Source organism: Micromonospora sp. DT81.3 (genome assembly GCF_049847225.1).
Lineage (GTDB): Bacteria > Actinomycetota > Actinomycetes > Actinomycetales > Microbacteriaceae > Microbacterium.
In genome coordinates this window covers 114,220-167,562 of record NZ_JBNCNY010000001.1, presented here as the reverse complement: position 1 = coordinate 167,562, position 53,343 = coordinate 114,220, and the positions used below count along the sequence as shown (strand labels likewise).

At 69.7% G+C, this 53,343-nt stretch carries 62 protein-coding genes (2 of these 62 cut by a window edge); 33 read left to right on the top strand and 29 right to left on the bottom strand.

Annotated elements, in window-relative coordinates:
• Positions 1-111: the final stretch of a peptide-methionine (S)-S-oxide reductase MsrA gene (gene msrA, locus ACPW96_RS00845; RefSeq protein WP_425822593.1), read on the top strand. 435 nt of this gene lie to the left of the window's left edge; only the last 111 of its 546 coding nucleotides appear in the window; its start codon lies off the left edge, out of view; its stop codon occupies positions 109-111.
• 489 nt (positions 112-600) lie between these two features.
• Here msrA and ACPW96_RS00840 read toward each other — a convergent pair whose 3' ends face one another.
• From ACPW96_RS00840 to ACPW96_RS00820, 5 genes are all read right to left on the bottom strand, one after another.
• Positions 601-1,524, bottom strand: coding sequence for a carbohydrate ABC transporter permease (locus ACPW96_RS00840; RefSeq protein ID WP_425822595.1), 924 nt, complete (start codon positions 1,522-1,524; stop codon positions 601-603).
• On the bottom strand, positions 1,521-2,480 hold the full coding sequence (locus ACPW96_RS00835) for a carbohydrate ABC transporter permease (RefSeq protein ID WP_425881664.1): 960 nt from the start codon (positions 2,478-2,480) through the stop codon (positions 1,521-1,523). The genes ACPW96_RS00840 and ACPW96_RS00835 overlap by 4 nt, the downstream gene beginning before the upstream one ends.
• Before the next feature lie 179 nt (positions 2,481-2,659).
• Positions 2,660-4,012 (bottom strand): ABC transporter substrate-binding protein, encoded by a 1,353-nt coding sequence (locus ACPW96_RS00830; RefSeq protein ID WP_425881663.1) that lies wholly within the window; start codon positions 4,010-4,012, stop codon positions 2,660-2,662.
• 47 nt (positions 4,013-4,059) lie between these two features.
• The gene (locus tag ACPW96_RS00825; RefSeq protein ID WP_425881662.1) at positions 4,060-6,192 is read right to left on the bottom strand and encodes a beta-galactosidase; all 2,133 of its coding nucleotides are present in this window, start codon (positions 6,190-6,192) and stop codon (positions 4,060-4,062) included.
• A 171-nt stretch (positions 6,193-6,363) separates the two neighbouring features.
• Positions 6,364-7,416, bottom strand: a complete 1,053-nt coding sequence (locus tag ACPW96_RS00820) for a LacI family DNA-binding transcriptional regulator (protein WP_425822601.1) — start codon at positions 7,414-7,416, stop codon at positions 6,364-6,366.
• A 215-nt stretch (positions 7,417-7,631) separates the two neighbouring features.
• Here ACPW96_RS00820 and ACPW96_RS00815 point away from each other — a divergent pair, with 215 nt between their 5' ends.
• Positions 7,632-8,420 (top strand): ZIP family metal transporter, encoded by a 789-nt coding sequence (locus ACPW96_RS00815; protein ID WP_425822603.1) that lies wholly within the window; start codon positions 7,632-7,634, stop codon positions 8,418-8,420.
• A gap of 10 nt (positions 8,421-8,430) precedes the next feature.
• Here ACPW96_RS00815 and ACPW96_RS00810 read toward each other — a convergent pair whose 3' ends face one another.
• On the bottom strand, positions 8,431-8,943 hold the full coding sequence (locus ACPW96_RS00810) for an SRPBCC family protein (RefSeq protein WP_425881661.1): 513 nt from the start codon (positions 8,941-8,943) through the stop codon (positions 8,431-8,433).
• A 145-nt stretch (positions 8,944-9,088) separates the two neighbouring features.
• Between ACPW96_RS00810 and ACPW96_RS00805 the strand changes: the two genes are divergently transcribed.
• From ACPW96_RS00805 to ACPW96_RS00785, 5 genes are all read left to right on the top strand, one after another.
• On the top strand, positions 9,089-10,384 hold the full coding sequence (locus ACPW96_RS00805) for an endonuclease/exonuclease/phosphatase family protein (protein WP_425881660.1): 1,296 nt from the start codon (positions 9,089-9,091) through the stop codon (positions 10,382-10,384).
• Between the two features lie 68 nt (positions 10,385-10,452).
• On the top strand, positions 10,453-11,178 hold the full coding sequence (locus ACPW96_RS00800; RefSeq protein ID WP_425822609.1) for a histidine phosphatase family protein: 726 nt from the start codon (positions 10,453-10,455) through the stop codon (positions 11,176-11,178).
• Positions 11,162-12,001, top strand: coding sequence for an ADP-dependent NAD(P)H-hydrate dehydratase (locus ACPW96_RS00795; RefSeq protein WP_425881659.1), 840 nt, complete (start codon positions 11,162-11,164; stop codon positions 11,999-12,001). Before ACPW96_RS00800 ends, ACPW96_RS00795 begins: the two co-directional genes overlap by 17 nt.
• A gap of 53 nt (positions 12,002-12,054) precedes the next feature.
• On the top strand, positions 12,055-12,885 hold the full coding sequence (locus ACPW96_RS00790) for a DUF427 domain-containing protein (protein ID WP_425881658.1): 831 nt from the start codon (positions 12,055-12,057) through the stop codon (positions 12,883-12,885).
• Positions 12,886-12,995: 110 nt separating this feature from the next.
• Entirely contained in the window at positions 12,996-13,169 is a 174-nt protein-coding gene (locus tag ACPW96_RS00785; RefSeq protein ID WP_425822615.1) for a hypothetical protein, read from the top strand.
• Positions 13,170-13,201: 32 nt separating this feature from the next.
• Here the strand turns inward: ACPW96_RS00785 and ACPW96_RS00780 are convergent, their stop codons facing one another.
• Positions 13,202-14,437: an NAD(P)/FAD-dependent oxidoreductase gene (locus tag ACPW96_RS00780; protein WP_425822617.1), complete on the bottom strand. Its 1,236-nt coding sequence runs from the start codon at positions 14,435-14,437 to the stop codon at positions 13,202-13,204.
• A gap of 206 nt (positions 14,438-14,643) precedes the next feature.
• Between ACPW96_RS00780 and ACPW96_RS00775 the strand changes: the two genes are divergently transcribed.
• The gene (locus ACPW96_RS00775; protein ID WP_425881657.1) at positions 14,644-14,997 is read left to right on the top strand and encodes a hypothetical protein; all 354 of its coding nucleotides are present in this window, start codon (positions 14,644-14,646) and stop codon (positions 14,995-14,997) included.
• Between the two features lie 24 nt (positions 14,998-15,021).
• On the opposite strand, the gene ACPW96_RS00770 is transcribed toward ACPW96_RS00775, so the two are convergent.
• The 4 genes from ACPW96_RS00770 to ACPW96_RS00755 all read right to left on the bottom strand — a co-directional run bounded on the left by ACPW96_RS00770 (position 15,022) and on the right by ACPW96_RS00755 (position 17,028).
• Complete coding sequence (locus ACPW96_RS00770; RefSeq protein ID WP_425881656.1) at positions 15,022-15,390, bottom strand: hypothetical protein; 369 nt, start codon at positions 15,388-15,390, stop codon at positions 15,022-15,024.
• Positions 15,383-15,544 (bottom strand): hypothetical protein, encoded by a 162-nt coding sequence (locus ACPW96_RS00765; protein ID WP_425881655.1) that lies wholly within the window; start codon positions 15,542-15,544, stop codon positions 15,383-15,385. The genes ACPW96_RS00770 and ACPW96_RS00765 overlap by 8 nt, the downstream gene beginning before the upstream one ends.
• A 141-nt stretch (positions 15,545-15,685) precedes the next feature.
• Positions 15,686-16,327 carry a class F sortase gene (locus ACPW96_RS00760; protein ID WP_425881654.1) on the bottom strand — a complete coding sequence of 214 codons (642 nt, stop codon included), beginning with the start codon at positions 16,325-16,327 and terminating at the stop codon, positions 15,686-15,688.
• A gap of 17 nt (positions 16,328-16,344) precedes the next feature.
• Complete coding sequence (locus tag ACPW96_RS00755) at positions 16,345-17,028, bottom strand: hypothetical protein (RefSeq protein WP_425822627.1); 684 nt, start codon at positions 17,026-17,028, stop codon at positions 16,345-16,347.
• 273 nt (positions 17,029-17,301) lie between these two features.
• Here ACPW96_RS00755 and ACPW96_RS00750 point away from each other — a divergent pair, with 273 nt between their 5' ends.
• The 3 genes from ACPW96_RS00750 to ACPW96_RS00740 are packed head-to-tail and all read left to right on the top strand — an operon-like array spanning position 17,302 to position 19,300.
• Entirely contained in the window at positions 17,302-18,531 is a 1,230-nt protein-coding gene (locus ACPW96_RS00750; protein WP_425822629.1) for a serine/threonine-protein kinase, read from the top strand.
• A complete protein-coding gene (locus ACPW96_RS00745) occupies positions 18,528-19,022 on the top strand; it encodes a hypothetical protein (RefSeq protein WP_425881653.1) in 495 nt (164 codons plus the stop codon). Before ACPW96_RS00750 ends, ACPW96_RS00745 begins: the two co-directional genes overlap by 4 nt.
• 59 nt (positions 19,023-19,081) lie before the next feature.
• Entirely contained in the window at positions 19,082-19,300 is a 219-nt protein-coding gene (locus tag ACPW96_RS00740; protein ID WP_425822633.1) for a hypothetical protein, read from the top strand.
• 29 nt (positions 19,301-19,329) lie between these two features.
• Here ACPW96_RS00740 and ACPW96_RS00735 read toward each other — a convergent pair whose 3' ends face one another.
• The 3 genes from ACPW96_RS00735 to ACPW96_RS00725 form a co-directional block, all read right to left on the bottom strand.
• Positions 19,330-20,061: a YidC/Oxa1 family membrane protein insertase gene (locus ACPW96_RS00735; RefSeq protein ID WP_425881652.1), complete on the bottom strand. Its 732-nt coding sequence runs from the start codon at positions 20,059-20,061 to the stop codon at positions 19,330-19,332.
• A gap of 107 nt (positions 20,062-20,168) precedes the next feature.
• Entirely contained in the window at positions 20,169-20,459 is a 291-nt protein-coding gene (locus ACPW96_RS00730) for a DUF6412 domain-containing protein (RefSeq protein ID WP_425881651.1), read from the bottom strand.
• Positions 20,460-20,676: 217 nt separating this feature from the next.
• Entirely contained in the window at positions 20,677-21,432 is a 756-nt protein-coding gene (locus tag ACPW96_RS00725) for a potassium channel family protein (protein WP_425822639.1), read from the bottom strand.
• A 156-nt stretch (positions 21,433-21,588) separates the two neighbouring features.
• Here ACPW96_RS00725 and ACPW96_RS00720 point away from each other — a divergent pair, with 156 nt between their 5' ends.
• From ACPW96_RS00720 to ACPW96_RS00710, 3 genes are read left to right on the top strand one after another with little or no spacing between them, the layout of a single operon-like run.
• Complete coding sequence (locus ACPW96_RS00720; RefSeq protein ID WP_425822641.1) at positions 21,589-22,047, top strand: DUF6325 family protein; 459 nt, start codon at positions 21,589-21,591, stop codon at positions 22,045-22,047.
• A 1-nt stretch (position 22,048) separates the two neighbouring features.
• Complete coding sequence (locus tag ACPW96_RS00715) at positions 22,049-22,204, top strand: hypothetical protein (RefSeq protein WP_425881650.1); 156 nt, start codon at positions 22,049-22,051, stop codon at positions 22,202-22,204.
• Complete coding sequence (locus ACPW96_RS00710) at positions 22,204-22,659, top strand: DUF6325 family protein (RefSeq protein WP_425881649.1); 456 nt, start codon at positions 22,204-22,206, stop codon at positions 22,657-22,659. The genes ACPW96_RS00715 and ACPW96_RS00710 overlap by 1 nt, the downstream gene beginning before the upstream one ends.
• 74 nt (positions 22,660-22,733) lie before the next feature.
• On the opposite strand, the gene ACPW96_RS00705 is transcribed toward ACPW96_RS00710, so the two are convergent.
• Entirely contained in the window at positions 22,734-23,534 is an 801-nt protein-coding gene (locus ACPW96_RS00705; RefSeq protein ID WP_425881648.1) for an SDR family oxidoreductase, read from the bottom strand.
• A 151-nt stretch (positions 23,535-23,685) separates the two neighbouring features.
• Between ACPW96_RS00705 and ACPW96_RS00700 the strand changes: the two genes are divergently transcribed.
• The 4 genes from ACPW96_RS00700 to ACPW96_RS00685 all read left to right on the top strand — a co-directional run bounded on the left by ACPW96_RS00700 (position 23,686) and on the right by ACPW96_RS00685 (position 27,550).
• Positions 23,686-24,465 carry an MBL fold metallo-hydrolase gene (locus ACPW96_RS00700; RefSeq protein WP_425881647.1) on the top strand — a complete coding sequence of 260 codons (780 nt, stop codon included), beginning with the start codon at positions 23,686-23,688 and terminating at the stop codon, positions 24,463-24,465.
• Positions 24,466-24,598: 133 nt separating this feature from the next.
• Entirely contained in the window at positions 24,599-25,099 is a 501-nt protein-coding gene (locus ACPW96_RS00695; protein WP_425881646.1) for an SRPBCC family protein, read from the top strand.
• Positions 25,092-26,567 carry a phytoene desaturase family protein gene (locus tag ACPW96_RS00690; protein WP_425881645.1) on the top strand — a complete coding sequence of 492 codons (1,476 nt, stop codon included), beginning with the start codon at positions 25,092-25,094 and terminating at the stop codon, positions 26,565-26,567. The genes ACPW96_RS00695 and ACPW96_RS00690 overlap by 8 nt, the downstream gene beginning before the upstream one ends.
• On the top strand, positions 26,564-27,550 hold the full coding sequence (locus ACPW96_RS00685) for an SDR family NAD(P)-dependent oxidoreductase (RefSeq protein WP_425881644.1): 987 nt from the start codon (positions 26,564-26,566) through the stop codon (positions 27,548-27,550). Before ACPW96_RS00690 ends, ACPW96_RS00685 begins: the two co-directional genes overlap by 4 nt.
• Here ACPW96_RS00685 and ACPW96_RS00680 read toward each other — a convergent pair.
• From ACPW96_RS00680 to ACPW96_RS00670, 3 genes are all read right to left on the bottom strand, one after another.
• On the bottom strand, positions 27,543-28,052 hold the full coding sequence (locus ACPW96_RS00680) for a DUF2231 domain-containing protein (RefSeq protein WP_425822657.1): 510 nt from the start codon (positions 28,050-28,052) through the stop codon (positions 27,543-27,545). The two genes, ACPW96_RS00685 and ACPW96_RS00680, sit on opposite strands and share 8 nt — an antisense overlap.
• An 84-nt stretch (positions 28,053-28,136) precedes the next feature.
• On the bottom strand, positions 28,137-28,796 hold the full coding sequence (locus ACPW96_RS00675) for a DUF72 domain-containing protein (protein ID WP_425881643.1): 660 nt from the start codon (positions 28,794-28,796) through the stop codon (positions 28,137-28,139).
• Between the two features lie 111 nt (positions 28,797-28,907).
• Positions 28,908-29,123, bottom strand: a complete 216-nt coding sequence (locus tag ACPW96_RS00670; protein ID WP_425822661.1) for a hypothetical protein — start codon at positions 29,121-29,123, stop codon at positions 28,908-28,910.
• 181 nt (positions 29,124-29,304) lie between these two features.
• Between ACPW96_RS00670 and ACPW96_RS00665 the strand changes: the two genes are divergently transcribed.
• A complete protein-coding gene (locus tag ACPW96_RS00665; RefSeq protein WP_425822888.1) occupies positions 29,305-29,736 on the top strand; it encodes a nucleoside deaminase in 432 nt (143 codons plus the stop codon).
• Between the two features lie 16 nt (positions 29,737-29,752).
• Here ACPW96_RS00665 and ACPW96_RS00660 read toward each other — a convergent pair whose 3' ends face one another.
• Together ACPW96_RS00660 and ACPW96_RS00655 are read right to left on the bottom strand one after the other, a co-directional pair.
• The gene (locus tag ACPW96_RS00660) at positions 29,753-30,715 is read right to left on the bottom strand and encodes a cation diffusion facilitator family transporter (protein WP_425881642.1); all 963 of its coding nucleotides are present in this window, start codon (positions 30,713-30,715) and stop codon (positions 29,753-29,755) included.
• 34 nt (positions 30,716-30,749) lie between these two features.
• Positions 30,750-31,868: an alpha/beta fold hydrolase gene (locus ACPW96_RS00655; protein ID WP_425881641.1), complete on the bottom strand. Its 1,119-nt coding sequence runs from the start codon at positions 31,866-31,868 to the stop codon at positions 30,750-30,752.
• Positions 31,869-32,041: 173 nt separating this feature from the next.
• Here ACPW96_RS00655 and proC point away from each other — a divergent pair, with 173 nt between their 5' ends.
• Entirely contained in the window at positions 32,042-32,887 is an 846-nt protein-coding gene (proC, locus tag ACPW96_RS00650) for a pyrroline-5-carboxylate reductase (protein WP_425881640.1), read from the top strand.
• Positions 32,888-33,056: 169 nt separating this feature from the next.
• Here the strand turns inward: proC and ACPW96_RS00645 are convergent, their stop codons facing one another.
• Positions 33,057-33,728 carry a potassium channel family protein gene (locus ACPW96_RS00645; protein WP_425822669.1) on the bottom strand — a complete coding sequence of 224 codons (672 nt, stop codon included), beginning with the start codon at positions 33,726-33,728 and terminating at the stop codon, positions 33,057-33,059.
• Positions 33,721-35,163 carry a TrkH family potassium uptake protein gene (locus ACPW96_RS00640; protein WP_425881639.1) on the bottom strand — a complete coding sequence of 481 codons (1,443 nt, stop codon included), beginning with the start codon at positions 35,161-35,163 and terminating at the stop codon, positions 33,721-33,723. Before ACPW96_RS00640 ends, ACPW96_RS00645 begins: the two co-directional genes overlap by 8 nt.
• Positions 35,164-35,230: 67 nt before the next feature.
• On the opposite strand from ACPW96_RS00640, the gene ACPW96_RS00635 reads away from it, so the two are divergent.
• Positions 35,231-35,653: an ArsR/SmtB family transcription factor gene (locus ACPW96_RS00635; protein WP_425822671.1), complete on the top strand. Its 423-nt coding sequence runs from the start codon at positions 35,231-35,233 to the stop codon at positions 35,651-35,653.
• 15 nt (positions 35,654-35,668) lie between these two features.
• On the opposite strand, the gene ACPW96_RS00630 is transcribed toward ACPW96_RS00635, so the two are convergent.
• The 3 genes from ACPW96_RS00630 to ACPW96_RS00620 form a co-directional block, all read right to left on the bottom strand.
• Positions 35,669-36,127 carry a hypothetical protein gene (locus ACPW96_RS00630; protein WP_425881638.1) on the bottom strand — a complete coding sequence of 153 codons (459 nt, stop codon included), beginning with the start codon at positions 36,125-36,127 and terminating at the stop codon, positions 35,669-35,671.
• Between the two features lie 62 nt (positions 36,128-36,189).
• Positions 36,190-36,978, bottom strand: coding sequence for an ABC transporter permease (locus ACPW96_RS00625; RefSeq protein ID WP_425881637.1), 789 nt, complete (start codon positions 36,976-36,978; stop codon positions 36,190-36,192).
• Positions 36,975-37,871 (bottom strand): ATP-binding cassette domain-containing protein, encoded by an 897-nt coding sequence (locus tag ACPW96_RS00620; protein WP_425881636.1) that lies wholly within the window; start codon positions 37,869-37,871, stop codon positions 36,975-36,977. Before ACPW96_RS00620 ends, ACPW96_RS00625 begins: the two co-directional genes overlap by 4 nt.
• A 98-nt stretch (positions 37,872-37,969) precedes the next feature.
• Between ACPW96_RS00620 and ACPW96_RS00615 the strand changes: the two genes are divergently transcribed.
• The 5 genes from ACPW96_RS00615 (at position 37,970) to ACPW96_RS00595 (ending at position 40,112) form a co-directional block, all read left to right on the top strand.
• On the top strand, positions 37,970-38,899 hold the full coding sequence (locus tag ACPW96_RS00615; protein WP_425881635.1) for a TetR/AcrR family transcriptional regulator C-terminal domain-containing protein: 930 nt from the start codon (positions 37,970-37,972) through the stop codon (positions 38,897-38,899).
• A gap of 89 nt (positions 38,900-38,988) precedes the next feature.
• The gene (locus ACPW96_RS00610; protein WP_425881634.1) at positions 38,989-39,180 is read left to right on the top strand and encodes a helix-turn-helix domain-containing protein; all 192 of its coding nucleotides are present in this window, start codon (positions 38,989-38,991) and stop codon (positions 39,178-39,180) included.
• Positions 39,181-39,294: 114 nt separating this feature from the next.
• Positions 39,295-39,393 carry a 30S ribosomal protein bS22 gene (locus tag ACPW96_RS00605; RefSeq protein WP_003792170.1) on the top strand — a complete coding sequence of 33 codons (99 nt, stop codon included), beginning with the start codon at positions 39,295-39,297 and terminating at the stop codon, positions 39,391-39,393.
• 105 nt (positions 39,394-39,498) lie between these two features.
• Positions 39,499-39,792: a rhodanese-like domain-containing protein gene (locus ACPW96_RS00600; protein ID WP_425881633.1), complete on the top strand. Its 294-nt coding sequence runs from the start codon at positions 39,499-39,501 to the stop codon at positions 39,790-39,792.
• A gap of 53 nt (positions 39,793-39,845) precedes the next feature.
• Positions 39,846-40,112 carry a glutaredoxin family protein gene (locus ACPW96_RS00595; RefSeq protein WP_425822685.1) on the top strand — a complete coding sequence of 89 codons (267 nt, stop codon included), beginning with the start codon at positions 39,846-39,848 and terminating at the stop codon, positions 40,110-40,112.
• Between the two features lie 139 nt (positions 40,113-40,251).
• On the opposite strand, the gene aspS is transcribed toward ACPW96_RS00595, so the two are convergent.
• Positions 40,252-41,655 (bottom strand): aspartate--tRNA(Asn) ligase, encoded by a 1,404-nt coding sequence (gene aspS, locus ACPW96_RS00590; protein WP_425881632.1) that lies wholly within the window; start codon positions 41,653-41,655, stop codon positions 40,252-40,254.
• Positions 41,656-41,678: 23 nt separating this feature from the next.
• Between aspS and ACPW96_RS00585 the strand changes: the two genes are divergently transcribed.
• From ACPW96_RS00585 to ccsB, 6 genes are read left to right on the top strand one after another with little or no spacing between them, the layout of a single operon-like run.
• A complete protein-coding gene (locus tag ACPW96_RS00585) occupies positions 41,679-42,182 on the top strand; it encodes a DUF6264 family protein (protein WP_425881631.1) in 504 nt (167 codons plus the stop codon).
• Positions 42,183-42,235: 53 nt separating this feature from the next.
• On the top strand, positions 42,236-42,865 hold the full coding sequence (locus ACPW96_RS00580) for a histidine phosphatase family protein (RefSeq protein ID WP_425822691.1): 630 nt from the start codon (positions 42,236-42,238) through the stop codon (positions 42,863-42,865).
• Positions 42,865-43,464 (top strand): TlpA family protein disulfide reductase, encoded by a 600-nt coding sequence (locus ACPW96_RS00575; protein ID WP_425881630.1) that lies wholly within the window; start codon positions 42,865-42,867, stop codon positions 43,462-43,464. Before ACPW96_RS00580 ends, ACPW96_RS00575 begins: the two co-directional genes overlap by 1 nt.
• Complete coding sequence (locus ACPW96_RS00570) at positions 43,461-44,291, top strand: cytochrome c biogenesis CcdA family protein (RefSeq protein ID WP_425881629.1); 831 nt, start codon at positions 43,461-43,463, stop codon at positions 44,289-44,291. The genes ACPW96_RS00575 and ACPW96_RS00570 overlap by 4 nt, the downstream gene beginning before the upstream one ends.
• Positions 44,272-45,990, top strand: a complete 1,719-nt coding sequence (resB, locus tag ACPW96_RS00565; RefSeq protein ID WP_425822697.1) for a cytochrome c biogenesis protein ResB — start codon at positions 44,272-44,274, stop codon at positions 45,988-45,990. The genes ACPW96_RS00570 and resB overlap by 20 nt, the downstream gene beginning before the upstream one ends.
• A gap of 4 nt (positions 45,991-45,994) precedes the next feature.
• Positions 45,995-47,047, top strand: coding sequence for a c-type cytochrome biogenesis protein CcsB (gene ccsB / locus ACPW96_RS00560; RefSeq protein WP_425881628.1), 1,053 nt, complete (start codon positions 45,995-45,997; stop codon positions 47,045-47,047).
• 129 nt (positions 47,048-47,176) lie between these two features.
• Here the strand turns inward: ccsB and ACPW96_RS00555 are convergent, their stop codons facing one another.
• Together ACPW96_RS00555 and ACPW96_RS00550 are read right to left on the bottom strand one after the other, a co-directional pair.
• Positions 47,177-49,156 carry a YhgE/Pip domain-containing protein gene (locus ACPW96_RS00555; protein WP_425881627.1) on the bottom strand — a complete coding sequence of 660 codons (1,980 nt, stop codon included), beginning with the start codon at positions 49,154-49,156 and terminating at the stop codon, positions 47,177-47,179.
• The gene (locus ACPW96_RS00550) at positions 49,153-52,077 is read right to left on the bottom strand and encodes an efflux RND transporter permease subunit (RefSeq protein WP_425881626.1); all 2,925 of its coding nucleotides are present in this window, start codon (positions 52,075-52,077) and stop codon (positions 49,153-49,155) included. The genes ACPW96_RS00555 and ACPW96_RS00550 overlap by 4 nt, the downstream gene beginning before the upstream one ends.
• Positions 52,078-52,222: 145 nt before the next feature.
• Here ACPW96_RS00550 and ACPW96_RS00545 point away from each other — a divergent pair, with 145 nt between their 5' ends.
• On the top strand, positions 52,223-52,870 hold the full coding sequence (locus tag ACPW96_RS00545; protein WP_425822705.1) for a TetR/AcrR family transcriptional regulator: 648 nt from the start codon (positions 52,223-52,225) through the stop codon (positions 52,868-52,870).
• A gap of 3 nt (positions 52,871-52,873) precedes the next feature.
• On the opposite strand, the gene ACPW96_RS00540 is transcribed toward ACPW96_RS00545, so the two are convergent.
• Positions 52,874-53,343: the 3' end of an o-succinylbenzoate synthase gene (locus ACPW96_RS00540; RefSeq protein WP_425881625.1), read on the bottom strand. The gene runs 538 nt beyond the window's last position; the window shows 470 of its 1,008 coding nt (coding positions 539-1,008); its start codon lies off the right edge, out of view — the gene reads right to left on this strand; it ends in the stop codon at positions 52,874-52,876.

The following is a 53,343-nucleotide window of genomic DNA, read 5'->3' as shown; positions in this document are numbered from 1 at the left end:
GCCGAGCCCGAGCACCAGGACTACCTGATCAAGTACCCCAACGGATACACGTGCCACTTCCCGCGCGCCGGTTGGGTGCTGCCCAAGCGCCAGGAGTCCGCGGCGGTTTAGTCCGGCGCCGGGGTCCGTTCCCCGGCGGTCTGGTTCGGCGCCCGGGCGTCCGATGGCCGGGAGTTGTACGGCCTTGATCCGGATGCGGCCCCGCGCGACCGGTTCGGGAGGAGATCCGGCTTCGGGAGGACGGTTCCGTCGGAATCGGTCCTCCGGACCCGAGACCTCCTCCCGAAGCACCGCGCCCCGCGACTTCCTGTGGCGCCCGAACGGCCGCGCGCGACCCGGTCCGGGAGGAGATCTGGCTTCGGGAGGATGAATCCCCGGGCAATCCGTCCTCCGGGCCCGGATCTCCTCCCGAAGGACCGCGCCCCGTCACTTCCGCTGCGGCGCGAACGGGCGCGCGCGACCCGGTTCGGGAGGAGATCTGGGCTTGGGAGGATCGATCCCGGGGAGTCGGTCCTCCGGAGCCGGGATGTCCTCCCGAAGCACCGCGCCAGCGCCGCGCCCCCGAAGCGCCGCGCCCCGGAAGCACCGCGCCCGCGTGCCTCAGCCCTTGACGCTGCCCGCGGCGAGCCCCGACTGCCAGTAGCGCTGGAGGAAGAGGAACGCGATGATCAGCGGAAGGATCGAGACGAACGACCCCGTGATGACCGTGGAGAACAAGGCCTGCGTTCCACCCCCGGCGGACGCGGCCGCCTGAAGCTGCGCGAGACCCACCGTGATCGGGTACAGCTCAGAGGTGTTCAGCATGATCAGCGGCAGGAAGTAGTTGTTCCAGGTCGCGACGAGCGAGAACAGGAAAACGGTCACGAGGCCGGGCCCGAGCAGCCGCAGGCCGACCTGCCAGAAGATGCGGAACTCGCCGGCGCCGTCGACGCGCGCGGCCTCGATGAGGGTGTCGGGGATCGCGTCCGCTGCGTAGACCCGCATGAGGTAGACGCCGAACGGGCTGACCAGCGACGGGATGATGACGGCCCACGGGGTGTCCGTGAGCCCCGCCTGCGAGAAAAGCAGGTACGTCGGCAGCGCCAGGGCGGTCAGCGGGATCATCACCGCGCCGAGTGTCGCGCTGAAGAGAACCTTCTTCCCCGGGAAGTCGTACTTGGCGAACGCGTAGCCGGCCATCGTCGCCAGGAGCGTGGCCCCGACTGCCGAGACCACCGAGTACACCAGGGTGTTCAGCATCCATCGGATGAAGATCCCGCCGCGGATCGTGAACAGCGTCTGCAGGTTCTCCCAGAGTGAGAACTCCGGGGCGAACCACATGCCGAAGGTGGAGAAGAGCGCCGAATTGTCCTTGGTCGACGACACGAACAGCCACCACAGCGGCAGCACGAAGTAGAGCACGAGCAGCCAGAGCAGCACGGTCAGCAGCAGGCTGCGGCGCTTCTCGGGGGCGTAGCGACGGGCGGGGCGGCGTCGGCCGGTGCCCGCGCCGGTGACCAGTGTGCGCGTCTCTGTCGTGGTCATGACATGCCCCTCTCGCGACGCTCGCGCCGTTGCTCGCCGAGCTGCACGATGTACGACACGATCGCGATGACGAGCCCCAGCAGGAAGGCGACCGCGGCCGCGTAGTTCAGCTCCTGGTTGATGAACGCGAGGTTGTAGGCGTAGTAGTTCGGGGTGAAGGCGTTGGAGATCGCGTCCGGGGCGATCGCGTTGAGCAGGCTCGGCTCTGCGAAGAGCTGGAACGAGCCGATCACCGAGAAGATCACGGTGAGCAGGATCGCGGGCCGGATGGCGGGGATCTTGACGCTCCACGCCAGACGGAACTGGCCGGCACCGTCGATCTCGGCTGCCTCGTACAGCTCCGACGGGATCGACCGCAGGGCCGCGTACATGATGATCATGTTGTAGCCGACGAACTCCCACGTGACGATGTTCATCATCGAGCCCAGGATGTTCTGGGGCGAGAGGAAGTCCGGAGTCCCGAGTCCGACGGAGCGGGCGATCTGGGCGATCGGTCCGAAGTCGGCTCCGTACAGGTAGCCCCACATCAGCGTCGCGACGACGGCGGGCACGGCGTACGGCATGAAGACGAGCAGCCGGATGGCTTTCGAGCCACGGGCGCGGGCGGTGTCGAGCGCGAGGGCGAGGAACAGGGCCAGGCCGAGCATGATCGGCACCTGGATGACGAAGAACAGCCCCACGCGGCCGAGGCTGGCGAGGAACTGAGGATCGCTGAGCGCGCGCGCGTAGTTCGCAAGACCCGCGAAGACCTCGCCGCCGATGAGCTTGCTCTCGAAAAGGCTGAGGTAGCCGGAGTACACGAGCGGCACGACGAGCATCGTGAGGAAGACGACGAAGAAGGGGAGAAGGAAGAGGTAGGCGGCCAGGTACTGCTTGCGTTTGGTGGGACTCGTGTGACGCTTCGGCTTCGCTGGTCTGGAGGGACGCTCGACGGTGAGCGTCGGTGACTGCGACACGGTGGCTCCTTCAATCGATGGATGCGGGGGTATCGATGGATGATGCGGAAATCGATGGATGCCGGGCTCGGCACGGTGGTCGGGCCGGGTAGGGCGCGGAGCGCTCGCCGCTGCTGCGACGAGCGCTCCGCGAGGATTCAGCCGATGGTGCTCATTCGGATGCGCTCACCCGTGCGGGCTCATTCGACCGTGAATCCCTGGTCCTCCGCGTAGCTGACGAGCTGGTCCTGCCAGACATCGAGCGCGGCTGCGATGTCGCCCTTGTCGGCGACGACCGTGCCGATCGTCTCCTCGTACGTGGAGTAGACGTAGTCCATGAACGGCACCCACTGGAAGTCGGTGTCGACGGTCGTCGAGATCTCGGCGAACAGCTTGTTCACTTCCTGGCCCCCGTAGAACTCCGACGCCTGGTCGACGAAGGCGGGGTCTTCGAGCACCGACACCTGCGGCGGGTACAGGAACTGCTCGGTCGCGAGCATCATGGCCGACTCGGGGTCGTTGTTGATGAACTTGGCGAGCTCGTAGGCGGCGATGGGGTTCTTGCTGGAAGCGAGGACGGCGTCGGATGAACCGCCCCAGTTTCCGGAGACCTGCTCACCCTCCGTCCACTGCGGCAGCGGTGCCGCGCGCCAGAGTCCCGCTGTGCCCTCGGCCGTGCCCTGGAGGAACACCGGGGCCCAGGCCGCCGTCAGCCACCCGGCGTACTTCCCGCTGGCGAGGCCCTGGTACCAGGCGTCGTTGAAGTCCACGTCGGTGGAGATCAGGTCGGCCTGAATCAGCTCCGTCCAGTACGTCGCGACCTCCTTGGCCTCGGCGTTGTTGACGTCGATCTTCACCGTCTCCTGGCCGTCGTAGGCGAACGGCTTGATGCCGGCCTGCCAGAAGAAGCCGATCATCTGGCCGGCCTGGGTTGCGCCGAGGTTGGAGATGTACGAGCCGGTCGCGTCCTTGACGGCCTTCGCCGCGGTGGCATACTCCTCGTACGTCGCCGGCGGCTCGGTGATGCCGGCCGCGGTCAGGATGTCCTCCCGGTAGAGGTTTCCCATGGGACCGACGTCTTGCGGGATCGCCCAGACGGCCTCGTCCGGCGAAACCTGGTTCCACGCCCACTCCACGTAGTCGTCGGCCAGGTCGTCGGCCCCGTAGGGCGCGAGGTCGAGGAGCGATTCCGGCAGTACGAAGGAGGGGATGTACTGGTACTCGATCTGCGCGACATCCGGGGCGCCCTCGCCGGCCTCGATGGCGCTGCGCAGCTTCTGGTAGTGAGCGAGACCCTGGCCGACGTTCTCCACCTTCACGTCGATCTCGGGATACTTCTCCTCGAAGAGCGCGACCTCCTTCTCGATTTCCGGGACCCACGTCCAGAAGGTGAGCTCGGTGGGGGTGCTCAATGCCTCATCGATCTGCTCCTGGGTGATGGGGCCGTCCGCTCCCGAGTCCCCGGTGGTCCCGGGTGTGCATCCCGAGAGGACCAGCGCTACGGCGGCGCCGGCCGAGCCCAGCGCCAGCGCTGTTCTTGGTGCTTTCCTCATGTCCATTCCTTCTCTTGGTGGAACCGGGACGCGGCGTCCCGGTCTGCTCATCCGTCGATCAAGGTCAGCGTCGACCATGCGGCGAGGGAGAGATCTGCATCCGCCGGGTGGGCGGTGCCGTTGACCGGATCGCTGACCGGTCGGGCGAGGGTGATCGTGGTCTCGGTCCAGCTCCAGTTGAAGACGAACCACGCACGGCGGCCGTCGGGCAGCAGCCCGGACGAGATCGTGACGGGCGAGGCCACGCCTTCGGCCAGTGCGGAGGCGAGCGGGCCGGGAACGGCCCAGCGCATGAGGTCTGCTGAAAGCGCGGGGGAGGGCAGGCAGCCGACGACGGTGATGCGCCCGTCGCCGTGCGCGTTCGTCGTGACGGCGGGGAAGGCCGAGAACCGCGGATGCCGGTAGGAGACGAGCGCGTCGGCGCCGTCGCTGATGAGCCCGTCGGCCCACATCGTCGCCATCGCGCCGCTGGACGGTTCGAGCGCGCCCAGACCCGTGACCGCAGCGGCGCCCGCACCCGAGCCCTCGACCGGGACCTCGGAGTGCAGATTCGAGAACTCCTCGTAGTGCACGCCGGCCGCTTCGTGCAGCCGGTCGGGGGCGACGGCGACGCGCGCTCGCGCCTCATCGTCGGCGTAGCCGGTGCGGATGCCGATCACGAGGTGCCCACCGACGGCGGCGTAGTCGCGCAGCAGATCGAGGTCCGCATCCGTTGCTGCGTAAAGGGCGGGCGCGACGAGCACCGGGAAGCGGGCCGCCAGTTCTCCGGCTCCCAGATCGCGCGCCTGTCCGGTGTGCAGGATCCGCGCCTGCGCTCCCGCGTCGAGCACGCCGCGATGGAAGGCGTCGAAGATGCGCATGTAGGAGCTGCGGTCGGGATGCCCGTGCGCGTCGGGGAAGGGCGGACTGAACTCCAGCGCGAATCGGCTGTCGGTCGACCACAGGATGGCGACATCGGCATCCGGTTCGAACCCGTCGAGCCGCTCGCCGACCGCGGCGAGCTCGGCACCGAGGACCGAGAGCTCTTGGTAGACCCGTCCGGGAACGAGGCTGTGCGGCAGCACCCCGCCCCAGTAGGTCTCGGTGCCATACGGCAGGCTGTGCCAGTGCCAGTACTCGATCATCGCCGCGCCGCGTGAGATCAGGGCGTAAGCGGCCTGCCGGAGCTGGCCGGGGTACGGCGGCAGATTGAACTCGGGCCCGCCGATCGATGAGGCGTCGGTTTCGGTCACGAGGAAACGTGACTGCTTCGACGAGAACATCCGGTCGGCCTGGCGGAGCAGACCCGCGACACCGGAGGTCGTCCACGGGGTGACGGAGTCGAGCGACGCGGTCGCATCGAGGTGGTCCTGCATCGCGTAGTACGGGTTGCCGGCCGTCACATCGAGGCTGCGGACGAGCGCTTCGTCATCGACCGCCGGCCGCGGGTAGGCGATGCACGTGGTGACGAACTGCCCCGGATGCGCGTACTCGCGCACGATGCCCGCCTGCCAGGCGATGAACTCCGTCGTGAGCTCGGCCTGGTAGCGGCGCCAGGCGAGGTCGTACTGCGGGACGGTGTTTCCGTCCGGCCGCCAAAGGTCGGACCAGTCGCTCAGCCGATGCGACCAGTACGTGAGGCCCCACTCGCGGTTCAGGGTCTCGACGTCGCCGTACGTCGCCTTCAGCCGACGAACGAACCGCTGGAACGAACCGTGATTGTGGAAGAGCAGCATCCCCGGTTCGTTGTCGACCTGGTACCCGATCACCGCGGGGTGGTCGGCATAGCGCGACACCACCGCACGGATCACCCGCTCGGCGTGGAAGAGGAAGGCGGGATGCGAGTAGTCCACCTCCTGGCGTGCACCCCAGGGCATCGGGGCTCGCGACCGCGGCTCGCCCGCGATCTCGGGGTAGGCAGTCTGCAGCCACGGCGGCACCGCATAGGTCGGCGTGCCGAGGATGACGGAGATTCCTCGCTCGTGCGCCCCGTCGAGTACCGGCCGCAGCCAGTCGAGGTCGAATTCGTTGTCGCGCGGTTCCCACGTGGACCACACCGATTCGCCCACGCGGATGACGGAGAAGCTCGCCGCCTTCATCAGGTCGAGGTCGGTGGTAGTCCGATCCTCGAGGTGGTACTCGGCGTAGTAGGCCGCTCCGAAGAGAATCCGGCTGGGGCTGTACGGCGGGTTCGCTGCCATGCGATGCGTCACTCCGTTGTCTCGCGGGGCCGCCTGCGGAGGACGGTTGCGAGGAAACTATCGGGGTTTGTTACCGGTAACAAGACTTCGTTACCGGTTTGTTACCGGTAACAACGATGTAAGCGCCGGGCCGGGCGGCGCCACCAAGCCGCACCACGGGCCGGTCCCGGGTCAGCCGCGCGCGGGACCGGTGGACTCGCGCAGGATGAATTCGGCGGTCGCGAGCGGCGCGGGCTGCACCGACGGCCCCTCGATCAGCCGCAGCAGCCGGCGGAATGCCGCGCGTCCCTGCAGGTCGAAGTCCAGACGGACGGTGGTGAGCGGCGGGCGGTAGTAGCCCGCCTCGGGGATGTCGTCGAACCCCGTGACGCTGACATCCCCCGGCACGTGCAATCCCCGGCGCTCGAGGGCGAGCATGGCGCCCAGGGCCATCTGGTCGTTCGCGACCACGAGGGCGGTGGCTCCGAGATGTGCTGGAAGGCGCTCGGCGGCGCGAAACCCGGACTCGGCCGACCAGTCACCGTGCGCCGTCCCGAGCGATGTGATGCCGTGCGCGGCGAGGGCCCGCTCGTAGGAGAGCTCGCGATTGCGCGCGGACACCCAGCCGAGCGGCCCCGCGATGTGGAAGAACCGCCGATGGCCGAGCGAGACCAGGTGGTCGACCACCAGCCGCAGGCCGACGAAATTGCGCGTGGCGGGGTGACCGCCGATCGCATCGTCGTCCTCGGCTTCGATGAGGGTGGGAACGCGGATCGACGCGTCGTCGAACGCCCGCGTCATCACGTCGGTCGAGGTGAATGCCAGGAGACCCGCGATGTCCTGCTGCATGATCAGGACGAGGGCCTCCTGCACCGCTTCGGGGTCCTCCACATCGAGCGTGACGATGTCGAGCAGGTAACCGGCCTCGCGGGCGCCGGCGCTCGCGCCCTCCACGATCTTGCTGGGGCCCACCTGACCGATCTCCTGCGTGAGCGCTCCGACGCGGTGCGAGCGGCTGGTGGCGAGGGTGCGTGCCGTCATGTTGGGCCGGTAGTCCAGAACCTGGAGGGCGCGCGCCACGCGCTCCCGCGTTTCCGGCCGGATGCCGGGGAACCCCCGCAGGTGACGGCTGACGGTCTGATGCGACACCCCGGCGAGACGGGCGACATCGTAGATGGTCGCCGGCTTGGACGACGGCGTGCCCGACGCCGCGCGCACGGCATCCGCCGACTCGTACTCGCCCATCCGATGCACCCCGATCCGCCCCCGCGTCCACCGCGCCTGCAATACGGCGTCGGTGGTAGGGACTCTACCCGGCGACGTCGGGGCGCTCGCGAACCGGATCCGGCAGGCGGACGGCAACCCCCTTGTCGTGCGTAGAACCCGGTGACAGCATGAGCGGGTTCGTGCGGGACCGAAGATCCGACCACGCCATACCGAGAAGGCGAATAGGGGACAGCATGTGGGGAACCCTCGCGTTCGGTGCCATCGCATCGAGTGCACTGATCATCGGTGCCGCCATAGGGGTGCGTTTCGAGCTTCCCAAGCGGCTCCTCGCGATCATGCTGTCGTTCGCCGCCGGGGCGCTCATCACGGCGCTGAGCTTCGAGCTCTTCGAGGACTCCTACGAGCGCGGCGGCATCTGGCTCGCAGCCGGAGGCCTGTTCGCAGGGGCCATCGTCTTCACCGTGCTGAGCGCACTGCTCGACCGCTGGGCACAGGCGGGCTCCTCCCGCCCGGCCGACGAGTACCCGGGCAGCGCCAAGCTCGATACGGATGCCGCGGCGGAGGATCGCCCTGCGACCGCGGCGACGAAACGGGGAGCCGCCGGGCTCGCGCTGCTGGCGGCTGTCACCCTCGACGGCGTTCCGGAGAACCTGGCCCTCGGCATCTCGCTGACCGAAGGCACCGGGGGCATCGCGCTGCTGGCGGCCATCTTCGTCTCCAACTTCCCAGAGGCCCTCGTCGGAGCGGCATCCATGAAGGAGCAGGGCCGCTCGACCGCGCAGGTGCTCGGCCTGTGGACGGCGTGCGCGGTGCTGCTCACGCTCGCCGTCGTCGTCGGCGCCGAACTGCTCGTGGGCAGCGACCCCGCGGTGGTCTCGCTGCCCCTGGCCTTCGCCGCCGGAGCCGTCATCGCCTCGCTCGCCGACACCCTGATGCCCGAGGCGTTCGAGCACGGCGGTCCGGCCGTGGCGCTGAGCACCGCGGCCGGTTTCGTGCTGTCCTTCGTGCTGTCGCTCGCGTGAGCGCGGTCGGTCAGCGAGGGTCTTCGCCGAACAGCGGAACGAGCTTGTCCAGTGACTGCTCGAGACCCTGCCGCGACAGCTCGATCGGCTCCGGGGTCGTGTACCCGCTCTCCCGCACCGTCATCCGCGTGCGCCCATCGCCGAGCTCGTCGAACGAAATGGCGTGGTGCACCACCGCGGGCACGCCCGGCGGCGCTCCGGCCGCCTGCGGATCGAGTGGCAGGCCTTCGGCATCCGAGAAGCGGAATTCGAACTCGAGCCGCCGCGGCTCCACGATGAGCGTGTAGGTCCACGCACTGAACATCTCGGGGAAACCGAGCTCGGGCGCGGCCATCGATACCACGGAGGTGCCGCCGACCCGCACGTCCATCCGGGCGGTGGGGCACGTGAATCCCGTAGGGCCCCACCACCGGTGCAGCAGCTCCGGGTCGGTCCAGGATCTCCACGCCTCGGCGGGGGCCGCCGGGAGGTCGCGCACCGCCACGAGTTCGAGTTCGCCCGGGGGAGGCGTTTCGGCTGTCATGCCCCCGACGATATTCCTCGCGACTGCCAGCCGGAAGGCCTCCTGTCGGCGCGGAGGGGAATGATTCCCCGGACGTTCTTCCGCTCGACACCACCGCCGCCTAGCGTGGGAGCACCGTCGGCAATGTCGCACACGAAGGAGCCCCATGCCCCGTTCCGCTCGATTCCGCCCGTTCCTGGCCACCGCCGCGTCGGGCGCCCTTGTTCTCGCCGCCCTCGCGGGAGCAGGTCCCGCCTCGGCCTCGTCCGCGGTTCCGGCCACGCTCCCGGCTCGGGCGCATGGGCTGGGCGACCTCATCTACCAGCAGAAGCCGCTGCGGGTCGCGACCTACAATCTGTCGCTCAACCGGGGTGCCGCCGGCCAGCTCGTCACCGACCTGTCCACGCCGGATGATGAGCAGGCGAAGACGGTGGCGGAGGTGATCCAGCGCGCCGCCCCGGACATCGTGCTGCTCAACGAGTTCGACTACGTCGAGGCGGGGGTCGCGGTCGACCTCTTCCGGCAGAACTACCTGCAGGTGTCGCAGAACGGCGCGCCGGCGGTCTCCTACCCGTATGCGTTCGTCGCACCGTCGAACACGGGCCTCCCGAGCGGGTACGACTTGAACAACGACGGCACGGTGGGCGGCGGAGACGACGCCTTCGGCTTCGGCCTGTTCCCCGGTCAGTACGGCATGGTCGTGCTCTCCAGGCACCCGATCCAGACCGAGAACGTGCGCACCTTCCAGAACTTCCTGTGGAGGGACATGCCCGGTGCGCTGGTGCCGGACGACCCGGCCACGGCCGCGCCGAACGACTGGTTCACACCCGAAGAGCTCGCGGTCGTGCGGCTCTCGAGCAAGTCCCACTGGGACGTTCCCGTCACGGTGGGGCCCCATACGGTGCACGTGCTCGCGTCGCATCCGACCCCGCCCACCTTCGACGGGCCGGAGGACCGCAACGGTCGCCGCAATCACGATGAGATCCGGTTCTGGGCGGACTACATCTCGTCTCCGCGGTCCGGGTACATCGTCGATGACGCGGGCCGGAAGGGCGGACTCACGCTGAAGGATTCCTTCGTCATCCTCGGCGATCAGAACGCCGACCCCCGGGACGGCGACTCGGTGGATACCGCCATCGACCAGCTGCTGGAGAACTGGCGCATCCAGGATCCGCTGCCCACGTCGTCCGGGGCGGTCGAGGCGTCGGCCGTGCAGGGTGGCGCGAATGCGACCCATCAGGGTGATCCGAAGTACGACACGGCGGACTTCGCCGACACCGCGCCCGGAAACCTCCGCGCCGACTACGTGCTTCCCTCGCGGGCCCTTCGCGTCACGGACGCCGGCGTGTTCTGGCCCGAGCAGGCCGACCCGCTGTTCCGGTTGACGGGCGTCTTCCCGTTCCCGAGCAGCGATCACCGGCTGGTGTGGGTCGACGTGCGGGTTCCCCGCTTCCGACTCTAGGAGTCGCAGGCGGGCGCGAGTGTTGTCAATGGGTATCATCGCCCGCGCCGCCCCCGTACGGTGACCGCATGGCGGTGACACAGCTGTGGCTGGTACGACACGGGGAGAGCGTGGGGAACGAGGCCGCCACGCGCGCGGACCTCGAGGGCCTCGACGTCATCCCCCTCGACATCCGGGATGCCGACGTTCCTCTCTCCCACACGGGCGAGGACCAGGCGGACGCCCTGGGCACATGGCTCGCGGAACATCGATCAGCCATCGACGTGTTCTGGGTGTCGCCGTACATGCGAGCCCGTCAGACGCTCGCCATCGCCCTCGGTGACAGTCCGTCGCCGGCCGCCGTCGCGGTGGACGAACGGCTGCGTGACCGCGAGCTCGGCATCCTCGATCTGCTCACCAGGCGGGGCGTTGCGCGCCTTCACCCAGAAGAGGCCGAGCGACGCAGGCACCTCGGCAAGTTCTACCACCGGCCGCCCGGCGGCGAGTCATGGGCGGATGTCGCGCTGCGGCTTCGTTCGTTTCTGAGCGACGCGCTGGCGGGGCCTGGCGGGAGCGCCCTCGTCGTCGCCCACGACGCGATCGTGATGCTCTTCCTGTACCTGCTGCTGCCGATGGAAGAGGAGCAGCTGCTGGCGTTCGCGGCATCCCACACCGTGCTGAATGCGTCGGTGACGCACCTCGTGCGCACGGACGCCGGATGGGAGCTCGCCGAGTTCTCGGAGGTCGGACACCTCCAGCGCGAAGGCGCCCGCGTCACGGTGCACCCCGGGAACCCCGATGTCCAGCCCGACTGACGTGACGCCCGCACTCCTCCGGGAGTGGGGGCTGCCGGATCCGGGCGACTCCAAGAAGTCGAGGGGCAGGGTGATGGTGGTCGGCGGATCGCGGCGCTCACCCGGTGCCGTGCTGCTGGCGGGCGAGGCTGCCCTGCGGGTCGGCGCCGGCCGTCTCGGGCTGGTCGTCTCGGCGTCTGTCGAGGGCCAGCTCGGGGTGCAGATGCCCGAGGCCGCGGTGCTTCCCCTTCCGGAGAGGGCGACCGATCCCATCGAGGGCGGCCTCCGCGAGGAGCTCGCATCAGCGGACGCGGTGCTGGTGGGACCGGGCTTCGACGACGCCGACGAGACGCGTGACACCCTGCTCGCCGTCGCCGATGCCGGCCTGAGCTGTCTCGTGCTCGACGCGTATGCGCTCGGCGTTCTGCCGGGCATCGATCGCGGCCGGCTGCCGGCGACCCTGATGCTCAATCCCAATGTCGAAGAGGCTGCGATCCTGCTCGAGCGCGAACCGGGGGAGGACCGGGTAGCCGATCTGGTCGAGATCGCCCGGCGCTACGACGCCGTTGTCAACTGCTACGGCCTGGTGGTCACGGCCGCGGGGGAGTCGTGGAACGTACCAGGTGGCGGACCGGGGCTCGGCACGTCGGGCAGCGGCGACGTGCTCGCGGGCGCGATCGCCGGTTTCGCCGCACGCGGGGTGGATGCCGCGCGCGCGGCAGTGTGGGGAAGCTGGGCGCACGCCCGCGCCGGCGACCGCCTCACCGAGCGCACAGGCATCGGATTCCTGGCACGGGAGATCCCGCCCGAGCTCACGCTGGCCGTGCGCGAGGCGCTGGGCTGAGCGCGCTCGCCCGATCCGTTGCCTTCCCGCGCCGCGGCGAGCAGAATGCCCGCGTGGCTACTCGAATGGGCGAACTGATGGCGGGCATCCTGCCCGAGCTCCGGATGCATGCGATCGACAAGTGGATCCGGGCGGAGTCCGACGGAGAGGTGATCGTCGACACCCGGCGCGCGGTCGTCGTGTGGGAGCCGCGGCGGGTCGTCCCCTGCTATGCCGTGCCCGACGAGCACATCGCCGGAGAACTGGTGCCCTACGAGGGACCGGTCGGGGCAGAGCACGGTGTGCGGATCGGCGCGGACGGGCCGCCCGTGCTCGATCCGAGTACCCCGTTCACCGTCCACTCGTGTCCGGGGACTCCCCTGAGCATCCGCACCGCGTCCGGCGAGCTGTCCGGAGCGGCGTTCCGGCCGGACGACCCGGACCTCTCGGGATACGTCGTGCTCGACTGGTCCGCCTTCACGCAGTGGTACGAAGAGGAGCAGCCGGTTCTCGGCCACCCGCACGACCCGTTCGACCGCATCGACTGCCTCCCGAGCACGCGGCACGTCATCGTCTCCCTGAACGGGCGCGTCCTGGCCGACAGCTCCGCACCCACGCTGCTGTTCGAGACGCCGCTGCCCATGCGCTTCTACCTGCCGCGGGAAGACGTGCGCATGGAGCTGCTGCGGGCGAGCGAGCGCCACACCGTCTGCGCCTACAAGGGCCTCGCGTCATACTGGAGCGCCGAGATCGACGGCGTCTCGTCGCCGGACGTCGCCTGGTCCTACGAGCATCCCCTGCACGACGCGCTCCCGGTCGCAGGCCTCATCGCCTTCCTGACCGAACGGCTCGATCTGAACGTGGACGGCGTCGACATCGAGCGGCCCGTCACCCCGTGGTCGTGACGGATGTGCGGATTCCCCCCGGGTCGCAAGCCCCTCGCGTCACCCCGACGTTGAGGGCAGGCTTGGGTTCTCTCCGCACGACTCGTCGAAGTGAAAGGACCTTCACGCTCATGGACAGAAACGCCGAAAAGCCCAGCCAGGCCGAGGGCGAAGATCCGGATCGCCCCGCGGACGCGTCGGTCGAGCCCATCGACGGCCACCCCTCACAGGCCGAGGGCGAGGACCCGGACCGTCCGGCCGAGTCCGAGGGCGAGGATGTGACGTCGGCGGACTACGACGACTGACAGGACGGGCTCCACCCCGACCTGAACGTGCGTCAGGCGCGGCCCTTCAGGATCATGTGCCAGTAGACCCACGGCAGGATGTGCCGATCGAACACCCAGGTGAGCCGGCGTTCCCGGTACAGCGTTCTCCAGAACGGGATCGTGGGCCGCAGTCGATACCGGTCGTCGAACTCGGCGAACACGACGCTCGAGCGCGACACCGTGAACGGGCACACCGAATAGCCGTCGTACTGCGTGCTCGGCTCTTCGCCGTTCAGCACCGCAAGGAGGTTCTGCGCGAGTGTGAGCGTCTGCTTTCGCAGGGCCCCGCCCGACTTCGAGTTCGTGGTCGCCGCCGCATCTCCGAGCGACCACACGTTCGGGTACCGGACGTGCCGCAGGGTGCGCGGGTCGACCTCGACGAAGCCGTCCGCGCTGTCGGGGGAGGGGAGACTGCTCCTCTTGATCCACCCCGGTGCAGACTGCGGCGGCACGACATTGAGAACGTCGTAGTTCACCCGATCGGCGCGGCCTCCGCCGATCCTGCGCAGCACGACGGCCTGCGCGTCGGGGTCGACCCCGATCAGCTCGGTCTCGAAGTGCACCTCGATGCCGTACTCCTCGATCTTCCGTTCGAGCTCGCGATCGATCTCGGGGATGCCGAACAGGGTCGCGTCGGGTACGACGAGAACGACGCGGATGTCCTTCAGCACACCGGTGGCCCGCCAGTAGTCGCAGGCGAGGTACATCGGCTTCTGGGAGGCGCCGGCGCAGGTGGCGGGCCCCGGTGGCTGCGTGAAGACGGCGGTTCCCCGGCGCAAGCCACGCAGCAGCTCCGACGATTTCACGGCCAGTTCGATCGCGTAGTGCGAGGCGCCGGCGGGCGAGTGCATGGCTGAAGGCAGACCGGGGACGGCATCCCAGTCCTTGTGGATGCCCGGGCAGACGATGACGTGGTCATACGTGAGGCGACGTCCGGTGGCGAGCATCAGAGCGCTGGATTCGGGTTCGATCCCGACAGCGGAGTCCTTGATCCACTCGACGCCCTTCGGCAGCGCCTTCTCCTGCGGCCGCACGGCCATGCTCGCGCGTGCCGTTCCGCCCGCGACGTGCGAGAAGAGCGGCTGGTAGAGGTGGTGCTCCCGCGGTTCGACCACCGCGATGTCCTCCACCCCGTAGCGACGCAGCCGCCCCGCGACCGAAAGCCCCGCGTTGCCGCCGCCGATCACCAGGACGCGATGATGATCGTCCCGATGTGCGCTCTCCGTCGACCCATGAAGCTTCGGCATGCGCCGACGATAGGTGAGGACGGCGACGCCCGCCATGGCTTGCGCGGGGCACGGGCTCGCGGTAGAAGCACTTCGGGCAGGGTGCCGGATGCCGCCATCCGTGCTCCCCGGCGGGAGGCGATGGCCAAATACACGGAGACCCCACATTCGGCGGCGGAAAGGAGGAGGATGAGGGCAACAGCCGCCCCGACGCTGGGAGAATCGCCATGGGCAGGTTCACCTACGACGCAATCGTCAAGATCGACTTCGAGGACCGTCTGCTCGCGCACCTGCAGGTCGTCATCGGGGCGAAGCTGCGCCGTGGCGAATCGTTCCACTTCTCGTGGAAGGACGACCAGAGCATCGGCGACGGGCGGACGACGGTGTGGGTCCATCCGCGGTGCTCGATCGCCTACAAGTTCTACGGCGGCGGCCGGCCGCAGATCAATCGCGCCTGGGTCGACGCGCTGATGTTCACGGCGAATTCGCCGGCGGGGCTCTATGTCGTGCCCGAACCGCCCGAAGACCATCACGCCGTCGACACGGGTCACCTGCACATCGGGCCCCCGCAGGCCCTCTGATGTGAGGGCACACGAAGTGACTTCCTACCGGCCGCTCATCCCTGATGTCCGCTGGCCGTCCGTCGGCACCCGCCCGTCGTAGCCGTTCTGCACCACCGTCGGACCGGTGGGCGGAAAGTGGGCGATGTGCGTCGGCCGCTCGCTTCCGCGGCGCTGCTCGGTCCATCGGATGAGGTCATCGAGCGCGTCGAAGGCCGTGGCGTAGCGGGTCTGCAGGTGGACAGGCTGGAGCCATTCGACCTCGACATGGCATTCGTCCGGCTCGTGCAGCCGCGCGACGGTGTATCCCGGGTCGCCCGGTCCGAAGACGTGGTTCTCGATCTGCCACCGCGTATCGTCGACGCGACGCAGCTCGAAGGCATCGGACGACATCGTCCGGTGCATCTCAACCACCGGGCCATACTTCGATGACGCCCGTGCGCAGCAGCTCCTCGCGCAGCGCGTCCTCGAACTCGTCGGCCGCATCCATCAGGTCGTCCTCCGCAAGGGAATTCGTCCAGGAACGGCCAGGGTCGCTGTCTTTCCTCTTCACAGCTCCGTTGTCCACCGCGCTCACCTCGTCGTCGTAGCAGTGGCAGGGCTTTCGACTCTGCGTACCCATTGTGCGACGACGAGCGCGTGCACGTCGGGGGGTTGACAGAAGCCGACTCGGTGGTTCGGCGCGTCGAGGCGACTCCGCGGCCCCGAGCTAGCCGCTCAGCGGCCGCGCTCCGACGAGCTGCATGAACACCACGATGTTGTCCGGGGCATGGGCGTCGGCATCCAGCCCGTTGGGGCGGAAGCAGCTGACGAGTGCGAGCCGACCGGGAACGATCGCCGCGACGCGCGGGTCTTCGGAGAAGTCCGACTTCGACATCGTGATGATGTCGTTGACGCTGTAGGTCATGACACCGTATCGGGTCGTGACGGTCGCCTCGTCGCCGATCTCGACGTCGCGAAGTCCGTTGAAGACGGCCGGCTGCGTCCACGTATGTCCGAACAGGTACACCGTGTTCGTCGCGTGGCTGCCTGCCAGCGCATCTTCGATGCCGGAGTACCACGAGATGGAATCGAGGCGCGGTGGGTTGATACCGCCGTCCGCCTCTGCGTCGGCAGCGGTGTACTCCTCGACGCCGCCGTCGATCCCTGCGGCAGGAAAGGTGAGGTGCGTGGGGGGCCCGACCGGCACGGCCGCCGTCGGAGCGCCGAGGTTCGGCGAGGCCGCAGATGCGCCCTGCGTGGCGGACGGCGAGGCGGCGTCATTCGCCCGCTGAGAGATGTTCTCGGGCGGCGGCGTCGCACAACCGGCGAGCGTGCCGACGAGGGCGGCGGACGCCAGAGCGACCGCCACCCTCATCGCGCTCGATCTCAGTTTCGCCGAGCCCACTGGAACAGGCCGGCCGACAGCAGCACGGCCATCACGCCGACGATGCCGGCGATCGTGAGCGCCGGCCACGAAGAGGCCACGAGGGCTCCGTCGGTCTGGCTCGACGGCAGCTTGTTCGTGCCGGGCGCCGCCACGGCGACGGGGTGAACCGGGGCTGCGGGCGCCGCGCCGGGTGCGGGCGGCGTGCCCGGGTCGACCGGCGGGGGCGGCGGCGGCGCGTCGCAGCCCGTGACGGTGATCCGCGGGTCCGGGAAGCGGACCGGGCCCGACGTGTACTCGAAGGTGCCGTCACCCGGAACGTCCGATCCGAACGCCGTCGCCGTCACCCTGCCGAGGTCCGCGCAGGTGTAGCCCGGAAGTTCCGCGGTGAACACTCTCGTCTCACCGGGGGCATACTCGCTCGGCCCGAAGTCGAAGATCTCGCCGTCCGGCGCTCCGATCGTTGCGGATGCGTATGCGTCCACCGCGGAGGTGTTCGTCGTGATGACGGAGACGGTTGCCCCCTCATCCGTGAAGGCGATGGTGACGGTGCCCTCGCCGGTGATCGGCTCTGCCGCCGACGCCGAGGCGCCGCCCGCCAGTGCCAGAAGCACCGATCCGGCGACCGCGACGGCCGCCAGCTTGGCTGGTCCGCGGCGCGCCGCGAACCCCTTGGATGTATGCACAGTTGTTCCCCCCTGTAGGTGTGCGAAGACAGGGCGGAGCAACGCAGAACGTACCGCAATCCTTGCGGGGTGTCTCGACCGGCGAGGTCTTGCCCTGAAAGTGGATGGTGCGATGGATCTGTGGTGCACCCCGAGGCTACAACGGAATATGCCGCGACACGCAACCGGGGACCGGGCGGAGACGTAACACGCTCCTACCGCGGCATGAAGCACGCGCACGGGGCGCTGTCAATGGCTTTACCGGTTGAAGTCCGGTCGGAGATGCTGGAGTAGATGACTGACGTGAGTTTCTCGAGCGCCGCCGTGGGGGAGCTGCTCGATGGACGCTACCGCCTGGAGCAGCTCATCGGCACCGGGGGGATGGCGTCCGTGTACCGTGCGACGGACGAGACGCTCGGTCGCACCGTCGCGATCAAGGCTTTCCATCCCGGCGCAGCCGGATCGGCGGATGTCGTGCGGCGCGAGTCCGAGAAGCGGCTGCTCGCCTCGCTCAGTCACCCGGCGCTCGTGACCCTCTTCGACGCCCATCTGTCCAACGACGACGGCGCCTACCTCGTGATGGAGTACGTCGACGGCGGCACCCTCGAGGCCCGCATCGAACAGGGACCGATCGCGCCGATCGACGTCGCGGCCCTCGGCGCGGATCTGGGCGAGGCGCTGCACGTCGCACACGCCGCGGGCATCGTGCACCGCGACGTGAAGCCGTCGAACGTGCTCCTCCGCCCGCCGCTCATCTCCGACCACAGCTTCCGCGCCATCCTGGCCGACTTCGGCATCGCCTACCTCGTCGACACGGCGCGCGTCACGACGCCGGGCATGGCGATGGGCACGGCCGCCTACATCGCCCCGGAACAGGTGCGCGGCGCCGAGCCGACGCCGGCATCCGACATCTACTCGCTGGGACTCGTTCTCATCGAATCGCTCACGGGAACGCGCGCTTTCCCGCAGCAGTCCCCGCACGAGGCGGTCGCCGCACGACTGTCGATGCCGCCGGTGATCCCCGGGACGTTCGGCTACCGGTGGCGGTCTCTGCTCACCGCCATGACGGCGCTCGATCCGCAGGACCGGCCGACGGCCCTCGAGGTCGCCGCGCGCGCACGCAAGCTCGAGTACGACGACGTCCCGCCCGATGTGACGGGCTACGTGCCGGACGACGCAGATGCCGTCGGCAGCGACTCTGCGGTGGACGGTTTCGTCGCGTCAACAGCCGTGCCGCGGCAGCTCACCGCGGCGACCGCGCTGCTGCCCCGCGGAGCGGAATTCGCGGTGCCGGTGTCCCCGTCCGTCGCACGTTCGGGTGACCCGATCACGGCGGGCGCGTCCCGGCGCGGACGCCTGTGGATCGCTCTCGGCGCCGCGGCGGCCGTCGTCGCCGGGCTGATCGTGGCGGTCATCGTGTGGACGGGCACGGCATCGACGCCGCCCGCACCGCCGGCGCTTCCGCAGCTCGAGGAGCCGCTCGACTCCCACCTGGATCAGCTGCTCGATGAGGTGACACCGTGACGCCGCGCCGGCTCGCCTCCGGTCTGCTGGGCACGCTGCTCGCCGCCGCCGCGATCGTCGCCGGAGCCCTTACCGGATGTGCGCCCTCGTCCACGGACCTCTCCCACGCGGTGGCGGAGACGATGCAGCAGAGCGTGGTCTCCGTCGCCGAGTCCGCGGCCGCAGGCGACTCCCCGGCGGCGCTCGCCACTCTCGATCAGCTTCAGGCGCAGCTGGACGGTGCGCTCGCGAACGGCGACGTCAGCCCCGCCCGCGCCGCGGCGATCCAGAGCGCGATCGACCTGGTGCGCGCGGACCTTCAGCCGCCCCCCGCGCCGGAGCCAGAGCCGACGCCGGTCGACACGGGCGGTACGACCGTCGACACCGGCGGTACCGACACCGGCGGCCTGCCCGACACGGGCAACGAGAACTCGGGGCCTGGAAACAACAACGGCAACGGCAACGGCGACAACGGCAACGACAAGCCGGGCAAGGGCAAAGGCAAGGGCTAGTCCGGCAACCGACGGCTGTCCCGCCGCCACCACTATTCGTTCGATCCCAAGGAGAGCACATGCCCGGAAAGTTCAACCTCGACGTCGCCACGATCGGTCAGATCCTCGATGACCCGCAGGCGAAGGCGATCGTGGATGACGTCGTGCCGGGGATGAGCGATAACCCCATGGTGTCGATGGTGAGGGGCATGTCGGCGAGTTCGGTGCTCGCGATGGCCGGGAGCCAGGTGGATGGCGCAAAGGTGGCCGAGCTGCGCGAGCGGCTCTCGGCGCTGTAAACGATGCACCCTGGATGCACCCGCCGTCCTCACGAGGGCAACGGGTAGATCCGGCGAAGCACGAGGCGCTGACCGAGCGTCCAGCTCACCGTGACGACGAGGTAGATCGCTGCGGCGAGCGGCACCATCGTGGCGACCACCGCCGTCGTGAACTGCAGTGCCCCGACGAGCCTGAGCGGTCCCGGAACGGAGGCCGCGTCATCCGCAGGCCGGAATGCGCGTCGAGTCCCCTCGGCGACCAGCGCGATGATCAAGACGATCGCCCCGAAGAGCGCGCAGGTGGCCGGGTCCGAGGCCCCGGTGGTGAGGGTGCCCACGAGGCTGGCGCCCAGCGGCACTCCACCGAGTTCAGCGGTCAGCAGCGCGTTGGCGTGGCCGGCGATGGACGGGTGCAGGAAGACGGCGTAGAGCACGCCGATGATCGGCGCCTGGATCAGGATGGGTGCGCATCCGGTGAGCGGCGACGCGTTCTCGTCGGCATAGAGTCGCATCGTCTCGCGACGGAGGCGCTCTGGGTCATCACGGTGGCGCCGCTGGAGGGCGCGCAGGCCGGGTGCCAGCCGGGCCCTGGTCTGATCGGCCTTGGCCTGCGCGATGCCCGTCGGTACGAGCATCGCGCGCACGAGCAGGGTGACCAGCACGATAGCGGCGGCGGCCGCGCTCGTTCCGGTGAGGGGCTGGAGAGTGGCGGCGACCCAGAGCAGGGCGCCGGAAGCGGCTTCGAGCAGCGCAGCGAGCGGTGCGAGGGTGAAGGGGTCCAAGACGATGTCCGATCGGGAGAGGGTGGGCGTGGGCGCGGAGCGGCCACGAACACCCCACGAACACCGACGGCGCCCGTCACAGAGCGGGCACACCGAGCGCGCGGTGCCTAAGCGGCCGAAGCCGCGAAGCCCGGAGCGCGAGGCCGGGAATGGCCGGGCGCGCCCGGATCGCTCTGTGTGAGAGCGACGGAGATGTCGATGGATCGACGGGCACAGGAGAGCGAGCCGGACCGGCCACCGGAGCCAGGAAGTGCACGCCGCACAAGAGCGAGAACGGCGAAGACGACGGATGCCAGAACGAGCGCCACGGCGGTGCCGGCATCCCCGGTGGAGACCAGGCCGGCCGATGCCAGCGCGAACGCGAGAAGGGAGGGCATGGCCGCGATCGTCCGGAGCACGCCGCACCTCCTCATCCAGTCGGTCACCTCACGCTACCAACGGGCGCCCCTCGCGGCCAGGGCCGTTCCGGTGCGCCGGGTTCCCGCCCCGCACGCCCACGCGCCCGCGCGCTGCGAAAATCGCCGCGAGCGCCGAAAAGTCGCGCAGCGCCCGACAGGAACTGCAGTGCCGCCGCGCAGAGGCCGGGCGGCGTCGTCGTTCTCGAACCGGAAGGAGTCAGCCGGGCGGCGTCGGCGGTGCAGCGCCCGGGTCGTCGGATACCGGGCCCGGCTCGCTCGGACTGCCGGGCGCAGGGGACGCGCCGAGGACCACGGCATCCGACTTGCGAGGGGCGAGGAAGAGGTTCGCGAGGTAGCCGGTGAACGTGCCGAAGATGCCCACTCCCACGATGATGATCACCGTACCGACCAGTCTCCCGGCGTTTGTAACCGGATACTTGTCTCCGTAGCCGACCGTGGAAATGGTGACCATCGTGAACCACAGCGCATCCGATGCGGTGGTGATGTTCGCCCCTCGTGCATACTGCTCGATCGCCAGAATCCCGATGCTTCCGAACTCCAGCACGAGGATGCCCATCAGCAGCAGAACGAGCAGCGCACTGTTCGCGCGGTCTCTGATGATCGTCCGCCAGACGCCGCGAGCGCCCTTCTTGCCCAGCAGCTGATTCACCTGGACGAGGCGGAAGACGCGCAGCAGCTTGAACACGGGGAATGGGATACACGACAGGAGATCGGCCCATCCGAACTTACGGAAGAAGTACCGACCGCGCGCTGGTGCCGTCTTGAGTCGATAGAGGAAGTCCCCGAAGAAGATGAGGCTCAAGAGCCCATCGATCACCGCCAGCACCAACTGCAGGTCCGGGTCGGCGAGGAACACGAACACGAGCACGAGGTTCACGATGGCGAGCGCCGACAGCGCTCCAATGAAGATCTCATAACTGGTGTTCTTCAGCTCTCCGCGCGGCCTCGCCATGCCTGGATTCTGGCACAGCGATGGGAGCACTCCTGCTCGCACGCGCGCCCCTCCGCTGTGATCACACAGATGAGGTGATGTGCCGGCCAGCCGGCGTGGGGACGATGGACCTGCACACTCGTGCGTGGTGAAGAGAGCGTTGGAGGGCGGGTACAGATGAGTGACTACGATCTGGCGGAGCTGGGACCGGTGGACTATCTGGTCGTCGAGTTCCCCGAGGGGCAGCAGAATTTCACGGGTGAGCTGGCGGAGGAGCTGGTGCGGCTTTCGGAGGCGGGCACGATCCGTGTGATCGATGTCCTGATCCTGGTGAAGGATGCCGACGGCAGCGTCGACGCCATGGAGCTTTCGGATGCCGGTGAGCTCGGCGCGCTCGTGCAGCTCGAGACCGAGCTGGCAGAGCTGCTTGCCGCCGACGATGTCGAGCATCTGGCCTACGCGATGGACCCGGGCAGCGTCGCGGGTGTGCTGGTGTACGAGAACCTGTGGGCGGCGCCGTTCGCGTCGGCCGCACGGCGGGCCGGCGGGCAGCTGATCGCCAACGGCCGCATCCCCATCCAAGCGATCATCGCCTCGATCGAGGCCGATGACGCACTCGAGACGACAGGAGCCTGACATGTTGAGAGCAGCACGAGTGGGACGGGTCGGCGTGATCGGCGCCCCCGTGGCCAGGGCCGCGGTCGTCACCGCGGCGGTCAAACCGGGCCCTTCGCCTCTCGCCAAGGCGGCCGTGGTGGGTGCAGTGGTGACGCCCGGACGCCGGCGCATCTGATGAGTGACATCAATCTCGACGAACTGGGACCGGTTGACTACTTGGTGGTCGAGTTCCCGGCCGGCCAGCAGAACTTCACCGGGGAGATCGCAGAAGAGCTGGTGCGGCTCTCGGAATCGGGCACGATCCGGGTGCTCGATGTGCTGCTCCTCATGAAAGACGAAGCCGGCGACGTCGACGTGCTGGAACTGTCGGACGGCGGAGGAGTCGATGAGATCGTGCAAATGGAATTGCAGCTCGCGGACCTTCTCGCAGCGGAGGATCTCGCCAACCTGGCCATCGAGATGGGGCCGGGCAGCGTCGCGGGTGTTCTCGTCTACGAGAATGTCTGGGCGGCGCCGCTCGGATCAGCCGCCCGACGAGCCGGTGGTCAACTGGCCGGTGGTGGCCGCGTTCCCATCCAGGCGCTCATCGCCGCCGCAGCGGGCGATGACCAGGATTCCAGCGACGGCTGAACTCTCCGAACACAACGCAGAAGGCCCGCAGGTGCGACAGACGCCCTGCGGGCCTTCGCGGTCGGTGGGCCGGCCTACTTGCCCTCGCGCCAGTCGTTGCTCTCGATGTTGGAGCCGCCCTGCGGGCCCATCTGCAGCATCCCACCGTCGACCACCCACGATGCCCCGGTGACGTACGACGAACCGGGGGAGGCGAGGAACGCGACGACCGACGCGATCTCCCGAGCGTCGCCGGGCCGGCCGAGCGGCACACCGGGTCGTTCCACACCGTGCGGATCGACGTCCTCCTGGTCGGTCATCGGGGTGGCGATCTCGCCGGGGGCCACCGAGTTCGCGGTGATGCCGTTGCTGCCCAGCTCCAGCGCGAGCGTCTTCATCAAACCCCCGAGGCCGTGCTTGGCGGCGTCGTATGCCGCGGATCCGACGCGCGGCTGATGCTCGTGCACGCTCGTGATGGCGATCAGGCGTCCCTCTTGGCCGGCGTCGACCATGTGCCGCGCGGCCCGCTGCAGGCAGATGAATGCGCCCTCCAGATCGACCGAGACGGTGTGGCGCCATTGCTCCAGGGTCAGCTCCAGGAAGGGCGCATTGTCGCCCGTGCCCGCGTTGTTCACGAACACGTCGAGGCCGCCCAGCTCACCGATGAGGGAATCGACGACATCGCCGCACGCCGGGATGTCGCTCGTGTCCAGGCGAGCCACGACGGCGTTGCGGCCGTACGAGCGCACCTCTTCGGCGGTCTGCTGCGCGCCCTCCTCATCGGTGTGCCACGTGATGCCCACGTCCATGCCGCCGGCCGCGAGCGCGACGGCGGTCGCCTTGCCGATGCCCGAGTCCGAGGCGGTCACGATTGCGCGTGTCGGTGTGAATGTCATGCGGCGACCTTGCCGGGCCCGTCGAAAGCCCGATACGGGGTTGACAGGGCGCGAGCCGCTGTTCAGCATGCGCCCGACTGGCCGCTAGCACTCGGTTCGGGGCCTCGCAAGCCACTGTCCGGAGGCCCGGGTCGCGGCAAAGGTGGCCGTCATGGGAGCAACGAAATCCGCCGCGCGCGCGGTGAGAAGAGTGTGGCAGCAGGTCGCAGAAGGCGTCTACCGCATCGATCGGGCACACGTGAACTGCTATCTCGTGGTGACCCCCGATGGCATGACGCTGGTCGACGCGGGTCTGCCCGACAGCTTCAGCGGCCTCCGGGTGGTGCTCGCCTCGTTCGGTGCGAAACCCTCGGACATCGACGCCGTCGTGCTGACCCACGGTCACTTCGACCACGTCGGCATGTCGTCACGGCTCACGCACGAGCACCACGTTCCCCACTTCGTGCACGACGAGGATCGAAAGCTCGCCCGGCATCCGTATCGCTACGATCACGAGGCTCCGCGAGCGGGGTACCTCCTGCGCTACCCGAAGGCCATCCCCGTCATCGCCGGGATGGCGACGGCCGGCGCGCTGTCGGTGCGCGGCATCGAGGCCGCGGGCGCCCTCCATCCGGATCAGCCCATGGACGTGCCGGGGCGGCTGGTCCCCGTGTGGAGCCCCGGGCACACCTACGGCCACTGCGGCTTCACTCTGCCCGGCTCGGGCATCCTCTTCGCCGGCGATGCTCTGGTGACCCTCGATCCGTACACCGGCGAGACCGGCCCGCGGATCGTGGCGAAGGCGGCGACCGCCGACAGCGAGAGGGCCCTCGCCTCGCTCGATGCGCTGGAGGCCACCGGGGCCCGGACCGTGCTGCCCGGACATGGCGAGCCGTGGCAGCAGGGCATCGCCTTGGCCGTCAGCGCGGCTCGCGCGGTGGGTGCCGAGTGATCGGTTCGACGCCCCGGCCCTGCCACATGAGCGGGGCCTTTTCAAGCACTGCCGGATGCCGCGGCCCTCGCCGTAGTGTCGCACGAAACGGGTGCGGCGAGCGTCGCGCACCGATGGCGAGAGGAGAGGACCGATGTCGCGCAACGTGAGGGTGCTGAAATGCAGCCCGGCCGACGTCTTCGCGGTGCTCGGGAACGGCTGGCTCTACCCGTCGTGGGTGGTCGGCGCGTCCCGCATGCGCGATGTGGACGAGTCGTGGCCGCGCCCGCACTCCCGCCTCCACCACTCCTTCGGCGTGTGGCCCGTGCCCATCGACGACAAGACGGAATCGCTGGAGTGGGACCCCCCGCGTCGGGCGGTGATGAAGGCCCGCGGCTGGCCGGTCGGGGAGGCTCGCGTCACGCTCGATGTGAAACCCCGAGGGGCCGATGGCTGCATCGTCCGGATCCAGGAGGAGGCGGTCTCCGGCCCCGCCACACTGGTTCCTGCGCCGCTCATGGATGTGATGCTGCACTGGCGCAACACCGAGACGCTGCACCGCCTCGCCTACCTGGCGGAGGGCATCGGCAGAGGGTCGGCATCCGAACTGAGCACCGCCGAGCGCGAGTCGCTCGGCGCGGCCGCCGATGGGTGAGGTGGATGCCACGGTCGTGGGCGCCGGCCCGAACGGGTTGGCGGCGGCCGTCACCCTTGCGCGCGCCGGGCTCAAGGTGCGTGTCTTCGAGCGTGCCACGCAAGTGGGCGGAGGCTCGGCCACGAAGGAGCTGACGCTGCCGGGGTTCGCGCACGACGTGTGCTCCGCGATCCACCCGATGGCGTTCGAGTCGCGCTTCTTCCGCGAGTTCGGACTGACGGAGCGGATGCGGTTCGTCACCCCCGAGCTGTCGTTCGCCCACCCTCTGGACGGGGGTCGTGCCGGCCTCGCCTATCGCGATCTCGCCCGCACCCGCGAGGCGCTCGGCCGAGACGGACGGGCGTACGAGAGCCTGCTGCGCCCGCTGGTCGAGCGTGCCGGCCGGGTCGCGGACTTCACGGGCTCGACGCTCCTGCGCGTGCCGCCCGATCCGATCACCGCCATCGCGTTCGGGCTCGCATCCCTCGAGCAGGGCTCGCCGCTCTGGCAGCGCCGGTTCTCCGAAGACGCCGCTCCCGCCATGCTCACGGGCGTCGCGGCGCACACGATCCTCCCGCAGCCGAGCCTGGTGGGAGCCGGTGCGGGTCTCGCCCTCACCGCCTACGCGCACGCCCGGGGTTGGCCTGTACCCATCGGCGGCAGCCAGTCCATCATCGACGCCATGGTCGAGGACCTCCGGGCGTACGGCGGCGAGGTGATCACCGGCCATGACGTCGCGTCGCTCGAGGAGCTGCCGCCCTCGCGCGTCACCCTGCTGGATGTCACCCCCCGGGCGTTCACGCGGATCGCATCGCGCACGATCCCGACCCGGTACCGCCGGGCCCTGGAGAGGTTCCGCTACGGTGCGGGATCGGCGAAGGTCGACTTCGCCCTCTCCGAGCCCGTCCCCTGGACGAACCCCGCCCTCAGGGAGGCGGGCACGCTGCACGTGGGCGGCACCCGTGAGGAGGTCGCGGCATCCGAGAACGCGGTGACCAAAGGCAGGCTCAGCGAGTCGCCGTACGTGCTTGTGGCGCAGCAGTCGCTCTTCGACGACTCTCGCGCGCCCGCCGGCCGGCACACCCTCTGGACGTACACCCACGTGCCCGCCGACTCGACGGCGGATCGCCGGGAGGCCGTCATCCGTCAGATCGAACGCTTCGCGCCGGGCTTCCGCGACACGATCCTCGCCGTGTCCTCGCGCACGGCCGTGGACGTGGCGCGGCACAATCCCAATTACGTCGGCGGCGACATCGCATCCGGTGCTCCGAGCCTTCGGCAGCTGGTGCGCCGACCCGTGCTCAGCCCCGACCCGTGGCGCACGCCGATCCCCGGGGTGTACCTCTGCTCGGCGTCGGTGACGCCCGGTCCGGGGGTGCACGGGCTCGTCGGGTGGCACGCGGCGCTGAGCGCCCTGCGTCACGAGTTCGGAACGCGCGCGCTCCCGGACCTCTCGCCCCGTGAACCGGTGCGAGGAGGCACTCGATGAAGCACCAGACCACGGCGGGGAAGACGGACCGCACCGCGCGAAAGGGCAGGGTCATCGTCATCACCGGCGCATCGAGCGGCATCGGCCGCGCCACCGCGCGGGCGTTCGCGTCACGCGGCGATCGGCTGGTGCTCGCGGCGCGGAACGAGCGCTCGCTCCAGGTTGTCGTCGAAGAATGCACGGCACGGGGCGGCGAGGCGATCGCGGTGCGCACCGACGTCAGCGACGAAGAGCAGGTCCTCGCGCTCGCACGAGCGGCCGTGAACGCCTACGGCCGGATCGACGCGTGGGTCGGCGCGGCATCCGTCATGAGCTTCGGGACCTTCGAGCAGACCCCGTCGGCGATCTTCACCCAGGTGATCGAGACCAACCTGATGGGGCAGGTGCACGGCGCCCGCGCGGCGCTGCGCCAGTTCCGCCGCCAGGGTGCGGGCACACTCATCATGGTCGGCTCCCTCTATTCGGAGGTCGGGTCGCCCTACATCTCGCCGTACGTCACCAGCAAGTTCGCGACGCTCGGGCTCGCCGAGGTCCTGCGGCAGGAGCTCCGTCGCTCGCGGGCCATCCACGTCGTCGCCGTTCTCCCGGCGTCGATCGACACGCCGATCTACCAGCACGCCGCCAACTACACGGGACGGCACGTTCACCCCCTGGTGCCGATCTCCGCCCCCGAGCGCGTCGCCAAGGCCATCGTGCGCTCGCTCGGGCACCGGCGGCCGGTGGTGGTGGTCGGCCGGACCCAGCGCATCGCGACCGCCCTGCACGGAATCGCGCCCGGTCTGTACGACCGCCTCACGTCGCTGGCGCAGGAGTCCCTCGCGCTGCGAGGCAGGGGAGCGCCCCGCTCCAGCGGCACGGTGCTCACCCCCGGCACGGACGACGGCGGCGTCACGGGCGGCTGGCGCTCGACGCCGTTGCGGGTGCTCGGTGTCGGGGCGGTGGCGGGAGCTGGTGCCCTCTACCTGCGCCGCCGGCTCAGCTGAAGCCTTCGCGCTGGGTGTCCTCGGCCGCCACCCGAACACCGTAGTGATAGGCGAGCTTGCCGCCGAGCCACCCGGAGGCACCCAGGGCGGCGAGGCCGACGACGGTGAGGATGAGGCCGAGAATGCTGACGTCCTCGTGGTCGCTGCCGGCCCGCACGAAGTAGTTGATCGCGAACAGCACCACGGCCGCGAGATTGAGGATCATGTGGATCGTGCCGGTGCGGCGAGCCGGGGTGCCGGCCGCGAGCTGCCGGTAGTCCATGAACCCCCACACGGCGGCCAGCAGTGCGCCGATGATGCCGATCGCGATCAGCACCTGCGCACCGACGGCGTACGGCTCGGCGTCCTCTGCGAACAGCCCGAGGACGTCGAACACCAGGCTCGCCGTCCACGTGCCGATCGGGATAGTGACGAGGATCGGGTGGAAGGGATGCCCGTACGGTCCTGCCAGGGCGTTGAGGGGGCGCTTGGCCCGCATGAGGGGTGAGGTGCGGTCGTCCACGGTGTCCTCCGTATCGGGTGGATCGCCAGGCTAAGCGGCGACTCCGCCGCTCCCGCAGGGGCTTGACACGGTGGGCGGTGGCGGTCAGGCGCCCGTCATCCGCTTCAGCGTCAGGGCATTGCGCACCGCGTGCCCCTCGCCGTCGTTGTTGAAGTAGGCGTACACGTCGTGGCGGGTGTCCCGCCACTCGCGGATGCGCTCGGACCACCATTCCAGGTCGTCGTCGGAGTACGAGCCGGCATAGAGGTGCTCGGAACTCGGCCCGTGCAGCCGCACGTAGGCGATGTCGGTCGTGGCGCGCAGGATGCAGGAGAGACCCGCGCCGCTCATCACGCAGTACGCGGCGCGGTGACGCGACAGCAGGTCGAAGACCTCGTCGGTCTCCCACGACGGATGCCGGAACTCGACGCAGACGCGCATCCACTCGGGCACGCGCTCCAGAAAGTACGCCAGGCGCTCATCGTCACGCTCCATCTTCGGCGGCAGCTGCACGAGCACGACCGCGCGCTTGTCGCCCAGCTCGTGCAGGCCGGCGGCGATGCGCGTCAGCCACTCCTCCGGCGCATAGAGCTTGCGCGCGTGGGTGAGCCCCCGCGGCGCCTTGACCGTCATCGCGAATCCGGGGGGAAGGCGCCGGTTCCAGCTCTCGAAGCGCGGTGGAGCCGGCCAGCGGTAGAAGCTGGCGTTGAGCTCCACCGTGTCGAAGACGCTGACGTAGCGCTGCAGCCGCTCTCTGGGCGGCATCCCGGGAGGATAGAGCACTCCCGCCCAATGGTCGTAGCTCCATCCGGACGTGCCGATCCGCACCGTCACGGGCGCGTTCCGCCCTCGTGGCGGTGCGGCGGCACCACGCGGTCAGTCGCGATCGAACAGGTCGTCGTCGGCGTCGTCGGGGTCGGCGGCGAGCCGGTCGGCGTCGGCGCTGTCGATCAGGTCGTCGTTCGCGTCGGGATCGAGCACCTCTCGGTCATCCACCTCGCGTGTCGCGGCGTCGTCATCCTGCGAGCCGAACGCGGCGGCGGCGGCGAGGCCGCCGGCGGGCGGGATGGGATTGGAGCTTGACATGGACATCGGTTCTCCTTTCGTTGCGCCAACGGTAGGCCGGTCCGCTCGTGCGGCGAACGGGCTTGACCGCCGCGCTCGGGCGCGCTAATCGTGCTCCCGCGGGGACGTCCGCGGCATCCGTTCGGATGCGGGACCGACGGGGTCGCGTAGGCTCGGGGCCGTGTCGCACGCGCTTTACGACGGCCCCATGGACCGTGCCCTCGCGCTCGCCGCGGAGGCGGCGGCCGACGGCGAGGTGCCGGTGGGTGCGGTGGTGACGGATGCCGGCGGCCGCATCATCGGCCGGGGGCGCAACCGCCGGGAGCAGACGACCGATCCCACGGCTCACGCCGAGATCGTCGCGATGCGCGAGGCCGCGGCATCCACCGGCTCGTGGAACTTGGGGGGCTGCACACTCGTCGTCACGCTGGAACCGTGCGTGATGTGCGCCGGCGCGCTGCTGCAGGCCCACCTCTCCCGACTGGTGTTCGGGGCGTGGGACGAGAAGGCGGGAGCTGCCGGGTCGGTGTATGACGTCGTGCGCGACCGTCGGCTGCCCTACAGGGCCGAGGTTGTGGGCGGCGTGCGCGAGGCGGAGGCGGCCGCGCTGCTCAGGGAGTTCTTCGAGGCCCGACGGTAAGGCGCGGCGGGCCGGGTCAGTCGCTGGACTTCAGAACGATGGCGTCGGTCTGCAGCGCCTGTTGACCGGGACGGTAGATGTCGGGCTCGAAGTACAGCACGCGGGCGGTCGGCACGGCGGCACGCACGCGGGCTTCGATGAGGTCGATCTCGGCGGCCACCTCGGCCAGGTGCTTGTCGCCGGCGAAGCCGAGCTTGGCAGCGACGAGCATCTCGTCCGGTCCAAGGTACAGCGTCTTCATGTGGATCAGGCGCGGGGCGTCGGGAGTGCCCTGGATCGCCCGCACGATCTCGTCATGCTCGCGCTCGGTCGCGCCCTCGCCCACGAGCAGGCTGCTCGTCTCCATACCGAGGATGATCGCGATCACGATGAGCAGCGTGCCGATGAAGAGCGTGCCGATGGCGTCGAAGACCCCGTTCCCGGTGATCCAGGTGAGCGAGACGCCGGCGAGCGCGAACATCAGTCCGACGAGGGCGCCCACGTCCTCGAGCAGCACGACGGGCAGCTCCGGCGCCTTCGCGCGGCGCACGAACGAGACCCATGACTGCCCCGACTCCCGTACCAGATTGCTCTCCTTGACGGCCGTGCGGAGCGAGAAGGACTCGAGCCCGATGGCGACGAGCAGGATGACGACCGGCAGCCACGGCATGTTCAGCGGGTGCGGGTGCGCGAGCTTCTCGATGCCCTCGTAGATGGAGAAGAGACCGCCGACCGAGAACAGGATGATCGAGACGACGAACGCGTACACGTACCGCTCACGCCCGTAGCCGAAGGGATGCTCCTTGTCGGCCGCCCGCTTGGCGCGGCGCCCGCCGAGCAGCAGCAGCAGCTGATTGCCCGAGTCGGCGACGGAGTGGACGGACTCCGCCAGCATCGAGCTCGACCCGGAGATCAGGTAGCCGATGAACTTGGCGACGGCGATGCCCATGTTGGCCAGGAACGCCGCGATGATCGCTCTGCCGCCGCCGGATGCACTCATGCGACGAGTCTACGGAGCAGTGCGCGGGACCGCCTCAGTCCTCGGACTTCAGGATGAAGGCCTCCGTCGGCGGGTTGGGGTCGGTTCCCGGGTCGACCGCCCTCGGCCCGATGTGGGTGAGCAGGGCATGCCGGAATTCGTCGGGGCGCTCCAGATTCGGGGTGTGGCCTGTGTCCTCGAAGAGCGCCTCGGTCACCGAGCCGCCGGCCGCGGAGTAGGCGTGCAGCACGTCGCGCATCTGGCTCACCATCTGCTGTGCGGGTGCCACGTCCTCGCCCGGCCAGCCGGGGATGATGCCGAGCTTCCCCAGGTAGTTGACGTCGAAGAACGACTCATCCGAGATGATGGCGTCGGAGTCGCCGTGGATCCAGAGGATGGGCGGCTTCTCTTCGAGGTCGACGATGCCTGCGACGTTGTAGTACTTCGGCGACAGTGTGTTCAGCACACCGACGCGTCCGGGGGCGAAACCCGGCCAATTCGGGGAGTGCTCCGAGTCTCCCGGATAGTTCCCCGTCGCGGTCGAGGTCGTCAGCATGGACTCGACCCAGACGTCCTCTTGGGCGGTCACGAAGCCGGGAGCCACATACGAGGCGCGGAAGACGTTGCGCGGCGAGGTCTGTGCCTCGTCGGTGGTGTCCTTGTCTGTGAGGCGCAGCACGAAGTCGGGATTCGCGCTGCCGGCGCCCGTGCCCGCGTCGTCGTCGGTCAGTCGCGACCCGTCACGCCGCGTGCCGCCGAAGCCGTAGGGCGACACGGGCGCCTCCAGGGTGAGGGTCAGCGCCTGGTGCTCGAGCGCGTATTGCATCACGACTCCCGCGCCCAGTGACCAGCCGACGAGATGGGCCGTGGGGATCTCCAGCGCCTCGAGGGTGGCGTGGATGTCGTCGCTGTAGTCCCGCAGGCCACGAGTGGCGTCGACGGGCGCGTGCTCGCTCGCACCGTATCCGCGAAGGTCGATGGCGATCACCCGCAGGTCGTTCGGAAGATCGAGCATCGTCGGCATGAAGAAGAGGCTGGAGGAGACATTGCCGTGCACGAAGACGACGGTCTTGGCCGGGTTCGCCGCGGGGTCGTCTCCCACGCGTTCGAGGATGCCGACGGCGATGCCCGGGATGTCGAGAACGCGCTGCGTGATGCCGGGAAAGAGGGTCATGGTCGTCCTTCGTTGCGTGCACGAGGGGCCCCTGCGCCCCTCCCCGCTCACGAGCATAGACCCGCCTCAGTTCGGCATGAATCGACTCTCAGGTTCGGCCGCCGCCAGGCAGCGACCGCTCGTACGACATTCGCGTCCGTGCCGGCCGGGGGAGCGGTACATAGGATGGCGCCATGCCTTCCGAACTCCTCGCCCTCCCGCCCGTCGCCATCCTCGGAGCCGGTTCGATGGGCGGGGCGATCGCTCAGGGGCTGGCGCGCTCGGGCGTGGCGACGGCGGGCGTCACCGTGACCAATCGCACGCAGGAGAAGGCGGCGATGCTCTGGGGTCTCGAGAACGTCACCAGCATCGCGCTGGAGGACCGCGCCCATGGCAACACGGAGGCAGCCGCATCCGCCGACATCGTGCTCATCGGCGTGAAGCCGGCCATGGTTTCCGACCTGCTCCGCGAAATCGCGCCGCATGTTCGACCAGGCGCGGTGGTGGTGAGCCTGGCGGCGGGAGTTCCCATCGCCACGTTCGAGTCGATCCTCGGCGCGGAGATCGCGGTGGTCCGTTCGATGCCCAACACGCCCGCCGTGGTCGGCGAGGCGGTCACCGGCCTGTCCGCCGGGACGGGTGCCTCTGCAGGAGACCTGAGCCTCGTCCGGGCGCTGTTCGAGACCGTCGGCACGGTGATCGAGGTGCCGGAGTCCCAGATCGACGCGCTGTCCACGATCTCGGGATCGGGCCCTGCGTACTTCTTCCTGCTGGTCGAGGAGTTCACGAAGGCCGCGACCGGCAAGGGGTTCACCGAGGCCGAGGCCCGGCTGATGACGGAGCAGACCTTCATCGGCGCCGCCGCGCTGCTCCACGCATCCGGAGAAGAACCCGCCGAGCTGCGCCGCCGGGTCACGAGCCCGAAGGGCACGACCGAGAGGGCCATCGGCGTGCTGCAGGAGGCGCGCCTCGACGAGGTCTTCGCGAAGGCGACGGATGCCGCGCTCGCCCGTGCCCGGGAGCTCGCCGCCGGCTCCTGAGAGTCCTGCTGCGGACCGCGCCCGCGCTGCCGCCCGGGCCGCCCCTGCATCAGCTTCGGAAAATGTTGCGAACATCGGCCGGGATCACCGGAATCTTCCGAGGAACGCGACATTCGCCGAAGTTGGTGCGCCGCGGTGAGCAGCGGGCGCCCCAGCGTGCGCCGCCGCGTCAGCGGTCGAGCGCCGCGAAACGCTCGATGTCGCTGTTGGTTCCTGACACGATGATCAGGTCGTGGTTCGTGACCACCGTGTTCGCCTCCGCATACCGGAACGGCTTGCCGGGCGACTTCACGCCGACGACCGTCACGTTGTACTTCGAGCGCACGCCCGACTCGTTGAGGCCGACGCCGCGGATGAACTTCGGCGGATAGAGCTTCGCGAGGGCGAAGTCGTCGTCGAACCGGATGAAGTCCAGCATCCGCCCGCTCACGAGGTGGGCGACGCGCTCGCCCGCCTCTCGCTCCGGGTAGATCACGTGGTTCGCGCCGACCCGCGCGAGGATCTTGCCGTGCGACTGCGAGACCGCCTTCGCCCAGATCTGCGGGACCTTGAGGTCGACGAGATTGGCGGTGATGAGGACGGATGCCTCGATCAGCGATCCGACCGCGACGACGGCGACCTGGAAGTCCTGCGCCCCGATCTGCCGCAGGGCATCGATGTTGCGGGCGTCGGCCTGCACGGTGTGGGTGACCCGCTCCGACCACTTCTGCACCAGCTCGAGGCTGTCATCGATCGCCAGCACTTCTCGATCGAGGCGGTCGAGCTCGCCGGCGCACGCGGCGCCGAAGCGACCGAGTCCGATCACCAGAACGGGCGCGTCGCCCCGGATTCGCTCAACCAACGATCGGCCTTTCCACTGGCAGCGAGTAGAGCTGCGAACGGGATGTCGCGGCCACGGCCGCGGCGAGTGTCACTGTACCAATGCGGCCCATGAAGATCGTCACGGCCATGACGTAGATCCCGGGGTCGCTGAGCTCGGCGGTGAGCCCCGTCGAGAGGCCGACGGTCGCGAAGCCGGAGATCACATCGAAGAGCACATCCGCGACGTCCGCCTGGCTGATCTGGGAGATGATGATCGTCGAGAGTGCGCAGATCGTGGCGCCCCACGCGACGACGGACAGCGCCACGCGCTGCACATCGCTCGGGATGCGGCGGCCGAACACCTCGACGGATTGCCGTCCCTTGGCCTCCGACCATACGGCGAGGGCGAGCACGGCGAGGGTCGTCACCTTGATGCCGCCGGCGGTGGACGCTGAGCCGCCGCCCACGAACATCAGCATCGACCCCACGACGAGCGAGGACCCGTGCAGTTCGCCGACGTCTATGACGGAGAAGCCTCCGGAGCGGGTCATCGCCGAGAGGAACAGCGCTTGGAAGCTGGAGTCCCAGAAATTGAGCGCGCCGAAGGTCTTCGGGTTGTTGTACTCCAGCACGGTGAACGCAACGGCTCCGGCGAAGAAGAGGAACACGGTGGTGATCATGGTGATCTTCGCGTGCAGCGACCACTTGCGCACGTGCCAGACGTGCCTCCACAGGGTGTAGATCACGGGGAAGCCGATCGACCCCAGGAAGACGCCCGTCATGAGGACGGTGAGGAAGAAGTAGTCGTTGGCGAACGCGGCGATGCCGCCGGGATTCGGCGCGAATCCGGTGTTCGTGAACGCCATCGCGGCGTAGAACGGCGCCTCCCAGAGCGCCGTGAGCGGATCCACACCGCCGATCAGCAGCGACGGGTAGAGGAGGATGGCCAGGCCGGCTTCGATGACCAGGGTCGAAAGCGCGACGGTGACGAGCAGCTGGCCGACCTCCCCCAGTCGCACGGTCTGTCCCTCGTTCATCGGGCCGGCGTGGCTGCGGGCCGGGTTGGAGTCGCTGGCGGCGATGAGCTTCGCCCGCAGTCCGAGCCGCTTCGAGATGACCAGCCCCAGGATCGACGCCAGAGTGAGCACGCCCAGGCCGCCGATGTTGACGCCGACGTAGATGATCGCCTTGCCGAAGCCGGAGTAGTGCGTTGCGATGTCGACCGTCGAGAGACCGGTGACGCAGATCGTCGAGACCGCGGTGAAGAGCGCGTCGGCAAGGGCCGTGCGGCGGCCATCGGCGGCGGCGGCGGGCAGGGAGAGCAGCGCCGTGAAGATCAGGATGAGGGCGACGAACACCACCACTGCAAACCTCGCAGGGGATGTCGTGGTGCGCGTGCGCACCCAGTCGAAGGCCTCCCGCCCCCGCATCCGCAGGGTCTGGCGGGGTCGCGCCTGGCCGGTTCGACCCGCCATGCGTCGCCCTCCTCGCTCCGAAGACGTTGTCATGGTACTCCGGCCATCACCCGACTAACCTAAGCACATGGCCGACATCTTCGACGTGATCGCCGACGGAACGAGGCGCGACATCCTGCAGCTTCTGCTTGACCGGGCCAGTGCCGGTGAGCAGTCCGGCACGAGTGTCTCGCACATCGTCAGCCGTCTCGGCATCAGTCAGCCGACGGTGTCCAAGCACCTCAAGGTGCTGCGCGATGCGGGGCTCGTCTCGGTGCGGGAAGAGGGTCAGCACCGCTACTACAGCCTGTCGTCGGCGCCACTCGAGGCGGTGGACGACTGGGTCGTTCCGTTCCTGATCAACGAGACGGATGTCGACGAGGACCTCGACGGGGATGGCGCCAATCACGCCCTGCCCGACGGAGCCGCGCACGCCGCAGAGGTCGTCGGCCGTGCCGCCGCATCGGCGAAGCACGCGGTCGCGTCCGCCCTGAAGCGGCTCGGGGCGTAGTCGCGAGAGCCGCCGTCAGGCGCCCGGGGTCGGGGTGGGGTTCGGCGTCGTCGTGTCGTCCTGCCGGTCCTGCCCGTCGCGGCGATCGCCATCGCCGGGACGACCCTGACCGGGACCCGCGTCGGGACCCCATCGGTGGAACCCGCCTTCGCCGGGTGCGCCGGGGCCGCCGCCCTCGTCGGCGGCGAATCCGCCGCGGGTGAGCGCGCCGACGCCCAGGCCGGTGGCGACGCCACCTCCGAACACGAGCGCGAGCAGCAGCGCACCTCCCGCCGCGACGGCGCCGATCAGCCAGCCGCGGGAGACCTTCTTCTCCGTCCGGGGAGGCGCCTGCGGCGGTGCACCCTGGGCGGTCGGGGTTCCGACCGCGGGAGCGCCCGCCGTCGGGGTCACGGGGTCGAGGGGGGCGGTATCGCGGGCTTCGGCATCGGGGGCTTCCGTATCGCGGGAGGCGGCATCGTGAGTGTTCGACATGCCGCCACCCTGCGTCTGCGGTCGAGGTATCCGTTATGGGCGGGTTATGGATCCGCTGGGAGTCAGCGGCGACCCGCCTTGCGGCGGAACAGCCACGCACCCCAGACCACAGCGCCCGTGAGGATCGCGACGCACCAGCCGAGCGCCCACCACGGCTCCGTCCCCATCGGCAGGTCGAACAGCAGCCCGCGGATGGTCTCGATGATCGGCGTGATCGGCTGGTTCTCGGCGAACCACTGCAGCCAGGTCGGCATCGTGTCGACCCGCACGAAGGCGCTCGAGAGGTAGGGCAGGAACAGGATGATGAAGCCGTATCCGCTCGCCGCCTCTGGGCTGCCCGCCGCGAGGCCGATCGCCGCGAAGAGGTAGGTGATGGTGAGGATGTAGAGAGCGATCATCGCGACCGCCCCGATCCAGCCCCACACGTCGGCCGTCGGGCGGAAGCCGACCAACAGGGCGACCCCGATCACGACCCCTGTCGCGAGCAGGTTGCGTACGAGGCTCGCCACCACGTGCCCCGTCAGCGCTGCGCCGCTGCGCAGCGGCATCGTGCGGATGCGATCGATGATGCCGCTCTTCATGTCCCCCGCGACATACACCGCGGTCGAGGCGGCGCCGAAGCCGGCGCAGAGCAGGATGATTCCAGGGACGACGTAATTCACGTAGCCGCCGGCCGGATCGATCGCGTTGCCGAAGACGAACGTGAACAGCAGCATCAGCATGATCGGCAGCATGATCGCCATCAGCAGCGATTCGCCGTCCCGGAGAGAGTGGGTGAGACTGCGCTTCACGAACACCGACTCGGCGGTCAGGCCGGTGATGCGGGGGCGAAGAAGGGTCGCGGTGGTCATCGCTGCTCCTGAAGGTGCACGGGGCGGCCGGCGCCCGGATCGGTGAGGGTGAGGAAGACGTCATCGAGGCTCGGCCGCCGCAGTGTGACCGTTCCCTCGGCACCGCTGCGGTCGAGTTCGTCGAGTGCGCGGCGGAGCCCCCCGACAGTTCCGTCCGTGGGGATCTCCCTGATCGGCTCGCCGGCGGCATCGCGCACCTCGACGGTCTCGACGCCGACCGCGGCTTTGAGCTGGTCGGGTGTGCCGGTCGCGACGAGGCGTCCGGCGTCGAGCACCGCGATGCGGTTCGCGAGCTGATCGGCCTCCTCCAGGTACTGGGTGGTGAGCAGCACCGTGGTGCCGGCGTGGGCGAGGGATCGGATGACGTCCCACAGCTCCCGCCGGCTGCGGGTGTCCAGACCCGTCGTCGGCTCGTCGAGGAAGAGCACGCTGGGCGCGACGACGAAGCTGAGGGCGAGGTCGAGCCTGCGGCGCAGCCCGCCGGAGTACGACCCGACCCGCCGACCAGCGGCATCCGTCAGCGCGAAGCTTTCGAGCAGTTCCGCGGCGCGCGCCTTCGCCGTCGCCGAGGAGAGCCCCGAGAGCCGCCCCATCATCACGAGGTTCTCGGCGCCGGTGAGCACGTCGTCGACCGCGGCGGACTGCCCGGTGAGCGCGATGCGCTGCGTCACCCCGACAGGGTCGCGGGCGACGTCGCATCCGGCGACCACAGCGGAGCCCTCGTCGAGCTGGAGCAGGGTGGTCAGGATGTTGATCGTCGTGGTCTTTCCGGCGCCGTTGACGCCCAGGAGGGCGAAGACTTCGCCCGGCTGAACCGTGAAGGACAGGGCGTCCAGAACGCGTTGCGCACCGAACGATTTGCCGACCTCGACCACCTCGATTGCTGGTTGCATGAGTGGAGCCTTTCTGTGTGCGGGATAAACTGTTTATGACGGTAACACACTGTTTACGACATAAACAGTCCTAGACTGAGGTCGACGAAGGGCGGGCTATGGGCGATTCCACGGACCTCGATCTGCCGCGCGGCGTCGCCCTCGCGTGGGGCGTCAGCGCGGACCCGCAGCGCGGGCCCAAGCGCGAGATGAGCGTCGAGAAGATCGTCGACGCCGCCGTCGAGCTGGCTGACGCGGAGGGACTGGGCGCGGTCTCGATGGCCGCCGTCGCCACCCGCCTCGGCTACACCCCGATGTCGCTCTACCGGTACGTGAGCGCCAAGGACGACCTCATGCTGCTCATGCAGGAGGCCGCGACGGGCCTCCCGCCGGCGTCGGTGCGAGACGTCGACGGCTGGCGGGAGCGGCTTCGTGCCATCTTCCGGGCGATGCTCGACATCTACCTGCGCCACTCATGGATGATCGACGTGCCGATCACCGGTTCCCCGACGACCCCCAACAGCTCGGCGTGGATGGAGGTCGTGCTCGAGGCGGTGGACGAGACGCCGTTGTCGGCGGAGGAGCGGCTTGCGGTCACCCTCCTCGTCACCGGGCAGGCGCGGTGGTACGGCACCGTGCTGGCCGGGTATGCGGCGACCGGCCGCGCGACCGGCCTCACGCCCGAGCAGATCACTCTGCGCAAGGCCGCGCTCTTCGACGGGCTCATCTCGGCGGACGAGTTCCCGTCACTGCGCCGCGCGATCGACGCCGGAGTGTTCCTCTCTCCCGACGACCCGTTCATGTTCGGGTTCGAGCGGATCCTCGACGGCCTCGCTGCGTACATCGACCGCCTCGAGGCCGGAGGTGCCCGCCCCGCGCCCGCCGGCTGGGCGACGCTGGACGATGCCGGGGTGGCCTCCGACAAGAAGTACCGCGAAGCGCAGAAAGCGCTTCGGGATGCCGAGAAGGCACTGCGGGACGCGCAGCGCCATGTGCGCCAGACGCTGCGGGAGGCCCGCGAGCGGGCGGGCCGGCATCCGAGTGCGTAAGAGGCTTCGTCCCATCAGCCACATGGGTTTACAGGCGTCGCATCAACCCCATAGAGTGTGCTCAGCATCATACTGGGGGAGGGGGAAGCATGGCCGAACTGCCGGATGTCCGCTTCCTGACCGTCGCAGAGGTCGCCGCGATTATGCGCGTGTCGAAGATGACCGTCTACCGACTCGTGCACGCCGGGGAACTGCCCGCCGTGCGCTTCGGGCGGAGCTATCGGGTACCCGAGACCGCCGTGACCGACGCCCTCCAGCGACCGATCTCCGACGTCGGTTAACGGCCTCTTCCCGCCTGATAGACTGCCCCGAGGCATTTTTCCGCTTTGCCCGTTCCCGGGTGGCGTGCGCACTTCCGCGTCGGCCGCCCAGACCCCGACTTAGTGAGGTTTTCCGTGGGTTCAGTCATCAAGAAGCGCCGCAAGCGCATGGCGAAGAAGAAGCACCGCAAGCTGCTTCGCAAGACTCGCCACCAGCGCCGCAACAAGAAGTAGCGGCCGGGTCGGTCCGAAAGGACCGATCAGCACACAAGCGCCTGTCCGAGGACGGGCGCTTCGTGTACCCCCGGCAAGCGGGTCGGCATCCGAGTAAGGAACCCCATGCAGTCCATCACCGTTGCACAGCTGCGGGAGCGCTCGGGCGTCCCGCTGATCGATGTGCGCGAGCCCGACGAGTTCGCCGCCGGCCGCGTGCCCGGCGCGGTCAACCTCCCCATGTCGCAGCTGGGACAGCGTCTGCACGAGCTCCCCGACGGGGCGTTCGACGTGATCTGCAAGGTCGGCGGCCGCTCGGCGCGGGTCGCCGAAGCGCTGACGGCCCGCGGCTACGAGGCCGTGAACGTCGACGGTGGCACCGACGCGTGGATCCAGGCCGGGTACCCTGTCGAGTCTTGAGGTTCCGGCTCGTCGGCCGACCGGGGCCCGGAACGCGAACCTAGGATGGTTTCGTGACCACCCTGACCCTCATCGGCAAGCCCGACTGCCACCTCTGCGATGTGGCGCACGGGGTCATCGAGCAGGTCATCGCCGGTCTTCCGGATGACGTCGCGGACCGCATCGAAGTGCTCGAGCCCTCGATCCTCGACGACCCTGCGCTCCACGACCTGTGGTGGGAGAAGATCCCCGTCGTGCTGATCGACGGCACGCTGCACTCCCACTGGCGCCTTGCGCCCGAGCGCCTGCGCGACGCGCTGCTAGACGCCGACCGCCGCTGACCCCGACCCGCCAGAATCGGTCCGGTGACCGAGACGGCGCGCGACGCGCCGAGTCCCGGTCGCTCGACCGATTCTCGCCGCGGCGGTGGGGCGTCGGAAGAGGGTCAGGGGGCGCGGCGGTGGGGCCTCGGAAGGGGGGTCAGGGAGCGAGGCGCGTGGGGCCTCGGAAAAGATAAGTGACCTCGCGGATCGAGGACTCGCCGAGCATCAGCATCAGCACCCGGGCGAGGCCCATGCCGAATCCTCCGTGCGGCGGCACGCCGTAGCGGAAGAAGTCGAAGTAGAACTGCAGGTGCTCCGGGTCGAGGCCCTTCTGCTTCGCCTGCTCCATGAGGATGTCGACGCGATGCTCGCGCTGCGCGCCGGTGGTGATCTCGACGCCGTTGTAGAGCAGGTCGTAGCTCTTCGTCAGCCCTGTCTCGTCATCCCGCATGTGGTAGAACGCGCGGATCTCGTGCGGGTAGTCCGTGATGAACACGAATTCGTGCCCGTAGGTCTCCTTCACGTGCGCCGAGATCTGACGCTCGCCCTCCGGGTCGAGGTCGCCATCGGTGCGGGGGATGTCGTATCCCCGGGCGGCGACGATGTCGCGCGCCTCGGCGAGGGGGATGCGCGGGAAGGGCACCGTGGGGGCGCTCACCGCAACCCCGAAGAGCTCCTCGATCTCGGCGCCGTGCTTGGCGGCCACCGCACCGATCGCGAAGGACAGGAGCTCCTCCTGCATCCGCGCGACGTCCTCGTGCGAGTCGATCCAGCTGATCTCGGCATCCACCGACGTGAACTCGGTCGCGTGCCGACTCGTGAACGAGGGGTCGGCGCGGTACACGTCGCCGATCTCGAAGATCTTCCCGAAACCGGCCGACTGCGCCATCTGCTTGAAGAACTGAGGACTCTGCGCCAGGTACGCGGTCTGCTCGCCGAAGTACTCGAGCGCGAACAGCTCGGCGTTGGACTCGGAGGCGGATGACATGAGCTTGGGGGAGTGGATCTCGATGTAGTCGCGCTCGATCCACCACGTGCGCATCGCGTGCTCGAGTGTCGTCTGCACCCGGAAGATGAGGTTGTTGCGGCGCTGACGCAGGTCGAGGAAGCGCCAGTCCATCCGCTTGTCCATGGCGCTGTCGGCGGCGATCGGCGTCTCGGGGAGCGCGGCGGCCGCGACATCCAGCGAGGCGACCTTGATCTCGACGCCGCCGAGCTTGACGCGCTCGTCGTGCTTCAGCTGGCCGGTGACCGTGAGGAACGTGCCGGTGGTCAGGGTCGAGATCGTGTCGGTGAGCGCGAGCGCTTCGTCTCGCTTCGCTCGCTCAGCTGGGTCCGCGGCGGCGTCCTGCGGCTCGGCGGTCCTTGAGCCTGTCGAAGGGTCCACGGGCTCGGCCGGAGGGCGGGTGGCGGGGTTCACCAGCTGCACGGCGCCGGTCTCATCGCGCAGGATGACGAACTGCACCTTCTTCTGATCGCGGACGGTCTCGACCCATCCGGATACCGTGACGGGACCGTCGGGAAGGGACTGCAGCTGCTGGACCAGAACGCGTGTACTCACGAGGGATCAGTCTACGTCGGCGGATGACGGGGCCCCGGCGCTCCCGCGGGGCCCCGCCTTCTCCCTATGATGAGCTCGTGAGCACAGAGCCCCCCGCCTGGCAGCCGCCGCCGCCCCCGGCCGCCGGCTATCCGTCGGCCGGCTACCCACCGGCCGGATATGCGCCGGCCGGGTACGGCGCGCCGGCCCAGAAGCGGCCCGTGCGCACGTGGGACATCGTGGTCACCGTCATCCTTCTCGTGCTGCTCGGTGTGCTCGCCTTCTTCATGTCGTTCTTCGGCTTCTTCCTGGCGATGGCATCGGATCCCTGCGGCGCGGTCGAGTGCAACACCGACCTGATCGCGACGGGCATGCTGACGGCGGTCGTGCTGCCCTGGGTCTTCCTGCTGCTCGCTGTGGTGGGTGCCATCGTGCTGCTCGTGCTGCGCCGGCTCGCGTTCTGGGTGCCGATCGCGGCTTCGCCGTTCCTCGTCGGCTCGTGGTTTCTGGGCGCCGCCATCGCCTCGGCGGGGGTGCCCACCGGCTGAGCGGGGAGCCGCTCTCAGGCGGCTCACCAGGTGCCGCCGCGTAGACTGGAGGGGTGCCTGCAGCCCGCCTACATCTCGTGCGCCACGGGGAGGTCGACAACCCCCGCCGAGTGCTCTACGGCCGGCTTCCCGGCTACGTGCTGAGCGATGGGGGGCACCGGATGGCGGCCGCCGCTGCTCTCCACGTCAAGAACGTCGGACGCCCCGTGACCGCCCTCGTTTGCTCGCCGCTCGAGCGCACCCGCCAGTCGGCAGAGCCCTTCACGAAGCTGTTCGGCCTCGAGCCGACCGTCGATGAGCGGGTGATCGAACCGGTCAACGTGTTCGAGGGCCGGCGGATGCAGCAGGCGCTCGCCAACCCCCTGAACTGGCGGCATCTGGTTCGTCCGAGCCTGCCCAGCTGGGGAGAGCCGTACGTGTCCATCGTGAAGCGGATGCGCGAGGCCATCGATTCGGCGTGGGACGCCGCGCCCGATGGAGACGTCGTGATCGTCTCGCACCAGGCTCCCATCTGGCTCACGCACCTCTCCGTGGCGGGCGAGCCGCTTCGTCATGACCCGCGCGATCGGCGGTGCGCGCTCTCGAGCGTCACTTCCTTCGAACGGCAGAAGGGCGGATGGGTCGAGGTCGAGTATGCGGAGCCCGTCGCCACGACCGGCGCCGTCGACGTCGGGGCGGTCTGATGCCCGGCATCCGCCCGCTCGCCGCGGCCGGGCTCGCCGCGACCCTCGCGCTCGCTCTCGTCGGCTGCACCGACGATTCCCTTGCGGAGCAGTACCGCGCCGGAGACAACAAGGGCTACATCACGGCTGACGGCCGCGTGCAGGAGATCCCGGATGCCGAACGCGGCGAGCCGGTGGAGTTCGCGGGAGTCACGGAGACGGGCGAGCGATTCTCCAGCGCGGACGTCGCCGGCGATGTGGTCGTGGTCAACTTCTGGTACGCCGCGTGCGGGCCGTGCCGGGTCGAGGCCGAGGACCTCGAGTCGGTGTGGCAGGAGTACCAGGGCCAGAACGTCTCGTTCGTCGGCGTCAACACGCTCGACCAAGCCGACACCGCGCAGGCCTTCGCCGAGACCTACGGCATCACCTATCCGAGCATCATCGACGTGAACGAGGGATCGGCCAAGCTGGCCTTCGCCGGTGCGACGCCCATCAACGCAACGCCGACGACGCTCGTGCTCGATGCGACGGGGCGTGTCGCGGCCCGTATCGTGGGGCAGCTCGACGGCGTATCCACCCTCTCCACCCTCGTGGGCGACGCGCTCGCGGAGAGCTCGTGAATCCCGTCGCGGTCATCTTCGACGGGGCGCTCTGGGTGGCCATCCCCATCGCGATGCTCGCCGGGCTCGTCTCGTTCCTCTCGCCGTGCGTGCTGCCTCTTGTCCCCGGTTACCTCGGATTCATCGGGGCCGCCGTGTCGCCGGCCCCGGCGCGCAATCCGATTCCGGTCGACGCCTCGACAGGCTCCGCGACCGGGGCCGCGTCGCTGACGCAGGCGGTCGCTGAGCCTGTCGAAGCGTCGCTTCCCGGCCGCGGACGGCTGCTCGGGGGAGTGCTGCTCTTCATCGCCGGGTTCACGGTCGTGTTCGTGGCCGTCGCGGTGCTGGGCGGAACCCTCGGGCGCTTCTTCCTGGAGTACGCGGACATCATCACGCGGGTGCTCGGCGTGCTCGTCCTGCTCCTGGGACTGGTCTTCATCGGCGTGTTCGGCTTCGCCCAGCGCACCTACCGCCCGGCTCTCCGCGGCAACCTCGGCCTCGTCGGGGCGCCCCTCCTCGGGGTGGCCATGGGGATCGGGTGGACCCCGTGCATCGGCCCTACCCTCGCCGCCATCATCGCGCTCTCCTGGAATGTCGGGGATCCCGGTCGGGCCGCGCTGCTCGGCGTCGCCTACTCGCTCGGCCTCGGCATCCCGTTCCTCCTGCTCGCCATCGGATTCGGCTGGGCCACCCGCTCCGTAACCTTCCTCAAGCGCCACATCCGCGCGGTGAACATCCTCGGCGGGGCGCTCCTCGTGGCGCTCGGCGTGCTCATGGTCACGGGCGTCTGGACCGACGTGATGACGCGGCTCGGGGCGGTGATCGGCAGTGTCGAGCTCCCGCTCTAGCGCCACCAGCCCGGGTGCGGAGAACGACCCGCTGCGCCCGTCCGACCACCTCGAGAGCAACGACATCACGCAGCCGGCGCTCGGGCCGATGGGGTGGATCCGATGGGCCTGGCGACAGGTCACCAGCATGCGCACGGCGCTCGTGCTGCTGCTGCTGCTCGCGATCGCGGCGGTGCCGGGCTCGATCGTCCCCCAGCGCAGCGCCGACCCGAACGGGGTCACGCAGTACTTCACCGACAACCCGGACCTCGCGCCGGTGCTCGATAACCTGCAGCTGTTCGACGTCTACACCTCGGTGTGGTTCTCGGCGATCTACATCCTTCTCTTCGTCTCGCTGATCGGCTGCGTCATCCCGCGCACGCAGCACCACTGGAAGGCGCTGCGCGCCCGCCCGCCTCGCACGCCCGCACGGCTCTCCCGCCTCGACGCCTATCGCGAGGAGCTGGTCGAGGTGGCCGACGAGGGCGCGCACGGTTCCCCGTCGCCGGCCGCCGTCGAGGCTTCCGCCGCCGTCGACCGCGCGACCAAGCAGCTGCGAGCGGGCGGCTACCGGGTCGAGCGGTACGACTCCCGTGGATCGTTCTCGGTCTCGGCCGAACGCGGGTACCTGCGCGAGACAGGCAACCTGGTCTTCCACGCGGCCCTGGTCGGGGTGCTGCTCGCCGTGGGACTGGGCGGGGGCTTCGCCTACACAGGCCAGCGGGTCATCGTCGAGGGCACCACGTTCGTCAACACGCTGCTGGATTATTCATCGATGAACAGGGGGCGCTTCGTCTCCGAGGGCGCGCTCCCGCCGTACGCGATGACCCTCGACTCCTTCGACGTGACGTACCAGCCGTTGGGGACGAACGCCGCCGGCCAGGCGGGCGACTTCTCGGCGAACGTGACGGTGCGGACGCCGGACGGCGAGACGAGCGTGGGTGCGGTCAGGGTCAACCACCCGCTCGACATCGCGGGCGACAAGATCTACCTGCTCGGCAACGGATACGCCCCGACGATCGTGATCCGCAACGCCGAGGGGGAGGTGGTCTTCGACGAGTCCGTCCCGTTCCTTCCGCAGGACTCCAACATGACGTCCCTCGGCGTCGTGAAGGTGCCCGACGGCATGCCGGAGCAGCTGGGGATGGTCGGCTTCTTCTACCCCACTCAGGTCGCGCTCGACACGGGCGCCTTCACCTCGCGATACCCGGCGCTGGTCAATCCGTCGCTCACGCTGAACGTGTACGAGGGCGACCTCGGCATCGACGACGGGACCCCGCGCTCCGTGTACGTGCTGGACCCGAGCGAGATGACCCAGCTGACGGGCGGCAAGACCGGCGTGGACTCCATCGAGCTCGCACCGGGTGAGACCGCCGACCTGCCGAACGGCCTCGGCACGATCACCTTCGTCGACGAGACGCCGGCCGGCGCAGCCGCGGGATACGGCGAGTCGGTCAAGCGGTTCGCATCGCTGCAGGTGCACCGAGACGCGTCGGCGGTGTGGGTGCTCGTGTTCGCGGTGCTCGCCCTGCTCGGCCTGCTCACCGCGCTGTTCGTCCCACGGCGGCGGATGTGGGTGAAGGCGACTCCCGACGGGTCGATCGTGCGCATCGAGTACGCCGGCCTTGCCCGCGGCGAGGACCCGGCGCTGGCCGCCGCGGTCGAGCAGTTCGCCGCCCGCCACCAGTCGGCCGGGCGCGAAACCCCGCACGTAGACTGAGGGCATGCCCGGCGAAGCCCTCTCCCTCGACGCCGTCTCGATCGTGCTGATCTGGACCGCGATCGCCCTCTACGCCCTCGCATTCGTGGCGTACGCGTTCGACCTGGCGCGACGCTCGTCGGCGGCGGTGGACGCTCAGGATGCCGCTGGCACGGCCCGCCTCGCGGAGCCCGTCCTGGTGGGGGCCACCGTGCGCGGCCGCTCGGGCGCGGTCGAGGCCCGGCGCGGCTCTCCGCTGGGTGCCGGGGAGGGACGCGGTGACGGCCCGCGCACGCGCTACGTCATGGCGCGGATCGGCACGTCGCTCACGGTGCTCGGGTTCGCCTTCCACTTCGGTGCGGCCCTCACCCGGGGCATCGCGTCGGGGCGTGTTCCGTGGTCGAACATGTACGAGTTCGCCATGACCGGCACACTGCTGATCGTGGCCGTCTACCTCGTGGTGCTCCTGCGGTACGACCTGCGGTTCCTCGGAACCTTCATCACCGGGCTCGTCGTGCTCCTCCTCGGCGGGGCCGCCCTCGCGTTCTACGTCGAGATCGTGCCGCTGATGGATCCCCTGAAGAGCATCTGGCTCGTCATCCACGTCTTCGTCGCCTCGCTCGGCACCGCATTCTTCGCCCTCGCCTTCGCCCTCTCGGTGCTCCAGCTCATGCAGACCAAGCGCGAGACGCGGGCCCTCGTCGCGGCGGGGGGCGGCGAGGCGCCCACGCGCCGCAGCCCGCGATTCCTCCGCACGCTGCCGTCCGCCGAGGCGCTGGAGGCCCTCGCCTACCGCTTCGCCATCATCGGCTTCATCTTCTGGACATTCACCCTCATCGCCGGCTCGATCTGGGCGCAGGACGCCTGGGGACGCTACTGGGGCTTCGACACCAAAGAGGTCTGGACGTTCGTGATCTGGGTGCTGTACGCAGGCTACATCCACGCACGCGCGACGCGCGGTTGGCGCGGCACGCGGTCGGCGTGGCTGTCCATCATCGGGTTCTCGGCCGTGCTCTTCAACTTCACGATCGTCAACATGTTCTTCAAGGGCCTGCACGTCTATTCCGGACTGAACTGAGTTCAGCCGGGTGGGCCCGCCGGGACGGCGAGGAGAGCTCGGTTCCGCACGGCCAGCGCGCGAGCGTGCCTGCGCGGGCGCGGGGTTTCGTGAGAACCTCTGCGCCCGCGCTTCAGTCGAGCTCGGGCGCTACGCCGGCACGGGGGAGGGTGCGAGCAGATCGGCCGGGCGCGCGATCCGCCTGCGGGCCACCGCCAGGGTCGTCGCCACGAAGGCCAGCACCGACCAGATCAGCAGTCCGGCGACCGCCGCACCGAGGCCGCCGGTCTCAGTCAGCGCCGCCAGCATGCCGTTGTAGGCGGGAGTGGTGGGAAGCAGCGCCGCCATGTCGGCGATCACGCTGGGGACGGTCGAGACCACTCCGGTGGCCACGGCCAGCACGCCGACGAGGGCCGCGAGCCAGCGACCCGCACCCCCGAACACCGCCACGAGCGCCTGGTTGACCGCCGCGAAGGCCACGCCGGCGACGACGCAGAGCACCGCGAACAGCGACCAGGCTCCCCACTCGTACGAGGCTGCGAGCTGCACGACACCCGCCACCAGCAGTCCCTGCACGGCGCCGAGCACGGCGGCGGGTGCGAGGCCGCGGAGCGCCAGCACCGCCGACGGCGCACGCGAGGTGAGCGCACGGCGCGATGCCGCCTGCAGTGCCACGAAGGTGCCGACGCCGCCGAACCACAGGGCGAGGGTCGCGAGCAGCGGCACGGCCGAGGCGCCGAACAGCGAGGATCCGAGCCCGTCGGTCGCGACGGGGTCTGCGACGACGGTGGCGAGGCTGGTGGCCTCGTTCTCGGAGTACGACGGCACCGCCTCGGATGCCTGGTCCAGGCCGTCCGCGAGCGTGGTGGTTCCCGTCGCCAGCTCGGTGATGCCACCGGCGAGCGAGGTCGCCCCCGTGCCGGCCTGATCGATGCCTCCGGCCAGCTGCGCGGCGCCGTCGCCGAGCTGCCGAGCGCCGTCCGCCGACTGCTCCGTGCCGCCGGCGAGCTGACCGAGGCCGCCCGAGAGGGCGCTCACGTTGTCCGCGATCGTGCGGAACCGACCGGCGAACTCGGCGGTCGCCGCCTGGTCGAACTGCGTCAGAGCGCCGGACGCGTACCCGGCCGCGGTGGCGGCGTCGACCGCGGAGAGCGCGGCGGCGCCTGTGCCGGCCGCTGCGGTGGCGAGCGTCGCGCAGAACGCGGCGTCGGTGCTGACCGTCGGGCACTGCGCCGCCAGCTGACCGAGCGTCGGGGCGACCGCCCCGATCTGTGCGGCGGTCGCGGCGGAGTCCGCCGCGGCATCCGCGGCATAGCCGCTGACCACGTCCGGCACGAGGCCGTTCGCCTCGAGCTGGTCGGCTCCGCCGTAGACGCCGGCCGCGAGCTGCGTGGCTCCGGATGCCGCGTCGCGCGTTCCGGAGGCGATGGTGTCGAGGCCGCCGGCGAGTTCGCCCGCACCGGAAGCAAGGCCGCTCGCGCCCGAGCTCAGCTGGCCCGAGCCGTCGGCGAGGGCGGTCGCGCCGCCGGCCGCCTGCGTGGCGCCATCCGCGAGCTGCCGGGCGCCGGACGCAGCCTCGCCGAGCTGATCGCCGAGGGTCGTGAATCCGAGGAAGACGTTCTCGAGATACACCTCGGAGAGCTGGGTGCCCATGATGCTCGCGGCCGCGGAGGTCACCTGCGCGGTGATCGCGTCGTCGACGACCTTCGAGTCCGGCGGCGTGGACACCTCGATGAGGGCCTGCTCCGGCGACCCGCCAGGGGCGGTCGAGGTGGCCGCAGCGGAGAAGTTCTGCGGAATGGTGACGACGGCCTGGTACGTGCCGTCGGCCAGACCCTCGGCGGCGTCCTCGGCGTTCGAGATCGTCCAGTCCAGGTTGCTGGCGATCTCGTCGGAGCCTTCGACGAGTCCGGCCGTCAGCTGGCGCCCGAGCGGAACCGTCTGGCCGTCGATCTCGACCGCCTCGTCCTCGTTCACGATGGCGGCGCTCATGGAGTCGAGCCGCTCGGCCGGGTTGTACAGGGCGGCGACGAGGATGCCGCCGATCAGCACGGGAAGAAGCAGCACGCCGATGATCGTGAGCCAGGTGACGGGGCGCCGCGTGCGGGCGCGCTCGATGTGGAGGGTCATGCGGGCACCTCTGTCGAAAGGGCGGATGTCGGAAGGGTCGACCGGGTGTCGCCGGGCACGGCATCGAGCGGCGGGAGAGCGCCGGCGGAGGCGGGCCCGTGTGGCACGGAGACGTCGAGAACAGGCGCGTCGGGCCACCCGGCGTCGGAGAGGAGGGAGCGGGCGGCGTCGACGTGTGTCGATGACGCCAGCACGGTCAGCTCGGGAGTCGCGGCCGCGGCGTCGCGAAGGGCCGCGGCTGCCTGGTCGTGCTCGGAGCCGGCGGCGAAGGCATCCAGCCCGTCGATCACGAGGATCCGGGGCCGCCCCGCCAGTGCCTCGCGCACGTCGCGCAACGGGTCGGTGGAGCCCTCGAGCAGCGCGACGCCGACGTGCGCGCGCACCCACGCCTCGCGTCCGGGCAGGAGGTGGCCCCCGACCCTCAGGCGACCCTCGACCGGCGCCCGGCCGGAGAACGCCAGCAGCAGCGCGCGCGGTCCGCGGGCGTCGGGAGCGGTGACCAGCACCGCTTCGCCGGGCTCCACCCGCAGCGAGACACGGTCGACAAGTCGTACGTCGCCGGCCGAGACGGCGACATCCTCGCCCACCACGGCGGCCGTGGTGTCCGGTTCGGGCCATTCGGCCAGCGACAGCTCGCGCTCGACGGCCTCGCCCTCGATGTCGAAGTGGGGCAGCGTGCGCTCCAGCCAGCGGGGCAGCCACCACGCGTTGTCGCCGAGCAGCGCCATCACGGCCGGCGTCAGCGTCATCCGCACGAGGAAGGCGTCGATCACGATACCGACGGCGAGGCCCAGCGCGATCGGCTTCAGCGAGGCGTCGCCCTCTGGGACGAAGGCGGCGAAGACGGCGAACATGATGAGGGCGGCGGCCGTGACGACGCGCGCCGACGATGTGAAGCCCGACCGGATGGCCGCCAGCGCGGTGGCGCGGGCCTCCGCCTTCGTGGCCCCCGCCGTGCGGGCGTGGACGTAGTCCTCGCGCATGCGGGAGACGAGGAAGACCTCGTAGTCCATCGCCAGGCCGAACAGCACGCCCATGAGCACGATCGGCATGAAGCTGATGATCGGGCCGGTGCGGGTGACGTGCAGCACGTCTGCCAGCCAGCCCCATTCGAAGACCGCGGCGACGACGCCGAAGGCGGCGGCGACGGAGAGCAGGTAGCCGAGGGCGGCCTTGATGGGCACCGCGATGGAGCGGAAGACGATGGCGAGCAGCACGAGGGACAGGCCGACGACGAAGACGCCGAACGGGATCAGGGCGCGACCGAGTTGGTCGGAGATGTCGATGGCGACGGCCGTGAACCCGGTCACCTTGACATCGATGCCCAACTCGTCGAGCCACCGGTCGTGCTGGGCGCGCAGCTCGCGCACGAGCTCGGCGGTGGCGGGGTCATCCGGCGCCGTCTCGGGCACGATCTGCACGATGCCGGTGTCGGCCGTCTCGTTGGGGACGGCCAGCGCGATCGTCTCGACGCCCGGCAGGCGCTCGACATCGTCGGCGAGGTCCTCCATGAGCCCGAGGGGGTCGGTCGAGGTGACGATGGTGCCGGTCAGGATGAGCGGCCCGTTGAAGCCCGGTCCGAACTCCTCGGCCACGAGGTCGTAGCTCTGCCGCGCCTCGTTCTCCTCGGGGAGCATTCCGGCGTTCGGCAGTGCGAGCGCGAGGCTCGCGGCGGGGATCGCCATAATGCCGAGCGTGAGGACGACGGCGACGGTCGTGACGACGGGGTGCTTCGTGATGAGGGTCACCCAGCGTGTGGCGAACCCGCGCTTCTCACGGGAGGCCGTCGCTCTCATCCGTTCGGTCCCCGACCCTGTCGAGGGGTCGCCCTCTCGCCCCGAGGACGCTTCGACAGGCTCAGCGACCGACGCCTTCGAGCGAGACGAAGCGCGCTTCGGGCGCCCGACGACGCGCCCCTTCACGAATCCGAGCATGGCCGGCGTAAGCGTCAGGGCCACCAGCACCGCGATCGCCACGGCCACGGCCGCCGCGATCCCCATGGTCGTCAGGAACGGGATGCCGGCGAAGCCGAGGCCGATGAGCGCGATGAGCACCGTGATGCCCGCGAACACCACCGCAGATCCGGCGGTGCCGGTCGCTCTCGCCGTCGACTCCTCCGGATCAACCCCCGCCCGCACCTGGTCCTGATGTCGGGCCACGATGAAGAGCGCGTAGTCGATGCCCACGGCCAGCCCCAGCATGAGGGCCAGCAGCGGGGTGGTCGAGGAGATGCTGGCGAAGGCGGTCGACAGGAAGATCAGCGCGATCGACAGCCCGACGCCGATGATGGCGGTCAGCAGGGGGAGCCCGGCGACCACGAACGAGCGGAACGTGACGATCAGCACGAGCAGGGCGATGACGAGCCCGACGGCCTCGGTCAGGGTCACTCCGGGCACCGAGACGGCGAAGAGATCGCCGCCGAGCTCGACCTGGGAACCGGCGGGCAGTTCCTCTCGGAGCTCCGCCGCGATATCCGTCAGCGCGGTCTTCGTGCCGGCAGGCACATCCGTGGCCTGTCCGTCGAACTGCATGCGGACGATCGCCGCGTCTCCGTCGTCGGAGACCTGGCCGTTCACGATCTCATTGAAGGGGTCGGTGACGGCGAGCATCCCGTCGAGGTCCTCGAGCTCGGCGATGGTGTCGGCGATCGCGGCGGCGTACGGATCCTCGTCGATCGGCGCTCCGTCGGCCGTGACGATGATCGCCTGGGCGCTGGTGCCGCTGGCCTGCGGGAAGGTGCGGCTCAGCTGTTCGATGCCCGCCTGCGACTCGGTGCCGGGGATCGAGAACGAATTGTCCGTGCCCTGCCCGAGGGTCAGCGCGCCGCCGCCGGCGATGCCGAGCAGCAGCAGCCAGGCCACCAGCACGCGCCACGAGTGTCGGTACGACCAGCGACCGAGGGAGTACAGCAGGGTGGACACGACGCCTCCAGGATGACGATGCAGTTGTTACGACTTCGATGCAGCGGTTCCGATACGGCGATGTATCCGATACATAGGTGTATCGTATGGTAGCTGCTCATCGCAAGCCTGTGGAGTTCGTGTGAGATCGCCCGAGGAGGTGCTCGTGACCGACACCGCACCGCGCGTAGCCACGCGCAGTCGTGAGAACACGCGCGCGCGTCTGCTGGATGCCGCCGCGGAGGTGTTCGCCGAGGTCGGCCTCGACGTGGCATCCGTCGAAGCGGTCTGCGAGCGCGCCGGCTTCACCCGCGGCGCCTTCTATTCGAACTTCGAGAGCAAGGACGAGCTGTTCCTCGAGCTGTCCGCGCGCGTGGCGCGCGAGCGGGTGGATGCCGTGAAGGCGCGCGTCGCGGAGCTGGAATCCGGCGGCGGCTTGGCGCCGGCACCGACCGACGCGCTGCAGATCGTCGAGCAGGTGCTCGATGTCAGCGGCGATGACCGTCTCGGCGTGCTGTTGATGAGCGAGATCCGCAACCACGCCCTCCGCTCACCGGCGCTCGCGGCCGCCTACCTCGCGCAGGAGGAGGAGATGGTCCGGGGAGTCACGCAGATCATCGATGACATCGCCCGCGCCAAGACTCTCCGCTTCCGCGTGCCGCCGGAGCAGGCCGCCAGACTGATGCTCACGACGTGGGAGAGCGCCTCGGTACGGGCCGCGATGGCCGGTCTCGACTACGAGGCGATGTGCCGTCGCACAAGCGAGGAGATCGCCCGCGTCGCACAGCTCATCATCGAGCCGCCCGCCGTCTGACCCTCAGGCCCCCGACTCCAGCATCGCGTGGCAGCGCGCGAGCCGGTCCAGCCACCAGGTCCGCCGATCGTCCGTCGCCGCCAGAGCGTCCAGGCGCGCGGCATCCGGGGCGACCCGCCCCACGCCGATCGCGCCGCCGTGCGGCACCAGCGGCGGGTCGGCGACGTCGGTGACGAAGAGCGACGCGGTCCCGAGTCCGCAGTCGTAGTCGAGCTCGGCCAGCGCCGCGGCGAGGACCGCGCCCATCGAGAGCCCCACCGACGTATCGAGCGCGCTCGACACCACCGCCGGCAGGCCGGCCTCTGCGACGATGGCCAGCGCTCGCCGCACTCCGCCGAGGGGCTGCGCCTTGATCACGAGGATGTCGGCGGCCCCGGCTCTGGCGACCGCGATCGGGTCGGAGGCCTTGCGCACACTCTCGTCTGCGGCGATCGGGATGCCCATGTACTTGATGCGGCGGCGCAGCTCCGCCA

Bases quoted from the DNA above. Each gene is read 5' to 3' on its own strand.
- ACPW96_RS00815 (WP_425822603.1), top strand. From the start codon at position 7,632: ATGTGGGGAACCCTCGCGTTCGGTGCCATCGCATCGAGTGCACTGATC.
- ACPW96_RS00585 (WP_425881631.1), top strand. From the start codon at position 41,679: ATGACGGGGCCCCGGCGCTCCCGCGGGGCCCCGCCTTCTCCCTATGAT.
- ACPW96_RS00630 (WP_425881638.1), bottom strand. From the start codon at position 36,127: ATGTCGAACACTCACGATGCCGCCTCCCGCGATACGGAAGCCCCCGAT.
- ccsB (WP_425881628.1), top strand. From the start codon at position 45,995: ATGCCCGGCGAAGCCCTCTCCCTCGACGCCGTCTCGATCGTGCTGATC.
- ACPW96_RS00715 (WP_425881650.1), top strand. From the start codon at position 22,049: ATGTTGAGAGCAGCACGAGTGGGACGGGTCGGCGTGATCGGCGCCCCC.
- ACPW96_RS00555 (WP_425881627.1), bottom strand. From the start codon at position 49,156: ATGACCCTCCACATCGAGCGCGCCCGCACGCGGCGCCCCGTCACCTGG.
- ACPW96_RS00615 (WP_425881635.1), top strand. From the start codon at position 37,970: ATGGGCGATTCCACGGACCTCGATCTGCCGCGCGGCGTCGCCCTCGCG.
- ACPW96_RS00810 (WP_425881661.1), bottom strand. From the start codon at position 8,943: ATGACAGCCGAAACGCCTCCCCCGGGCGAACTCGAACTCGTGGCGGTG.
- ACPW96_RS00635 (WP_425822671.1), top strand. From the start codon at position 35,231: ATGGCCGACATCTTCGACGTGATCGCCGACGGAACGAGGCGCGACATC.
- ACPW96_RS00690 (WP_425881645.1), top strand. From the start codon at position 25,092: ATGGGTGAGGTGGATGCCACGGTCGTGGGCGCCGGCCCGAACGGGTTG.
- proC (WP_425881640.1), top strand. From the start codon at position 32,042: ATGCCTTCCGAACTCCTCGCCCTCCCGCCCGTCGCCATCCTCGGAGCC.
- ACPW96_RS00610 (WP_425881634.1), top strand. From the start codon at position 38,989: ATGGCCGAACTGCCGGATGTCCGCTTCCTGACCGTCGCAGAGGTCGCC.
- ACPW96_RS00575 (WP_425881630.1), top strand. From the start codon at position 42,865: ATGCCCGGCATCCGCCCGCTCGCCGCGGCCGGGCTCGCCGCGACCCTC.
- ACPW96_RS00685 (WP_425881644.1), top strand. From the start codon at position 26,564: ATGAAGCACCAGACCACGGCGGGGAAGACGGACCGCACCGCGCGAAAG.
- ACPW96_RS00820 (WP_425822601.1), bottom strand. From the start codon at position 7,416: ATGGGCGAGTACGAGTCGGCGGATGCCGTGCGCGCGGCGTCGGGCACG.
- ACPW96_RS00640 (WP_425881639.1), bottom strand. From the start codon at position 35,163: ATGGCGGGTCGAACCGGCCAGGCGCGACCCCGCCAGACCCTGCGGATG.
- ACPW96_RS00660 (WP_425881642.1), bottom strand. From the start codon at position 30,715: ATGAGTGCATCCGGCGGCGGCAGAGCGATCATCGCGGCGTTCCTGGCC.
- ACPW96_RS00625 (WP_425881637.1), bottom strand. From the start codon at position 36,978: ATGACCACCGCGACCCTTCTTCGCCCCCGCATCACCGGCCTGACCGCC.
- ACPW96_RS00740 (WP_425822633.1), top strand. From the start codon at position 19,082: ATGCCCGGAAAGTTCAACCTCGACGTCGCCACGATCGGTCAGATCCTC.
- ACPW96_RS00600 (WP_425881633.1), top strand. From the start codon at position 39,499: ATGCAGTCCATCACCGTTGCACAGCTGCGGGAGCGCTCGGGCGTCCCG.
- ACPW96_RS00695 (WP_425881646.1), top strand. From the start codon at position 24,599: ATGTCGCGCAACGTGAGGGTGCTGAAATGCAGCCCGGCCGACGTCTTC.
- ACPW96_RS00655 (WP_425881641.1), bottom strand. From the start codon at position 31,868: ATGACCCTCTTTCCCGGCATCACGCAGCGCGTTCTCGACATCCCGGGC.
- ACPW96_RS00710 (WP_425881649.1), top strand. From the start codon at position 22,204: ATGAGTGACATCAATCTCGACGAACTGGGACCGGTTGACTACTTGGTG.
- ACPW96_RS00720 (WP_425822641.1), top strand. From the start codon at position 21,589: ATGAGTGACTACGATCTGGCGGAGCTGGGACCGGTGGACTATCTGGTC.
- ACPW96_RS00780 (WP_425822617.1), bottom strand. From the start codon at position 14,437: ATGCCGAAGCTTCATGGGTCGACGGAGAGCGCACATCGGGACGATCAT.
- ACPW96_RS00705 (WP_425881648.1), bottom strand. From the start codon at position 23,534: ATGACATTCACACCGACACGCGCAATCGTGACCGCCTCGGACTCGGGC.
- ACPW96_RS00795 (WP_425881659.1), top strand. From the start codon at position 11,162: ATGTCCAGCCCGACTGACGTGACGCCCGCACTCCTCCGGGAGTGGGGG.
- ACPW96_RS00620 (WP_425881636.1), bottom strand. From the start codon at position 37,871: ATGCAACCAGCAATCGAGGTGGTCGAGGTCGGCAAATCGTTCGGTGCG.
- ACPW96_RS00700 (WP_425881647.1), top strand. From the start codon at position 23,686: ATGGGAGCAACGAAATCCGCCGCGCGCGCGGTGAGAAGAGTGTGGCAG.
- ACPW96_RS00775 (WP_425881657.1), top strand. From the start codon at position 14,644: ATGGGCAGGTTCACCTACGACGCAATCGTCAAGATCGACTTCGAGGAC.
- ACPW96_RS00675 (WP_425881643.1), bottom strand. From the start codon at position 28,796: ATGCCGCCCAGAGAGCGGCTGCAGCGCTACGTCAGCGTCTTCGACACG.
- ACPW96_RS00785 (WP_425822615.1), top strand. From the start codon at position 12,996: ATGGACAGAAACGCCGAAAAGCCCAGCCAGGCCGAGGGCGAAGATCCG.
- ACPW96_RS00725 (WP_425822639.1), bottom strand. From the start codon at position 21,432: ATGGCGAGGCCGCGCGGAGAGCTGAAGAACACCAGTTATGAGATCTTC.
- ACPW96_RS00805 (WP_425881660.1), top strand. From the start codon at position 9,089: ATGCCCCGTTCCGCTCGATTCCGCCCGTTCCTGGCCACCGCCGCGTCG.
- ACPW96_RS00840 (WP_425822595.1), bottom strand. From the start codon at position 1,524: ATGACCACGACAGAGACGCGCACACTGGTCACCGGCGCGGGCACCGGC.
- ACPW96_RS00670 (WP_425822661.1), bottom strand. From the start codon at position 29,123: ATGTCCATGTCAAGCTCCAATCCCATCCCGCCCGCCGGCGGCCTCGCC.
- ACPW96_RS00825 (WP_425881662.1), bottom strand. From the start codon at position 6,192: ATGGCAGCGAACCCGCCGTACAGCCCCAGCCGGATTCTCTTCGGAGCG.
- ACPW96_RS00800 (WP_425822609.1), top strand. From the start codon at position 10,453: ATGGCGGTGACACAGCTGTGGCTGGTACGACACGGGGAGAGCGTGGGG.
- ACPW96_RS00750 (WP_425822629.1), top strand. From the start codon at position 17,302: ATGACTGACGTGAGTTTCTCGAGCGCCGCCGTGGGGGAGCTGCTCGAT.
- ACPW96_RS00665 (WP_425822888.1), top strand. From the start codon at position 29,305: ATGGACCGTGCCCTCGCGCTCGCCGCGGAGGCGGCGGCCGACGGCGAG.
- ACPW96_RS00830 (WP_425881663.1), bottom strand. From the start codon at position 4,012: ATGAGGAAAGCACCAAGAACAGCGCTGGCGCTGGGCTCGGCCGGCGCC.